At 72.0% G+C, this 56,031-nt stretch carries 52 protein-coding genes (1 of these 52 running past the window's edge); 32 read left to right on the top strand and 20 right to left on the bottom strand.

Annotation, left to right across the window (positions count from 1 at the left end; genetic code table 11):
• The 3 genes from atpD to ACSSS0_RS04010 all read left to right on the top strand — a co-directional run.
• On the top strand, positions 1-174 hold the final stretch of the coding sequence (atpD, locus tag ACSSS0_RS04020; protein WP_435985198.1) for a F0F1 ATP synthase subunit beta. It extends 1,287 nt beyond the left edge of the window; only the last 174 of its 1,461 coding nucleotides appear in the window; its start codon lies beyond the left edge, outside the window; its stop codon occupies positions 172-174.
• A 92-nt stretch (positions 175-266) separates the two neighbouring features.
• Positions 267-1,991 (top strand): hypothetical protein, encoded by a 1,725-nt coding sequence (locus tag ACSSS0_RS04015; protein WP_487230149.1) that lies wholly within the window; start codon positions 267-269, stop codon positions 1,989-1,991.
• A 224-nt stretch (positions 1,992-2,215) separates the two neighbouring features.
• Positions 2,216-3,595 carry an NAD(P)/FAD-dependent oxidoreductase gene (locus ACSSS0_RS04010; RefSeq protein ID WP_435985200.1) on the top strand — a complete coding sequence of 460 codons (1,380 nt, stop codon included), beginning with the start codon at positions 2,216-2,218 and terminating at the stop codon, positions 3,593-3,595.
• Between the two features lie 112 nt (positions 3,596-3,707).
• Here the strand turns inward: ACSSS0_RS04010 and ACSSS0_RS04005 are convergent, their stop codons facing one another.
• Positions 3,708-4,145, bottom strand: coding sequence for a DUF6918 family protein (locus tag ACSSS0_RS04005; RefSeq protein ID WP_435985201.1), 438 nt, complete (start codon positions 4,143-4,145; stop codon positions 3,708-3,710).
• A 118-nt stretch (positions 4,146-4,263) separates the two neighbouring features.
• Between ACSSS0_RS04005 and ACSSS0_RS04000 the strand changes: the two genes are divergently transcribed.
• Both ACSSS0_RS04000 and ACSSS0_RS03995 read left to right on the top strand, forming a co-directional pair.
• Positions 4,264-4,539, top strand: a complete 276-nt coding sequence (locus ACSSS0_RS04000; protein WP_028785412.1) for a F0F1 ATP synthase subunit epsilon — start codon at positions 4,264-4,266, stop codon at positions 4,537-4,539.
• Between the two features lie 8 nt (positions 4,540-4,547).
• On the top strand, positions 4,548-4,985 hold the full coding sequence (locus ACSSS0_RS03995) for a DUF2550 domain-containing protein (protein ID WP_435985202.1): 438 nt from the start codon (positions 4,548-4,550) through the stop codon (positions 4,983-4,985).
• A 121-nt stretch (positions 4,986-5,106) separates the two neighbouring features.
• Here the strand turns inward: ACSSS0_RS03995 and ACSSS0_RS03990 are convergent, their stop codons facing one another.
• Positions 5,107-5,751, bottom strand: a complete 645-nt coding sequence (locus ACSSS0_RS03990) for a cob(I)yrinic acid a,c-diamide adenosyltransferase (protein ID WP_487230148.1) — start codon at positions 5,749-5,751, stop codon at positions 5,107-5,109.
• Positions 5,752-5,817: 66 nt separating this feature from the next.
• Between ACSSS0_RS03990 and murA the strand changes: the two genes are divergently transcribed.
• The 5 genes from murA (at position 5,818) to ACSSS0_RS03965 (ending at position 10,856) form a co-directional block, all read left to right on the top strand.
• A complete protein-coding gene (gene murA / locus ACSSS0_RS03985) occupies positions 5,818-7,104 on the top strand; it encodes a UDP-N-acetylglucosamine 1-carboxyvinyltransferase (RefSeq protein WP_435985204.1) in 1,287 nt (428 codons plus the stop codon).
• A 204-nt stretch (positions 7,105-7,308) separates the two neighbouring features.
• On the top strand, positions 7,309-7,677 hold the full coding sequence (locus ACSSS0_RS03980; RefSeq protein ID WP_487230147.1) for an STAS domain-containing protein: 369 nt from the start codon (positions 7,309-7,311) through the stop codon (positions 7,675-7,677).
• Between the two features lie 103 nt (positions 7,678-7,780).
• Positions 7,781-9,799: a protein meaA gene (locus tag ACSSS0_RS03975; protein ID WP_487231183.1), complete on the top strand. Its 2,019-nt coding sequence runs from the start codon at positions 7,781-7,783 to the stop codon at positions 9,797-9,799.
• 20 nt (positions 9,800-9,819) lie between these two features.
• A complete protein-coding gene (locus ACSSS0_RS03970) occupies positions 9,820-10,167 on the top strand; it encodes a hypothetical protein (RefSeq protein ID WP_435985206.1) in 348 nt (115 codons plus the stop codon).
• On the top strand, positions 10,167-10,856 hold the full coding sequence (locus ACSSS0_RS03965; protein WP_487230146.1) for a DNA alkylation repair protein: 690 nt from the start codon (positions 10,167-10,169) through the stop codon (positions 10,854-10,856). Before ACSSS0_RS03970 ends, ACSSS0_RS03965 begins: the two co-directional genes overlap by 1 nt.
• Before the next feature lie 63 nt (positions 10,857-10,919).
• On the opposite strand, the gene nucS is transcribed toward ACSSS0_RS03965, so the two are convergent.
• A complete protein-coding gene (gene nucS / locus ACSSS0_RS03960; protein ID WP_487230145.1) occupies positions 10,920-11,615 on the bottom strand; it encodes an endonuclease NucS in 696 nt (231 codons plus the stop codon).
• 85 nt (positions 11,616-11,700) lie between these two features.
• Between nucS and ACSSS0_RS03955 the strand changes: the two genes are divergently transcribed.
• Together ACSSS0_RS03955 and ACSSS0_RS03950 are read left to right on the top strand one after the other, a co-directional pair.
• Positions 11,701-13,479, top strand: coding sequence for a 3-hydroxyacyl-CoA dehydrogenase family protein (locus ACSSS0_RS03955; RefSeq protein ID WP_487230144.1), 1,779 nt, complete (start codon positions 11,701-11,703; stop codon positions 13,477-13,479).
• A 16-nt stretch (positions 13,480-13,495) separates the two neighbouring features.
• The gene (locus ACSSS0_RS03950) at positions 13,496-13,804 is read left to right on the top strand and encodes a hypothetical protein (RefSeq protein ID WP_435985210.1); all 309 of its coding nucleotides are present in this window, start codon (positions 13,496-13,498) and stop codon (positions 13,802-13,804) included.
• A gap of 6 nt (positions 13,805-13,810) precedes the next feature.
• On the opposite strand, the gene ACSSS0_RS03945 is transcribed toward ACSSS0_RS03950, so the two are convergent.
• Positions 13,811-14,389, bottom strand: coding sequence for a TetR/AcrR family transcriptional regulator (locus tag ACSSS0_RS03945; RefSeq protein ID WP_487230143.1), 579 nt, complete (start codon positions 14,387-14,389; stop codon positions 13,811-13,813).
• Between the two features lie 98 nt (positions 14,390-14,487).
• Between ACSSS0_RS03945 and ACSSS0_RS03940 the strand changes: the two genes are divergently transcribed.
• On the top strand, positions 14,488-15,435 hold the full coding sequence (locus ACSSS0_RS03940) for an NAD(P)-dependent oxidoreductase (RefSeq protein ID WP_487230142.1): 948 nt from the start codon (positions 14,488-14,490) through the stop codon (positions 15,433-15,435).
• Here the strand turns inward: ACSSS0_RS03940 and ACSSS0_RS03935 are convergent.
• The gene (locus ACSSS0_RS03935) at positions 15,432-16,850 is read right to left on the bottom strand and encodes an AI-2E family transporter (RefSeq protein ID WP_435985213.1); all 1,419 of its coding nucleotides are present in this window, start codon (positions 16,848-16,850) and stop codon (positions 15,432-15,434) included. The two genes, ACSSS0_RS03940 and ACSSS0_RS03935, sit on opposite strands and share 4 nt — an antisense overlap.
• Positions 16,851-17,038: 188 nt before the next feature.
• Here ACSSS0_RS03935 and ACSSS0_RS03930 point away from each other — a divergent pair, with 188 nt between their 5' ends.
• Positions 17,039-17,470, top strand: coding sequence for an SRPBCC family protein (locus ACSSS0_RS03930; protein WP_435985214.1), 432 nt, complete (start codon positions 17,039-17,041; stop codon positions 17,468-17,470).
• 98 nt (positions 17,471-17,568) lie between these two features.
• On the opposite strand, the gene ccrA is transcribed toward ACSSS0_RS03930, so the two are convergent.
• Positions 17,569-18,909, bottom strand: coding sequence for a crotonyl-CoA carboxylase/reductase (ccrA, locus tag ACSSS0_RS03925; RefSeq protein ID WP_487230141.1), 1,341 nt, complete (start codon positions 18,907-18,909; stop codon positions 17,569-17,571).
• A gap of 211 nt (positions 18,910-19,120) precedes the next feature.
• On the opposite strand from ccrA, the gene ACSSS0_RS03920 reads away from it, so the two are divergent.
• Positions 19,121-19,774, top strand: a complete 654-nt coding sequence (locus ACSSS0_RS03920; protein WP_487230140.1) for a DUF998 domain-containing protein — start codon at positions 19,121-19,123, stop codon at positions 19,772-19,774.
• Here ACSSS0_RS03920 and ACSSS0_RS03915 read toward each other — a convergent pair.
• Positions 19,702-20,517, bottom strand: a complete 816-nt coding sequence (locus ACSSS0_RS03915) for a polysaccharide deacetylase family protein (protein WP_487230139.1) — start codon at positions 20,515-20,517, stop codon at positions 19,702-19,704. The two genes, ACSSS0_RS03920 and ACSSS0_RS03915, sit on opposite strands and share 73 nt — an antisense overlap.
• A gap of 113 nt (positions 20,518-20,630) precedes the next feature.
• Between ACSSS0_RS03915 and ACSSS0_RS03910 the strand changes: the two genes are divergently transcribed.
• Positions 20,631-21,884, top strand: coding sequence for a glycoside hydrolase family 15 (locus ACSSS0_RS03910; protein ID WP_487230138.1), 1,254 nt, complete (start codon positions 20,631-20,633; stop codon positions 21,882-21,884).
• On the opposite strand, the gene mce is transcribed toward ACSSS0_RS03910, so the two are convergent.
• Entirely contained in the window at positions 21,864-22,307 is a 444-nt protein-coding gene (gene mce / locus ACSSS0_RS03905) for a methylmalonyl-CoA epimerase (RefSeq protein ID WP_435985219.1), read from the bottom strand. The genes ACSSS0_RS03910 and mce overlap by 21 nt on opposite strands.
• Before the next feature lie 136 nt (positions 22,308-22,443).
• Here mce and ACSSS0_RS03900 point away from each other — a divergent pair, with 136 nt between their 5' ends.
• Positions 22,444-23,649, top strand: coding sequence for an acetyl-CoA C-acetyltransferase (locus ACSSS0_RS03900; RefSeq protein WP_435985220.1), 1,206 nt, complete (start codon positions 22,444-22,446; stop codon positions 23,647-23,649).
• A gap of 19 nt (positions 23,650-23,668) precedes the next feature.
• Positions 23,669-24,634, top strand: a complete 966-nt coding sequence (gene meaB, locus ACSSS0_RS03895; RefSeq protein ID WP_487230137.1) for a methylmalonyl Co-A mutase-associated GTPase MeaB — start codon at positions 23,669-23,671, stop codon at positions 24,632-24,634.
• A 65-nt stretch (positions 24,635-24,699) separates the two neighbouring features.
• Here the strand turns inward: meaB and ACSSS0_RS03890 are convergent, their stop codons facing one another.
• Positions 24,700-25,221, bottom strand: a complete 522-nt coding sequence (locus tag ACSSS0_RS03890; protein WP_487230136.1) for a hypothetical protein — start codon at positions 25,219-25,221, stop codon at positions 24,700-24,702.
• Positions 25,222-25,922: 701 nt separating this feature from the next.
• On the opposite strand from ACSSS0_RS03890, the gene ACSSS0_RS03885 reads away from it, so the two are divergent.
• From ACSSS0_RS03885 to ACSSS0_RS03865, 5 genes are all read left to right on the top strand, one after another.
• The gene (locus ACSSS0_RS03885) at positions 25,923-26,930 is read left to right on the top strand and encodes a GNAT family N-acetyltransferase (RefSeq protein ID WP_487230135.1); all 1,008 of its coding nucleotides are present in this window, start codon (positions 25,923-25,925) and stop codon (positions 26,928-26,930) included.
• A 60-nt stretch (positions 26,931-26,990) separates the two neighbouring features.
• Complete coding sequence (locus tag ACSSS0_RS03880) at positions 26,991-27,305, top strand: thiamine-binding protein (RefSeq protein ID WP_435985224.1); 315 nt, start codon at positions 26,991-26,993, stop codon at positions 27,303-27,305.
• Positions 27,298-27,804, top strand: coding sequence for a GNAT family N-acetyltransferase (locus ACSSS0_RS03875; RefSeq protein WP_487230134.1), 507 nt, complete (start codon positions 27,298-27,300; stop codon positions 27,802-27,804). Before ACSSS0_RS03880 ends, ACSSS0_RS03875 begins: the two co-directional genes overlap by 8 nt.
• Before the next feature lie 222 nt (positions 27,805-28,026).
• On the top strand, positions 28,027-29,019 hold the full coding sequence (locus ACSSS0_RS03870) for a DUF8094 domain-containing protein (protein WP_487230133.1): 993 nt from the start codon (positions 28,027-28,029) through the stop codon (positions 29,017-29,019).
• Positions 29,020-29,033: 14 nt separating this feature from the next.
• Positions 29,034-29,981, top strand: coding sequence for a co-chaperone YbbN (locus ACSSS0_RS03865; protein ID WP_487230132.1), 948 nt, complete (start codon positions 29,034-29,036; stop codon positions 29,979-29,981).
• Between the two features lie 98 nt (positions 29,982-30,079).
• On the opposite strand, the gene ACSSS0_RS03860 is transcribed toward ACSSS0_RS03865, so the two are convergent.
• From ACSSS0_RS03860 to ACSSS0_RS03835, 6 genes are read right to left on the bottom strand one after another with little or no spacing between them, the layout of a single operon-like run.
• Positions 30,080-30,589 carry a hypothetical protein gene (locus tag ACSSS0_RS03860; protein WP_487230131.1) on the bottom strand — a complete coding sequence of 170 codons (510 nt, stop codon included), beginning with the start codon at positions 30,587-30,589 and terminating at the stop codon, positions 30,080-30,082.
• Entirely contained in the window at positions 30,586-32,232 is a 1,647-nt protein-coding gene (pgm, locus tag ACSSS0_RS03855; protein WP_487230130.1) for a phosphoglucomutase (alpha-D-glucose-1,6-bisphosphate-dependent), read from the bottom strand. The genes ACSSS0_RS03860 and pgm overlap by 4 nt, the downstream gene beginning before the upstream one ends.
• Complete coding sequence (gene glgB, locus ACSSS0_RS03850; protein ID WP_487230129.1) at positions 32,229-34,511, bottom strand: 1,4-alpha-glucan branching protein GlgB; 2,283 nt, start codon at positions 34,509-34,511, stop codon at positions 32,229-32,231. The genes pgm and glgB overlap by 4 nt, the downstream gene beginning before the upstream one ends.
• Positions 34,508-35,935 carry a maltokinase N-terminal cap-like domain-containing protein gene (locus ACSSS0_RS03845; protein WP_487230128.1) on the bottom strand — a complete coding sequence of 476 codons (1,428 nt, stop codon included), beginning with the start codon at positions 35,933-35,935 and terminating at the stop codon, positions 34,508-34,510. The genes glgB and ACSSS0_RS03845 overlap by 4 nt, the downstream gene beginning before the upstream one ends.
• Positions 35,935-37,641 (bottom strand): maltose alpha-D-glucosyltransferase, encoded by a 1,707-nt coding sequence (gene treS, locus ACSSS0_RS03840; RefSeq protein ID WP_487230127.1) that lies wholly within the window; start codon positions 37,639-37,641, stop codon positions 35,935-35,937. The genes ACSSS0_RS03845 and treS overlap by 1 nt, the downstream gene beginning before the upstream one ends.
• Before the next feature lie 3 nt (positions 37,642-37,644).
• Positions 37,645-39,663, bottom strand: coding sequence for an alpha-1,4-glucan--maltose-1-phosphate maltosyltransferase (locus ACSSS0_RS03835; protein WP_487231182.1), 2,019 nt, complete (start codon positions 39,661-39,663; stop codon positions 37,645-37,647).
• A 307-nt stretch (positions 39,664-39,970) separates the two neighbouring features.
• Between ACSSS0_RS03835 and glgP the strand changes: the two genes are divergently transcribed.
• Positions 39,971-42,559, top strand: coding sequence for an alpha-glucan family phosphorylase (gene glgP / locus ACSSS0_RS03830; RefSeq protein WP_487230126.1), 2,589 nt, complete (start codon positions 39,971-39,973; stop codon positions 42,557-42,559).
• Between the two features lie 86 nt (positions 42,560-42,645).
• Here glgP and glgX read toward each other — a convergent pair whose 3' ends face one another.
• A complete protein-coding gene (gene glgX, locus ACSSS0_RS03825) occupies positions 42,646-44,787 on the bottom strand; it encodes a glycogen debranching protein GlgX (RefSeq protein ID WP_487230125.1) in 2,142 nt (713 codons plus the stop codon).
• A 78-nt stretch (positions 44,788-44,865) separates the two neighbouring features.
• Between glgX and ACSSS0_RS03820 the strand changes: the two genes are divergently transcribed.
• The 3 genes from ACSSS0_RS03820 (at position 44,866) to ACSSS0_RS03810 (ending at position 46,596) form a co-directional block, all read left to right on the top strand.
• A complete protein-coding gene (locus ACSSS0_RS03820) occupies positions 44,866-45,372 on the top strand; it encodes a YbjN domain-containing protein (protein ID WP_435985235.1) in 507 nt (168 codons plus the stop codon).
• A complete protein-coding gene (locus ACSSS0_RS03815) occupies positions 45,372-46,151 on the top strand; it encodes an enoyl-CoA hydratase/isomerase family protein (RefSeq protein WP_435985236.1) in 780 nt (259 codons plus the stop codon). The genes ACSSS0_RS03820 and ACSSS0_RS03815 overlap by 1 nt, the downstream gene beginning before the upstream one ends.
• 97 nt (positions 46,152-46,248) lie before the next feature.
• A complete protein-coding gene (locus ACSSS0_RS03810) occupies positions 46,249-46,596 on the top strand; it encodes a hypothetical protein (RefSeq protein WP_487230124.1) in 348 nt (115 codons plus the stop codon).
• A gap of 110 nt (positions 46,597-46,706) precedes the next feature.
• On the opposite strand, the gene ACSSS0_RS03805 is transcribed toward ACSSS0_RS03810, so the two are convergent.
• Positions 46,707-47,504: an SDR family oxidoreductase gene (locus ACSSS0_RS03805; protein WP_487230123.1), complete on the bottom strand. Its 798-nt coding sequence runs from the start codon at positions 47,502-47,504 to the stop codon at positions 46,707-46,709.
• Positions 47,505-47,750: 246 nt separating this feature from the next.
• Here ACSSS0_RS03805 and ACSSS0_RS03800 point away from each other — a divergent pair, with 246 nt between their 5' ends.
• Together ACSSS0_RS03800 and ACSSS0_RS03795 are read left to right on the top strand one after the other, a co-directional pair.
• On the top strand, positions 47,751-48,533 hold the full coding sequence (locus ACSSS0_RS03800; protein ID WP_435985239.1) for an electron transfer flavoprotein subunit beta/FixA family protein: 783 nt from the start codon (positions 47,751-47,753) through the stop codon (positions 48,531-48,533).
• 41 nt (positions 48,534-48,574) lie between these two features.
• Positions 48,575-49,531, top strand: coding sequence for an electron transfer flavoprotein subunit alpha/FixB family protein (locus ACSSS0_RS03795; protein WP_487230122.1), 957 nt, complete (start codon positions 48,575-48,577; stop codon positions 49,529-49,531).
• Between the two features lie 82 nt (positions 49,532-49,613).
• Here the strand turns inward: ACSSS0_RS03795 and ACSSS0_RS03790 are convergent, their stop codons facing one another.
• Both ACSSS0_RS03790 and ACSSS0_RS03785 read right to left on the bottom strand, forming a co-directional pair.
• On the bottom strand, positions 49,614-50,087 hold the full coding sequence (locus ACSSS0_RS03790; RefSeq protein ID WP_487230121.1) for a hypothetical protein: 474 nt from the start codon (positions 50,085-50,087) through the stop codon (positions 49,614-49,616).
• 98 nt (positions 50,088-50,185) lie between these two features.
• Entirely contained in the window at positions 50,186-51,703 is a 1,518-nt protein-coding gene (locus tag ACSSS0_RS03785) for a S8 family serine peptidase (protein WP_487230120.1), read from the bottom strand.
• Positions 51,704-51,891: 188 nt separating this feature from the next.
• Here ACSSS0_RS03785 and ACSSS0_RS03780 point away from each other — a divergent pair, with 188 nt between their 5' ends.
• The 3 genes from ACSSS0_RS03780 to ACSSS0_RS03770 are packed head-to-tail and all read left to right on the top strand — an operon-like array spanning position 51,892 to position 55,124.
• Positions 51,892-53,082, top strand: a complete 1,191-nt coding sequence (locus ACSSS0_RS03780; protein WP_020142892.1) for a cysteine desulfurase family protein — start codon at positions 51,892-51,894, stop codon at positions 53,080-53,082.
• Positions 53,079-54,185, top strand: a complete 1,107-nt coding sequence (mnmA, locus tag ACSSS0_RS03775; RefSeq protein ID WP_487230119.1) for a tRNA 2-thiouridine(34) synthase MnmA — start codon at positions 53,079-53,081, stop codon at positions 54,183-54,185. The genes ACSSS0_RS03780 and mnmA overlap by 4 nt, the downstream gene beginning before the upstream one ends.
• A gap of 18 nt (positions 54,186-54,203) precedes the next feature.
• Complete coding sequence (locus tag ACSSS0_RS03770) at positions 54,204-55,124, top strand: GNAT family N-acetyltransferase (RefSeq protein WP_487230118.1); 921 nt, start codon at positions 54,204-54,206, stop codon at positions 55,122-55,124.
• Here ACSSS0_RS03770 and ACSSS0_RS03765 read toward each other — a convergent pair.
• Entirely contained in the window at positions 55,099-55,986 is an 888-nt protein-coding gene (locus ACSSS0_RS03765; RefSeq protein WP_487230117.1) for a GNAT family N-acetyltransferase, read from the bottom strand. The two genes, ACSSS0_RS03770 and ACSSS0_RS03765, sit on opposite strands and share 26 nt — an antisense overlap.
• Positions 55,987-56,031: the final 45 nt, after the last annotated feature.

Below are 56,031 nucleotides of genomic sequence, written 5' to 3'. Positions count from 1 at the left end.
GCCAAGCAGTTCACCGGCATCGAGGGTTCGACCGTGCCGCTGTCCGACACGATCGAGGCGTTCACGAAGATCGCCGACGGCGAGTACGACCACGTCGCCGAGCAGGCCTTCTTCATGTGTGGTGGCCTCGACGACGTCGAGCGCCAGTGGGCGGAGATCCAGAAGAACCTCTGATCTGGATGGATCGATTCACCCGACGACGGGGAGGTGCCCTCTGGGCCCTCCCCGTTCGTCGTGTGTGGGTGCCGTGCTTCGCGGTGGCCGTCGTGGCCGTCGCGATCGCCCGCGCCCGCTACGGGGTGGACCTCAGCGACAGCTCGCACGCCGTGGAGCTGGCGCTCCGGCTCGCCCAGGGTGACGTCCCGTTCCGGGACGAGATGAACGTCCAGGCGCTGGGTGCCTGGCCCGCGGTCCCGTTCGTCTGGACGTGGGAGCACGCCGTCGGGCTGGACGGCCTCGTGCTCGCCTCGCGCGTGTGGTTCGTGCTCGTGTGCGCCGGCGTCGGTGCCGTCTGCTGGCGCGCGATCGCGCCCGCTTTCGGTCGGGGCACGAGCGCGTGTGCGCTGGCCGTCGCTCTCGTGCCGGCGGCGTACAACCAGCAGGTCCTGTCGTACAACACGACGCCGGCCCTGATGTACCTCCTGGCGGTGTGCTGCGCGCTGGGCGCCACGGTCCGCTGCGTCCGCTGCGCGCGTCCGTATGCCGTGTCGGCGGGGGCGGCGACCGCGCTCGGGGCGGTGAGCCACCCGGTCACGGCACCGGCGGCGTCCGCGCTCCTCGTCGTGGTCGTCGTGCTGCTCTGGCGCCTCGACGTGGCGCCGTCGAGGTCAGGGCCGTCGAGGTCAGGGCCGTCGGGGTCGTGGCCGACCGGGCGTCGCGGCGGCCTCCTCGGGCTGGTGTCGGCCCGGCCCGGTGTGGTGGCGGTCGTCGCCGGGACGCTCGTCGTCGGGGTCGTCGTCGGGGTGCTGGTGGTCGCCGTCTGGGGCCTGGCCGACATCTCGGCCACGGTGGCGTTCACCGAGGCCTACCAGGCCACGCGCCCGAGTCGCTGGGACCGGCTCGGCCGGTGGACCTCGCAGGTCGGGACCTCGCTCGCCGGTCCGTGGGTCCTGCTCGCCGTGCCGCTCGTCCTGCTCGCCGCGGCCCCGGCCGCACGGCGGCTGCGGCTGCCGCTCGTGCTCCTCGCGGTTGCCACGGTCACGGTCCAGGCCCTCCAGAGCGGGGTGGTCTCGACGACCTACACGGTGCTGTCGTGGCTCACCCCGCTGCTCGGCACGGTCCTCGTCGTCGTCCTGCTGCCGGTGCTCGTCGTGGTCGCGGCGCGGGACCGGGGTCCCGTGGCACGCCTGGCCGTCCTCGGCCTGACGCCGACCCTCGTGGGCATGCCCGTCCTCGCCGCCTTCACGTCGTCCGGGCCGGTGTGGGGCGCGACGGGAGCGGTGCTGGCGCCGGGGCTGCTCGCCGTGACGGTCGCCGCGCTGGTGCACCTCGCCACGCGCCCGGCCAAGGTGGCGCTCGCCGGTCTGCTGCTCGCCTCCCTTGGCACGGTCCACGCCCTCAACAGCTTCCGCGACGGACCACCGTCGGCCCTCGTGGTGGACGCGCCGGACGGTGCGTTCGCCGGACTGCGGACCACGGAGCAGCACCGCGCCGAGCTCGAGGCCAACCAGCAGGCCGTGCAGGCGTGCGCGCGGCCCGGTGACGGTGCCCTCGACTACATCCACCCGGCGGCCTTCCTCTACGCCGACCTCCGTTTCGACACCCCGATCGTCTGGATGGACTTCTTCGGCCCGACGAGCCAGGGCGTGCTGGACTGGATGCACCGCTCGGGGCGGGTGCCGGAGTGCGTCGTGGCGGCTCGGGACTTCTGGCCGGGCTACGGCCACCACCGCTACGTCGACGACGCCGACCCGCTGCGCGACTGGGTCGTGGCCCACTACCGCGTCGTGTCGCAGACCTCGCAGCTCGTGGTCCTCAGGCGTGCGGGATGAGCGCCCCGACCCGCGGCGCGGCCACCGACGACCGTGAGCCCCACGTCGAGCGCTGTGATCAGCACTGTGACGAGAACCGCAGCCTCGCGACGCCCGCGGCGTCGCCTGCGGGGCATGCGGGTACGACTCACGGTGTTGACTCAGATGCAGTCGTCAGCGCCGACGAGCCCAGCACCTCGCACCAAGACACAGCCCAAGGACACAAGTCCAGGACAAGGAGAATCGTGAGCACGCCCACCCAGCAGGCCCCGCGCCACCGGGTCGTGGTCATCGGATCGGGTTTCGGCGGTCTGTTCAGCACACAGAAGCTGAAGCGCGCCGACGTCGACGTGACCCTTATCGCCCGCACGACGCACCACCTCTTCCAGCCGCTGCTCTACCAGGTGGCCACGGGCATCCTCTCCGAGGGCGAGATCGCCCCCTCGACGCGCGAGGTGCTGCACCGCCAGGACAACGCGAAGGTGCTGCTGGGCGAGGTCGAGACGATCGACCTCCAGGCGCGCACGGTGACCCACACCGCGGTCGGTCGTGAGACGGTCACGCCCTACGACTCCCTCATCGTCGCGGCCGGCGCCGGTCAGTCGTGGTTCGGCAACGACCAGTTCGCCCGGCACGCTCCGGGCATGAAGTCGATCGACGACGCCCTCGAGCTGCGGGGCCGGATCTTCGGCTCGTTCGAGCTTGCCGAGCTCGCCACGACGCAGGACGAGGTGGACCGCCTCATGACGTTCGTCGTCGTCGGTGCCGGCCCGACCGGTGTCGAGATGGCGGGTCAGATCTCCGAGCTCGCGCGGCGCACCCTGAAGCGCGACTTCCGCCGGATCGACCCGACGAAGGCGCGGGTCATCCTGCTCGACGCGGCTCCCGCCGTGCTCGGCTCCTTCGGCGAGAAGCTCGGCGACCGTGCCGTCAAGCGCCTGACCGAGATGGGCGTCGAGGTGCGCCTCGGCGCCAAGGTCGTCGACGTCGACTCGACGGGCATCGAGGTCGAGCACGGTGACGGCAGCCGCGAGCGCATCGAGTCCGTCTGCAAGGTCTGGGCCGCGGGCGTCAGCGCCTCGCCTCTCGGTCAGCAGCTCGCCGACCAGTCCGGAGCCCGGCTCGACCGCGCCGGCCGCATCGAGGTCCGCGACGACCTCACCCTCCCCGGGCACCCCGAGGTCTTCGTCGTCGGCGACATGATGGCCCTCAAGGGACTGCCCGGCGTCGCCCAGGTGGCCATCCAGGGCGGCCGGTACGCCGCCGAGCAGATCGTGCGACGTCTCAAGGGCCAGGCGCCCAAGGGGCCGTTCGAGTACTTCGACAAGGGCTCGATGGCGACGATCTCGCGCTTCTCGGCGGTCGCGTCGGTCGGGAAGGCGCAGTTCAGCGGGTTCTTCGCCTGGATCCTGTGGCTGGCGGTCCACCTCGTCTACATCATCGGCTTCAAGCACCGGATCACGACGCTGCTCCACTGGGCCGTGACCTTCATCGGCCGCGGACGGTCCGAGCGGGTCGTGACCGAGCAGCAGGTCTTCGCCCGGCAGGCGATCGCCGACCTCGGCGAGGAGTTCAGCCCGGAGCTGCCGCGCGTCGCGACGGACCGCTCGCACGACGAGTCCTGACCGGCCCGGCCGCGACGCCCGGGCACACGACCGGGCCGGCTCCTGGGTGGGAGCCGGCCCCGCGGCATACGTGGTCGTCATCGTGCTCGCGGTCCCGCGAGCGCGCGACGCGTCAGGGGACGAGGCGCTCCACGGCCGCTCCCAGGCGGGGGAGCGCGGCGACGACGTGGCCCTTTGCCTTGCCGCGCAGCGAGCCGTAGACCTTGGCGGCCGAGCCGTGCGAGGTGTTGGCGGCCTTCGCGTCGGTCACCGCGAGGAGGGCGTCGGCCGCGGCGTCGGGCTGGGCCGCGAGGTGCGCCCCGAACGACGAGTCGCCCTTGGTGGCCCAGAACGGGTCGAGGGCGCTGGCGAACTGGGGGAGGAGGCGGTCGGTGGCGCTCGTGACGAAGTTGCCGCCGAGCTTCTTGGCGGCGGCGTAGCCCGCCTTGACGGCGGCTCCGCCCAGTCCGGACTTGTCGGCCACCTCGGCGTCGATGACGTCGGTCAGGGTCTCGACGGCCACCGGGCGGCGGGTCGGCTCGAGGAGGGCGTCGGACACGGCAGTGCTCATGGATAGGACTCCTGTGGAGGGTGGGGAATCGGCGCGAGCGGCCTGCGCCACCTCGCGTACGGAGCATCCTCGCAGAGGCACTAAACTGCAGAGCACACCCCCACGATCCGGAGGAAACGTGAGTTCGCTCAAGGTTGAGATGGTTGCCGCCGACCGGAAGGTCTGGGAGGGCGAGGCCAAGTTCGTACGCGCCCGGTCCATCTCGGGCGAGCTGGGCATCCTGCCCGGCCACACCCCGTTGCTCGGTGTCCTCGTCGAGGGCGAGGTCTCCATCGAGTCCCTCGAGGGCGAGCGTCGCACCGTGACGGTCGACGGCGGGTTCCTCTCGGTCGACTCCGACGTGGTGACGATCGTCGCCGAGCACGTCGACGCCTCGTCGCTGCAGACGAGCTGAGGTCCCGCGTGCCGTCCGTTCTCGTCTCGACCGAGATCGTGATCGGCACGCTCCTGGTGGTCGCGGTGGTCGTCCTCGCGACGACCTACCTGCGCCGCCGCTACATCGCCAAGGGGCTGCCCCTGACCCTGTGCGGCATGCGTCGCTCCGAGTCCGACCGCTGGCGCCTGGGGCTCATCAGGTTCGGCGACAACGCCCTCGAGTGGTACGCCCTCGGGGGCGTCTCCGTGCGCCCCAAGCACCGCTGGCTGCGCCAGCGCCTGCTGCTCGACGCGCCTGAGCCGCTCAGGGGCAGCGACTCGATCCCGCTGCTGCCCGACGCGAGCCGGGTGCCGTGCACCGACGGCGACAGCGACTTCGAGCTGGCCCTGCAGGGTCCCGCCTACACCGCGCTGCGCTCGTGGCAGGAAGCCGCGCCCCCGGGCTACAACGTCAACGTCGCCTGACGGCCGGGCCAAGGCCGCACGACGTCCCGCTCGTCCTGCGAGCGGTCGCGCACCGGCTGCGCCCCGGCGACCTGAGCTGCGCGATCTCGCGCGGTGCCGATGGCGTGTGCCGTGTGGCGGGTCAGTGCTTCTTCGCGCGCTCGGGCTTCTCGACGCGGCCGCCACCGGGCTGCCACAGCACGTCCCCGCCGATCGGCTTGTTGGCGATGCGGGCGAGGATGAAGAGCAGGTCCGAGAGACGGTTGAGGTACTTCGCCGTCAGGACGTTGACGCCGCCGACGCCCCTCGCGTCCGTGCCCTCGGGGGCCGGCTCGGTGCCGTGCTGGTCGACCGCCGCCCACGCGGAGCGCTCGGCGCGGCGCACGATGGTCGTCGCGAGGTGCAGGTGGGCCGACCCGGCCGTGCCTCCGGGGAGGATGAACGACCGGAGCTTCTCGACCTGCTCGAGGTAGTGGTCGCAGTCCGCCTCGAGGTCGTCGACCCACGGCTGCTCGACGCGCAGGGGCGGGTAGTCGTAGGAGTGCCGGAGCGGCGTCGACAGGTCGGCGCCGACGTCGAAGAGCTCGTTCTGCACGCGCTGGAGGGTGACCCTGACCTCGTCCGGCAGGTCGCCGCACGCGACGGCGATGCCGATGGCGGCGTTGGCCTCGTTGGAGTCGGCGTAGGCGTGCAGCCGGGCGTCGTTCTTGCTGACCCGCGAGAAGTCGCCGAGGCTCGTCGTGCCGTCGTCGCCGGTGCGCGTGTAGATCCGCGTCAGGTTGACCATGGGGCCACTCTCTCACCCGCCGTGGAGGCGCCGTCGCTCGGCCGGTGCCCCGATAGGGTTCCTCGGGTGAGAGAGCGATTCCGTGTCGTCGGTGGTGCCCACCTCGTGGGTGAGGTCGCCGTCGTGGGCGCCAAGAACAGCGCTCTGAAGCTGATGGCCGTGGCCCTGCTGGCCGTGGGCCGCACGACGCTGACGAACGTGCCGGCCATCGCCGACGTGACGATCATGGCCGAGCTGCTGCGCCGACTCGGGGTGGGTGTCGACTACGACCCGGCGGCCGGCGTCGTCGTCCTCGACGTGCCCGAGCGCATCGGTCACCGGGCCGACTACGAGCTCGTCCGGGCGTTGCGGGCCTCCATCTCGGTGCTCGGTCCGCTCGTGGCCCGCGTGGGGGAGGCCGACGTGGCCGTGCCGGGCGGCGACGCGATCGGCTCGCGCGGCCTCGACCTGCACGCGGCCGGCCTCGAGGCCCTCGGCGCCGAGGTGCACGTGACCCACGGCTACCTCGTGGCCACGGCACCGGGCGGCCTGCACGGTGCCGACATCCGGCTCGACTTCCCCAGCGTGGGTGCCACCGAGAACATCCTCACGGCGGCGGTCCTGGCCCGTGGCACGACGACGATCGACAACGTCGCCAAGGAGCCCGAGATCATCGACATCGCCGAGATGCTCGTCTCGATGGGCGCCCGGCTCGAGGGCGCCGGCACGTCCCGCATCACCGTCCACGGGGTCGAGGCCCTCACCCCCACCGAGCACGCCGTCGTCTCCGACCGCATCGCGGCCGGCACGTGGGCCTTCGCCGCCGCCACGACGCGGGGGGACATCGAGGTCGTCGGCGGGGTCGCCGAGCACCTGCGGGCCCCGCTCGGGGCCCTCGAGGAGGCGGGCTGTCACGTCGAGGTCACGGCGCGCGGCTTCCGGGTCTCCGCGGTCGACCGGCGCCCGCGTGCCTTCGACGTCGCGACGCTGCCCTACCCGGGCTTCCCGACCGACCTGCAGCCCTTCGCCCTGTCCTACAACGCCGTCGCGGACGGCTCGGCCATGGTGACGGAGAACCTCTTCGAGGCCCGCTTCCGCACGGTGCAGGAGCTCGCCCGGCTCGGCGCGGACGCCCAGATCGACGGGCACCACGTCATGACCCACGGCGTCCCGATGCTCTCCGGCGCCCCCGTCGAGAGCAGCGACATCAGGTCCGGCGCCGCCCTCGTCATCGCGGGCCTCGTGGCCGAGGGCGACACCCTCGTCAGCGGCGTCCACCACATCGACCGGGGCTACCCGCGGTTCGAGCAGGCCCTGCGCGCCCTCGGCGCCGACGTGACACGCGAGCCGGACGACGAGCCCCCGTTCGAGTAGACGACCTCTCGCACCCTGGGGAGGACGGCCGGCCGCGGGGGCGGATCGTCCCCTTTGTCAGGAGCGCTCAGGGCCGGCGCGGAGCGTGGCTGACTTCTTCGCTCGATGTTCGTATTTTCTTGACCACTTCTTGACTCCTAGGGGCAACGTTTTGGCTGGCTGAGGCGTCATCATGGTGACGGCACAGCGTTGAGAGGGGTCTACATGACGCTGAACACCCACCGCAGGGGTCCGGTCAGAGTGCTCGACGCACCCGACGGCCACGATGTCATCATCGAGGGACGTCTCGACGTCCACACGGTGCCCGACATCCGCGACGCGATCCACGCGGTCATCAACCAGGGTCCCGGCGAGCTCCGCCTCCACCTCGGCGACGCCGAGATCGGCGACGCCACGGGCCTCGGGGTCATCGTCCACCTCCACCGCCGCGCCACGCGCGCCGAGCGACGGCTGCTGCTCGTCGACGCGAGCGACCGCACGACGCGCCTGCTGCGTGGCTGTCGACTCGAGCGCATCCTCGCCCCGCGCCACCCGGCGCCGGTGAGCCTGACTGTGGCGCCTCTCACCGCCTGAGCGCCTCCCCACCGCTGCACCCCGCCGCTACCGTCGAGCCATGTCTTCGACGGAGAGCACGCCGCATCCGGCCGCCCGGGTGACGCCCGACCGACCGTGGGTCATGCGCACGTATGCCGGCCACTCGAGTGCCGCTGCGAGCAACGCGCTCTACCGCCGCAACCTCTCCAAGGGGCAGACGGGGCTCTCCGTCGCCTTCGACCTGCCGACCCAGACCGGCTACGACCCCGACCACGTCCTCGCGCGGGGCGAGGTGGGCAAGGTCGGCGTCCCGATCAGCCACATCGGCGACATGGCAGCCCTGTTCGACGCGATCCCGCTGCGCGAGATGAACACGTCGATGACGATCAACGCCACGGCGATGTGGATGCTCGCGCTCTACCAGGTGGCTGCCGAGCGCCAGGCCGAGGCGGCGGGCGAGGACCCTGCGGCGTGGGTCCACGACCTTGCCGGCACGACCCAGAACGACATCATCAAGGAGTACCTCTCGCGCGGGACCTACGTCTTCCCGCCCGCGCCGTCGCTCCGCCTCATCACCGACATGGTCACCTACACGGTGCGCGAGATCCCGAAGTGGAACCCCATCAACATCTGCAGCTACCACCTGCAGGAGGCCGGGGCGACACCGGTGCAGGAGATCGCCTACGCCATGTCGACCGCGGTCGCCGTGCTCGACGCCGTCCGCGACTCCGGCCAGGTGCCGCCCGAGGAGCTCGCGAGCGTCGTGGCCCGGATCTCCTTCTTCGTCAACGCCGGCGTGCGGTTCGTCGAGGAGATGTGCAAGATGCGCGCCTTCGTGCAGCTGTGGGACGAGCTGACCCGGGAGCGTTACGGCGTCACCGACGCGAAGGCCCGGCGCTTCCGCTACGGCGTCCAGGTCAACAGCCTCGGCCTCACCGAGGCGCAGCCCGAGAACAACGTCCAGCGCATCGTCCTCGAGATGCTCGCCGTGACGCTCTCGAAGGACGCCCGCGCCCGCGCGATCCAGCTGCCGGCGTGGAACGAGGCGCTCGGCCTGCCGCGGCCGTGGGACCAGCAGTGGAGCCTGCGCATGCAGCAGGTGCTCGCCTACGAGTCCGACCTGCTGGAGCACGAGGACCTCTTCGAGGGTTCGGTCGTCGTCGAGGCCAAGGTCGCCGAGCTCGTCGCGGGGGCGAAGGCCGAGATGGCCCGGGTCGAGCAGATGGGCGGCGCCGTCGCGGCGGTCGAGTCCGGCTACATGAAGTCGGCGCTCGTCGCCTCGCACGCCGAGCGCCGCCGACGCATCGAGACGGGCGAGGCCGTCATCGTCGGGCTCAACCGCTTCGAGACGACCGAGCCCAACCCGCTCACGGCCGACCTCGACACGGCGATCCAGACCGTCGACGCCGACGTCGAGCGTCATGCCTCCGAGGCCGTGCGCGCGTGGCGCGAGACGCGTGACGCCGACCCCGAGCGTCGGGCGCGCGCCGCGGCCGCCATGGAGCGGCTGCGCGCCGATGCGGCGACGGACGTCAACCTCATGGCGGCCTCGCTCGAGTGCGCCCGTGCCGAGGTGACGACGGGGGAGTGGGCGGCTGCGCTGCGCGAGCAGTTCGGCGAGTACCGCGCTCCCACCGGGGTCTCCGGCTCGGTCGGCGTCGGCTCGAGCGAGCCCGGCGACGCCTTGTCCCACGTGCGCGAGCTCGTCGCCCGCACGGGTGAGGAGCTCGGCGAGAAGCTGCGCATCCTCGTCGGCAAGCCCGGCCTCGACGGCCACAGCAACGGCGCCGAGCAGGTCGCCGTGCGTGCCCGAGACGCCGGGTTCGAGGTCGTCTACCAGGGCATCCGCCTGACCCCCGAGCAGATCGTCGCGGCCGCGGTGGCCGAGGACGTCCACCTCGTCGGGCTCTCGATCCTCAGCGGCTCGCACATGGAGCTCGTGCCCGAGGTGCTGCGGGGACTGCGCGAGGCGGGCGCCGGCGACGTGCCGGTCATCGTCGGCGGCATCATCCCCGAGTCCGACGCTGCCGCGCTCCGGGCCGCCGGCGTCGCCATGGTCTTCACCCCGAAGGACTTCGGACTCAACGACATCATGGCCGAGATGGTCGGTGTGATCCGCGCCGCACGGGGTCTTGCGCCCCTCGAGTCCGCGCCGGCCTGAGCAGGCGTAGCGTCGCAGGTATGAGCGACCTGCAGTGCGCCGCCCGCATCATCCTGGTCAACCCTCCGGGGCTCACGGACGTCCCGTGGCTCGCCTCCGCGATCCACCTTGAGAAGGTCCAGGCGGTGTATGCCGCCGACGACGTCCCCGACACCGGCCCGGTCGAGTCGCTCGCCGACGACCTCGGCGTCCCCTCGCACCTCGGCCACGGCGACCTCCGCGACGGGTCGTCCGGTCTCGAGGAGCTCGTCGACCGGCACCGCGGCGAGACCGTCGTCGTCGTGCGCGGCGGCGACGAGCCCGACCCCGTCCTGCTGCTCGTCGACGCGGACGGCGTCAGCACCCAGACGATCGAGGGCCTGTCCTGATGGCAGTGACGGCGACCGCCGACGTCGTCGTCGCCGAGCTCGAGGCCGAGGCCTCACCGGAGGCGCTCGCGTCGGTGCGCAAGCGCATCGCCCCCGACGAGGAGGCCTTCGGCGTGCGGATGGGCACGCTCTTCGCTGCCGCCAGGCGCCACACCTCGCTCCCGCTCGGCGAGGTGCAGCAGCTGCTCGCACACCCGGCCTACGAGCCACGCCTCGCGGCCCTCTGCATCCTCGACTTCAAGGCGCGGCGCAAGCGGATCGACGGGCACGGTCGGGGCACCCTCGCCCGGACCTACCTCGGCCACCACGACCGGATCACGACGTGGGACATGGTCGACCGGGCCGCGCCGCGCGTCATCGGGCTGTGGCTCGTGGGTCGTGACAAGCAGATCCTGCGCGACCTGGCCCTCTCGCCCCAGCCGCTGCGCCGGCGCACCGCGATGACGGCGCCGCTCGGCTTCCTCGACAGCAACGACGTGGAGGTCGGCTGGGAGCTCGCCGGCCGGCTCGCGGCCGACCGGGACCCGTTGGTGCACAAGCCCGTCGGGATCTTCGTCAAGCACGCCGGCGAGCGTGACCGCGACCGGCTGGTGGCCTTCCTGGAGGAGCACGTCGAAGGGATGCCGCGACCGGCTGTCCGGCTCGCCGTCGAGAAGCTGCCACCCGACCTGCGCTCGCGATGGGTGTGACCGCGCTGCGGCGCGGCTCGCCTGCCTCGCGAGGGCGACGACACGGCATACGCCCTCGGTGCGTCAGAAGAGGCGGGACTCCGCGTCGTCGATGCCCTTGAGGGCGTCGTAGTCGAGCACGACGCACCGGATGCCGCGGTCCTCGGCGAGCGTGCGCGCCTGCGGCTTGATCTGCTGGGCGGCGAAGACGCCCGTCACGGGCGCGAGGTGCGGGTCACGGTTCATCAGCTCGAGGTAGCGGGTCAGCTGCTCGACGCCGTCGATCTCGCCGCGACGCTTGATCTCGACGGCGACGCTCGTGCCGGCCGAGTCCTTCGCGAGGATGTCGACGGGGCCGATGGCCGTCATGTACTCGCGGCGCACGAGCGACCAGCCGTGGCCGAGGGTGTGGATGTGCTCGGCGAGCAGCCGCTGCAGGTGCGCCTCGACGCCGTCCTTGACGAGGCCCGGGTCGACGCCGAGCTCATGGTCGGAGTCGTGCAGGACCTCGTGGATGAGGACCGTGAGGCGGTCCTCGCTCTTGGCGTGCTGCACCCGCCAGACGGCGACGATCCCGTCGGTGGTCTGGACCTCGTCGGGCTCGACCTCGGCCATCGTGCACGGTGGCGACATCCAGTTGAGCGGCTTGTAGGAGCCGCCGTCGCTGTGCACGAGCACCGAGCCGTCGGCCTTGACGACGAGCAGCCGGGTCGCGAGCGGGAGGTGGGCGGTGAGCCGACCGTCGTAGTCGACGCTGCACCGGGCTATGACGAGACGCACCGGTCCACCCTAGAGGAGGGCGCGTGGGCAGCGTCACGCCCCGGGCGGGTGTGGCCGGCGCACACCCTCTGCGAGACTTTCGCCCATGGCTCGAGAGTTCACCAAGGTTGGCGTCATCGGACTCGGCACCATGGGTGCCGGCATCGTCGAGGTCTTCGCGCGCAACGGCATCGACGTCGTCGCGGTGGAGGTCACCGACGAGGCGGTCGAGAAGGGCAAGGGCGTCCTGCAGCACTCGACCGACCGGGCCGTCTCGCGCGGCAAGCTCGACGCCGAGGAGCAGGCCGCCCTCCACGCGCGCGTGCTCTTCACGAGCGACATGGCCGACCTCAAGGAGTGCCAGCTCGTCGTCGAGGCCGTGCCCGAGCACCTCGACCTCAAGAAGGACATCTTCGCCAAGCTCGACGCCATCGTCTCCGACGACGCGATCCTCGCGACGAACACCAGCTCGCTGCCGGTGACCGAGATCGCCGTCGCCACGATCAACCCCAAGCGCGTCGTCGGCATGCACTTCTTCAACCCGGCGCCCGTGCTCCAGTTCGTCGAGGTCATCAAGACCGTCATCACGAGCGACGAGATCTTCGAGGACGTCAAGGCGCTCGCCGAGCGGCTCGGCAAGAAGCCCGTCATCGTCGGGGACAAGGCGGGCTTCATCGCCAACGCCCTGCTCTTCGGCTATCTCAACCACGCCGTCGCGATGTACGAGAGCAAGTACGCCACGCGCGAGGACATCGACGCCGCCATGAAGCTCGGGTGCGGCTACCCCATGGGGCCGCTCGCGCTCATGGACCTCATCGGGCTCGACACCGCCTACGAGATCCTCGACACGATGTACAAGCAGGGCCGCGACCGCCTGCACGCCCCGAGCCCGATCATCAAGCAGATGGTCAGCGCCGGGCTCAAGGGCCGCAAGAGCGGCCGCGGCTTCTACACGTATGCCGCCCCGGGCAGCTCGGCGGTCGTCGACGACGCCCTGACGCCCGCGGCCGCGGAGGACACGACGACGGGCACGCGCCCGATCCGGACGGTCGGCGTCGTCGGCTCCGGCACGATGGCCACCGGCATGGTCGAGGTCTTCGCCAAGGCCGGCCTCGACGTGACGTTCGTGGCCCGCAGCGACGCCAAGGTCGAGGCCGTGCGCGCGGCGCTCGCCAAGAGCCTCGAGAAGGCCGTCCAGCGCGGCAAGGCCACCGAGGAGGACCGCGACGCGGCCCTGGCCCATGTGCGCGGCACGACCCGCCTCGAGGACCTCGCCCAGGTCGACCTCGTCGTCGAGGCCGTCGTCGAGGACCTCACCGTCAAGCGCGCGCTCTTCGAGAACCTCGACGAGATCTGCCGCCCGGGAGCCATCCTCGCGACGACGACGAGCTCGCTGCCCGTCGTCGAGTGCGCGGCCGCCACGAAGCGCCCGCAGGACGTCATCGGCATGCACTTCTTCAACCCGGCCCAGGTCATGAAGCTCGTCGAGGTCGTGCACACGGTGTCGACCGCCGACGACGTCATCGCGACCGTGCAGGCCCTCTGCGCGACGGTCGGCAAGCACGCCGTGACGTGCGGCGACCGCGCCGGCTTCATCGTCAACGCGCTGCTCTTCCCCTACCTCAACGACGCCGTGAAGATGCTCGAGGCCAACTACTCGACGGCCGACGACATCGACACCGCGATGAAGACCGGCTGTGGCCTGCCGATGGGGCCGTTCGAGCTGCTCGACGTCGTCGGCCTCGACGTGTCCCTCGCCATCGAGCGCGAGCTCTATCTCGAGTTCCGCGAGCGGGGCTACGCCCCCGCGCCGCTGCTCGAGCACCTCGTCACCGCCGGCTACCTCGGGCGCAAGACGGGGCGCGGCTTCCGCACCTACGCCTGACACCTACGCTGGAGACATGCCCTCGCGTCGTCGTCCCAGCAAGCACGCGCGTGAGCACGTGCCGCTCGACGTGACGCGGATCCAGGGCGGCTCCACGCGTGAGGAGTCGTATGCCGGCACGCGCTGGACCGTGCGCTCCGTCAGCGGCGCGTCCGCCACGCGTGACTACCTCTGCCCGGGGTGCCAGCAGGACATCCCACCCGGGGTCCCGCACGTCGTCGTGTGGCCGGCCGAGGGCGTCGGCGGGCTCGGGGACCGTCGGCACTGGCACACCGGCTGCTGGCAGCGGCGCGACGCCCGGCCGAGCGGCAACTCCTACCGCTGACGCGCGTCAGGCGTCGAGGACGGGGGCGAGCTCGCGGCCCACGAGGTGCAGCGGAGCCGTGTCACGCTGCGCGCGGGCGAGCACGATGGCTCCCTCGAGGGCGCACAGCATGAGGGTCGAGAGCGCCTGCGCCCGCCGGGGCGTCCGGCCCATCGTGACGAGGGCCGCGGTGATCGGACGCTGCCACGTCTGCAGGGCGGACGCGGCCGCCCTGCGCACGGCGTCGTTGGTGTCCGCACAGTCGACGACCGCGGCGGCGACGGGGCAGCCGCGGGCGAAGCCGCGCGACTCGAGGTCGGCCGCCCAGTCGTCGACGATCGCGGTGAAGAGGCGCGAGGGGGTCGGCCGCCTCATCCGGGCGAGGTGCTCGTCGACGCGTTCGGCGGCCCAGGTGCCGGCCCACTCGAGGGCCTCCCCGACGAGCTGGTCCTTGCCGCCGGGGAAGTAGTGCTGGAGGGAGCCGCGTGGTGCGTCCGCGGCGGCGACGACCTCTCGCAGTCCCGTGCCGGAGACCCCGGCGCGACGCAGGTGCTGGGCGGTCTCGTAGACGATGCGCTCGCGGTGTCCACGGGTGCTGGCCGACATGTCGCCTCCGGTCCGGTCGGGTGACCTCGACCATGACACTCGTCATGATCCGAGCGCTACTATGACACTCGTCATAATAGTCGCGGATGGAGGTCGTCATGGAGACGCGCGTCGGGTTCATCGGTCTCGGCATCATGGGACGGCCCATGGCGGCCAACCTGCAGCGTGCGGGCATCCCTCTCTCCGTGTGGAACCGGTCGCCGGGCGGAGCCGCGGCGCTGGCATCGCTGGGAGCCGTCGTGCACCCCTCGCCGACAGCCGTCTTCGAGGCGAGCGACGTCGTCCTGCTCATGCTGGCCCACGAGACTGCGGTCGACGAGGTGCTCCAGCGGGGGAGTGACGCGTTCTCGCGGATGGTGTCGGGGCGCACGGTCGTGCACCTCGGCACGACCTCGCCCGGCTTCTCCGCCGCCCTCGCTCGGGACGTCGAGGCGGCCGGCGGTGACTACGTCGAGGCGCCCGTCTCGGGCTCGCGCGTCCCGGCGGAGCGGGCGGAGCTCGTGGGCCTCGTCGCCGGCAGGCCCGAGGTCGTCGACCGCGTCGAACCGCTGCTCGCCCCGATGTGCCGCGAGGTCGTCCGGTGCGGCGAGGTGCCGGCGGGGACGGGCACGAAGCTCGCCGTCAACCTCTACCTCTGCACGATGGTCGCCGGGCTCGCCGAGGCCTTCCACCTCGCCGACCGCCTCGACCTCGACCTCGAGGTCTTCCGTCACGCCCTCGACTCCGGTCCGATGGCGAGCGCGGTCTCGACGGTCAAGCTCGCCAAGCTCGTCGCGCGCGACTTCGAGGCCCAGGCCGCGGTGCGCGACGTCCACACCAACACCCGGCTCATCGCCGACGCCGCGGGCGCCGTCGGGGCCCACAGCCCGCTGCTCGAGGCGACGCGCGAGCTCTTCAGGGAGACCGAGGCCGCCGGGCTCGGCGCGCTCGACATGGCGGCCGTCGTCACGGCCCTGGAGCAGCGGGATGGCCGCCCCGACGGCACGTCACGGCGTCACGGCTCCCCGGGCACACGGCATACACCCTCGCGGAGCGACTGCGGCTAGTGCCGGCGCTGGCGGGGGACGAGGACCTCCTCGTAGAGCAGCAGCGCCCCCGCCGCGAACGGGATCGCCAGCAGCGCGCCGAGGATGCCGAGTAGGGCCCCGCCGGCGAGCGCGGCGACGACCGTCACGGCGCCGGGAACGGCCACGGTCCGCTGCATGATGCGCGGCATGACGGCGTAGTTCTCGATCTGCTGGTAGACGATGAAGTAGATGATGACGATGAGCGCCTTCTTCGGCTCGTCGAAGAACGCGACGATCGCGACGACGGTCGCGCCGAGCGTCGCGCCGATCATCGGCACCAGCCCGAGGAAGCCCACGAGCACGGCCAGCACCGCGGCGAACTGCAGGTCGATGAGGCTCATCATGATCCAGGCGAAGAACGCGTTGATCGCGGCGACGGCGACCTGGCCGATGGCGTAGGACCCGACGCGGCGCATCACCTCCTCGGAGAGCGAGACGGTGCGCGGGCGCCGGGTGGCCGGCACGAGAGCGTAGGCCGCCTGCTTGACCGCCGGCAGGGACGCGAGGAAGTAGAGGGTGAGGACGAGCACCGTCAAACCGCTGAAGACGCCGGTCGCGATGACCTTGCCCGCGTCGAGGACGCCGCCGAAGACGCCGGCCCACAGGTTGCCGTCGGCGACGCGCTTGTTGACCTCCTCCTGGATGCGCTGGACGAGCTGGTAGCGGTGGTCGACGTCCTGCACCCACGGGTTGGCCAGCAGGTTGTCGAAGAGCCTCGGCGCGTTCGTCGCGAGCTCACTGCCCTGCTCGGCCACCGGCGGGATGACGACCCAGCCGACGAGCGCGAAGACGGCGAGCACGCCGAGGAAGACGATGGTGACCGCCCAGCCGCGGCGCAGCCTGCGGCGGGTCAGCGCCTCGACGAGCGGGTTGAGCGCGAGGGTCAGGAAGAACGAGATGACGAGCAGGGTGATGACCGTGCCCAGGCGGCCTACCGCCTGCACGACGGCGTAGGCCGTGAGCACGCCGATCGCGCCGACGAAGCCGATGTAGAACGGTGACTGCCGGTTGAAGGGGGTGCCGCTCGGACCGAAGTCGCGCCGCCCGGCCTTGCCCCGCTTGCCACCACCGGCTCCCGGGGCAGCCGCGCCTGCGGCTTCTGAGCCGTCGGTCGCTGCGGTGGCGCCGGTGGGGCTGGTGGCGCCGCTGGGGCCGGAGGTCGTGGAGCCTGAGGGTGGCGCGTCGGTGGTGGCCGGCGCGTCGGTCGGCCCGGCCCCGAGCGGGAGGGTGCTGGCGAGGAGGTCGGGCCCACCCCGTCCGTCGGGCGAGTCCGCGGGATCCCCGTAGGCCGCTCGCGAGGCGCGCTCGTCGAAGCCGAGGTCGCGGGCCCGGAACTCGTCCATCCGGGCGCGCTGGGCGCGGCGGTACCGCGTCCACCGTCCCCAGATGCTCACGCCCGCGAGCCTACGTCAGGCACCCGCGACGGGCCCGAGTTGCCCCGGGGCGTGTCAGGAGCGCCGGCACGAGGCCGCGCGCTTCCGCGGCCCGGGCGGGACGGCATACGGGTACGGGACGGGTGAACGAGAACGCGACCGCGCCCCTGAGGGGCGGCGCCCGACACCAGACCAGCACGAGGAGCACCATGCCCAGCGTCACTCGCAGCTTCACCGTCCACCCCGCGCCGGCGGCCGTCATCGACTACCTCAAGGACTTCTCGAACGCCGAGGAGTGGGACCCGGGCACCGAGTCGTGCACCCGTGTCGGCGACGGACCCGTCGCCGTCGGTGCGAGGTGGCACAACGTCTCGAAGATCGCCGGCGTCACGACGGAGCTCGACTACGAGCTGACCGAGCTCACGGACACCCGGATCGTCCTCGTCGGGCGCAACGACAGCGCGACGTCCACCGACACGATCACCGTCCTGCCCTCGGGCGAGGGCAGCGAGATCACCTACCACGCCGACCTCGACATGCACGGGCTCGCCAACCTCGCCGCCCCCGCCATGAAGCTCGTCTTCGAGAAGCTCGCCGACGACACCGAGGAGCAGCTGACGCGGGTGCTCGAGTCCCGCTGACCCGCGCGACTGCGGCCGCTCGGGCCGCGCGCCCGGTCGCCACGAGGGCCGGTCCACCGTCATGGTGGGCCGGCCCTCTCGTGCGGTCGCGGTCGGGACTACTGGTCGGCGAAGCGGTTGATCGCCGACTCGAAGCCGGCCCGCTTCTCGGGGTCGGTGACGCCGAGGCCGGGCTCGGGGGAGAGCGTCAGCACGCCGACCTTGCCCTGGTGGGCGTTGCGGTGGACGTCGAGCGCCGCCTGCCCGACCTCGTCGAGCGTGTACGTCTTGCTCAGGGTCGGGTGGATGAGCCCGCGGTTGACGAGCTCGTTGGCCTCCCACGCCTCGCGGTAGTTGGCGAAGTGCGAGCTGACGATGCGCTTGAGGTTCATCCAGAGGTAGCGGTTGTCGTACTCGTGCATGTAGCCCGACGTCGAGGCGCACGTGACGATGGTGCCGCCCTTGCGCGCGACGTAGACGCTCGCGCCGAAGGTCTCGCGGCCAGGGTGCTCGAAGACGATGTCGACGTCGTAGCCACCGGTCAGCTCGCGGATCTTCTTGCCGAGCCGCTGCCACTCGCGCGGGTTCTGCTCGGTGCCCTCGTCGTTCCAGAAGCGGTAGTCCTCGGCGTTGCGGTCGATGATGAGCTCGGCGCCCATGGCCCGGCAGATCTCGGCCTTCTCGGGCGAGGAGACGACGCAGATCGGGGTCGCACCGCCGGCGAGGGCCATCTGCGTGGCGTAGGAGCCGAGACCGCCGGACGCGCCCCAGACGAGCACGCGGTCGCCGAGCTTCATGGCGGCGCCGTTCTTGGAGATGAGCTGGCGGTAGGCCGTGCTGTTGACGAGGCCGGGGGAGGCGGCCTCCTCCCACGTCAGGTGGCCGGGCTTGGGCATCAGCTGGTTGGCCTTGACGATCGCGAGCTCGGCCAGGCCGCCGAAGTTCGTCTCGAAGCCCCAGATCCGCTGCTGCGGGTCGAGCATCGTGTCGTTGTGGCCCTCGGCGTCCTCGAGCTCGACCGAGAGGCAGTGGGCGACGACCTCGGTGCCGGGCTTCCACTTCGTCACGCCCGGGCCCGTGCGCAGGATGACGCCGGCGAGGTCGGACCCGACGACGTGGTAGGGCAGGTCGTGGCGCTTGGAGAACTCCGACATGCGGCCGTAGCGCTCGAGGAAGCCGAAGGTCGAGACCGGCTCGAAGATCGAGGTCCACACGGTGTTGTAGTTGATCGCACTCGCCATGACGGCGACGAGCGCCTCGCCCGGTGCGAGGTCGGGGACGGGTACCTCGTCGATGTGCAGCGACTTGCGCGGGTCCTTGTCGCGCGTGGCGAGCCCCTCGAACATGCCGACCTCGTCCTTGTGGACGGTCGCCCCGCGGTACGTGGCGGGGATCTCGATGTTCGCGTAGGTCTCCTGGGTGCGGTCGCCGGAGAGGATGGCGTCGCGGATGGCCTGCATTGAAGGTCCTTACGTCGCAGCGTCATTGGTGGGTCGAGACAGTGTCGAACCCGTGCGGTGTGTCCCCGAACGTAGCGAGACGTGACCCACGGGTAGCCGCTTCTGAGACGGCCACCACAGGTGACCTGGGTCACGAGGGCGATGCGACGCGGGCGGCCGCTCCGACGCACCCCCGCGAGGTCGTATGCCGTGTCGCGGGTACGGTCGGCGCGTGCGACGGACGGCGGCGGGTCTCGGGTGCTGGCTCGTGCAGCCGGTCTACCTGCTCGTCGAGCTGCTCGTCGCGGCCGCCGCGTCGGCGTCCTACAGCCTGCGCGACGACACGATCAGCGCGCTCGGGATGCTGACGTGCGCACCCGGACACGCCGGGGCGGCCGTCGACGTGTGCTCGTCGGGGCACGTCGCGCTCAACGCCGCGTTCGTCGTCTTCGGCCTGCTGCGGGCGGCGGGTGCCGTGCTCCTGCGCCCGCGTCTCGGCGCGGGCGGCTGGGCGCTCGCGGCGGTCTGGCTGTGGGTCGTGTCCGCGTGCTTCGCCGCTGCCGTGGGGCTCGTGCCGGTCGACCAGCTCCCGGGCTGGCACGCGGTCGTGGCCGTGCCCGTCTTCGTGCTCCAGCCGCTCGCGGTCCTCGTCACGGCCGAAGCGCTGCGGAGGTCACGCGCCGTGTCGCGGGGCGTCGCCCGGTCAGGAATCGTCCTCGGCGGGATCATGGTCGCCGCGGCCGCTGCGTTCGGGCTCCGGCTCGGGGACCCGACGTGGGTCGGCGCCCTCGAGCGCCTCGCGCTGTGGCCGACCTACCCGTGGCTCGCCGTCGTCGCCTGGGCGCTGCTCGTCGCCAGGAGGTCGGAGACCGTCGCGAAGACGTAGCGGTCGTCGCGGAGCCTGCGGATGATCGCCACGAGCCGGTCGATGGTGATGAGCCGGTCGGCCGTGCCGGTGTCGTGGGCGAGGACGATCGAGCCCGGACGCACCTGCGACGCGATGTCGTCGACGATGCCGTCGGGACGGCTCGCCACGAGGTCCTCGCGGGCCTGGGCCGACCACAGCACCGTGGTGAGGCCCGCCTCGGCCGCCGCCAGCAGGGCGGCGCCGCCGACGTGTCCGTAGGGCGGCCGGAAGAGCGTCGGCGCCTCGCCGTACGTCTCCGTCATGAGCCTGCTCGTGCTCGTGATCTCCGTGCTGCACCGCGACCAGTCGAGGCGGCCGAGGTCGTGGTGCTCGAAGGTGTGGTTCGCGAGCTCGTGCCGGCCGACGCTGTCACGGTGCAGGTCGCCGTGGTCGCGCACGTTGCGGCCGAGGCAGAAGAACGTGGCCGGCACGTCCTCAGCCTCCAGCGCGGCCAGCACCCGTGGGGTCCAGTCGGGGTGGGGGCCGTCGTCGAAGGTCAGCGCCACGCGGCGCTGCTGGCCCGGACCTGCCCAGACGACCGAGGTGGCCGCAGCCGACGGCGCGGACCGGTCGGGCCGCACCGCGCTGACCGGGCTGCCGTAGAAGGGCAGCGGCGTGTTCTCGTCCAGTCGCTCAGCGAGCCGCACCGCGCCCACCGCGCCCGCTGCTCCGACGGCTGCGCCGGCCGCCGCGGTCAGGGCCTGTCGGCGTGTGACCTCCATGCCAGCCGATGCTACGGGCAGCCCTCCCCGATCCTCGGGCGAGCCGGCAGCGCGCGTGCCACACTGGCGCCCGGTCGACGGGGACGTCCGGCCGTGGCCCGAGGGAGGTGGACGTGCGGCGTGCCGTGGTGGGCGCACTGGCGGTGGTCGTGATGGCCGGCGTCGGACTCGTCCCGCTCCTCGTCGAGGACGAGCCGCTCCCGGTCCTGCGCAACGGCGCGGGGTGGCGCACGACGTCCGTCCTGGCTCCGGTGGCGCTCGGCGACCGGCTCCTGGAGCCGCTCGCCGAGGGTCTGTGGCTCGCCGACGGCACGGTCCCGGCGGCCGGGGCCCGCACGCACGTCGCGGCGCAGGCGCTGCGGGACCTGCACGCCCTGACCCGGCCGAACGGAGCCGTCGCAGCCGGGCCAGACGCCCCGTGGGCCTACGCGTGGCCGCGCGACTCCGCGTTCGTCGCCGTGGCCTACGCCGAGACCGGGCACGTGGCCGATGCCGGTCGCGTCCTGGGCTTCCTCGCGCACGTCCAGCGCGCCGACGGCGGTTTCGAGGCCCGCTACCGGCTGGACGGTTCCGGTCCTCCGGACGACCGTCCGCGCCAGAGCGACGGCGCCGGGTGGGTGCTCTGGTCCCTCGAGCGGGTGCGGCTGGCCAGCCCTGGCCGGGTCCTGGCGCCGGGGCTGCGCAACCTGCGCGACCGGGCCTTCGCCTTCGTCGTGGCGCAGACGGCGACGGGCACCCGCCTGCCCGAGGTGTCTCCCGACTACTGGGAGGTGCCGGAGCGGCGGGTCACCCTCGGCACGGCGGCGCCGCTCGCGGCCGGGCTCGAGGCCGCAGCCGGGACGTTCGCGGCCGAGGGCGACGTCGGTCGGGCAGACGTGGCCGGGCGCGCGGCTCGCGGGCTGCGGACCCTGATCCGTGCCGAGTTCGGGCCGGGCTACGAGCGGCACGGCCGGTCCGGCGGGCTCGATGCCGGTGTCACGATGCTCATGCCGCCCTTCGCCGCGGTGGGTGACGCAGCGGCCGAGCGTGCCTGGGAGCACTACCCGGTGCTCGCCCTGCGCGCGGCCGGTGGCCTCGCCCCGGGGGTCGAGTGGAAGAGCGACGGCGTCTCGTGGACGCCCGAGACCGCCATGGTCGCCTACACCGCGGCGGCCTCCGGACACCCCCTCGTCGCCGAGCGCTGGCTGACCTGGCTCGACGGCCACTGCACGTCGTGGGGGAGCCTGCCGGAGAAGGTCCTTCCCGACGGGAGCCCCGCGGGACCGGCGCCACTCGCCTGGACCGCCGCCCTCGTCGTCCTCACCGAGGACGAGCTGGCGACGCAGCGCTCGGGTGTCTCCGCGGCGTCAGTGGCCGGCGTGGGCTGACGGCTCGACGAGCTCGACGAGGACGCCACCGGCGTCCTTGGGGTGGATGAAGTTGACGCGGCTGTCGCTCGTGCCGCGCTTCGGGGTGTCGTAGAGCAGGCGCAGCCCGCGCTCGCGCAGCGTCGCGCACACGGCGTCGATGTCGGTGACGCGGTAGGCGAGCTGCTGGATGCCGGGACCGCTGCGGTCCAGGAACTTCGCGATCGTCGACTCGGGCGAGAGGGGCGCGAGCAGCTGGATGCACGAGCCGGACTCGCCGACGCCCATCATCGCCTCGCGCACGCCCTGCTCCTCGTTCGTCTCCTCGTGGAGCATCCGCATCCCGTACGTCCCCTCGTAGAACGCGATGGCCGCGTCGAGGTCGGGCACCGCGATGCCGACGTGGTCGATGTGGGTGAAGAGGGGGTCGGGAGTCGCGCTCATGGTCCCAACGTAGGGCGGCGTGACGGCATACGGCACGGGTATGCCGTGTGCGCTTGGTCATGCTCCGCGCGGGCCCCGGGAGGCCCCGTCTACAGTTGTCGGGACACCCCCAATGACGTCGGAAGAGGCTCCACCCATGACTGCTGACCGTCCCACCTCCGTGATCGTCGCCGGTGCCCGGACCCCCATGGGTCGGCTGCTCGGCTCGCTCAAGGACTTCTCCGGATCGGACCTCGGTGGCGTCGCCATCAAGGGCGCTCTCGAGAAGGCGGGCGTCGCCCCGGAGCAGGTCGAGTACGTCATCATGGGCCAGGTGCTGCAGGCCGGCGCCGGCCAGATCCCCGCCCGCCAGGCCGCCCACGCCGCCGGGATCCCGATGACCGTCCCGGCCCTGACGATCAACAAGGTGTGCCTCTCGGGCATCAACGCCATCGCCATGGCCGACCAGCTCATCCGTGCCGGCGAGGTCGACGTCGTCGTCGCCGGGGGCCAGGAGTCGATGACGAACGCTCCTCACCTCATGACGAAGTCACGCGAGGGCTACAAGTACGGTGACGTGACGATGCGCGACCACATGGCCTTCGACGGCCTCTGGGACGCCTTCACCGACCAGGCGATGGGTCTGCTCACCGAGCAGGCCAACACGGGCGAGCAGGCCTTCACGCGTGAGGAGCAGGACGAGTTCTCGGCGCGCAGCCACCAGCTCGCCGCCAAGGCGTGGAAGGACGGCCTCTTCGACGACGAGGTCGTCCCGGTGAGCATCCCGCAGCGCAAGGGCGACCCGGTCGTCTTCAAGAACGACGAGGGCATCCGCGCCGACACGACGACCGCCTCGCTCGGCGGCCTGCGCCCGGCCTTCAGCAAGGACGGCACGATCACGGCCGGGTCGGCCTCGCAGATCTCCGACGGCGCCGCCGCGGTCGTCGTGATGAGCAAGGCGAAGGCCGAGGAGCTCGGCCTCACGTGGCTCGCCGAGATCGGCGCGCACGGCATGGTCGCCGGGCCCGACTCGACGCTCCAGCAGCAGCCCGCTCGCGCCATCGCCCGCGCCTGCGAGAAGGAGGGCATCACGCCCGCCGACCTCGACCTCGTCGAGATCAACGAGGCCTTCGCCGCCGTCGGCCTCGCCTCGGCCAAGGAGCTCGGCATCGACGTCGACAAGGTCAACGTCAACGGTGGCGCCATCGCGCTCGGCCACCCGATCGGCATGTCCGGTGCCCGCATCGCGCTGCACCTCGCGCTCGAGCTGAAGCGTCGCGGTGGCGGTGTCGGCGCAGCCGCGCTGTGCGGCGGCGGCGGTCAGGGCGACGCCCTCATCGTCCGCGTCCCCGCGTCCGCCTGACCGTTCGGGCACCCGCCGCGTGGCACGCCGATCCGTCGACGTCCCCGCCCTGGTCGAGTCGGCCAGGGCGGGTTCGCCGCGCGCCGTCGCCCGTCTGATCTCCCTCGTCGAGGACGGCCACGAGTCGCTCCGCGACGTGATGGCGGCGCTCGCACCCCATGCCGGCAACGCGTGGGTCATCGGCCTCACGGGGTCGCCCGGCGTCGGCAAGTCGACGACGACCACCGCGCTCGTCGGCGCCTTCCGTGAGCGCGGTCTCCGGGTCGGCGTGCTCGCGGTCGACCCGAGCTCGCCCTTCTCGGGCGGGGCGCTGCTCGGCGACCGCGTCCGCATGCAGGACCACGCGCTCGACCCCGAGGTCTACATCCGCTCGATGGCCTCACGTGGCCACCTCGGCGGACTGTCGTTCACGACGCCCCAGGCGATCCGCGTGCTCGACGCGGCCGGGTGCGACGTCGTGCTCGTCGAGACCGTCGGCGTGGGGCAGTCCGAGGTCGAGATCGCCGGTCTCGCCGACACGTCGGTCGTGCTGCTCGCACCGGGGATGGGCGACGGCATCCAGGCCGCCAAGGCCGGCATCCTCGAGATCGGCGACGTCTTCGTCGTCAACAAGGCCGACCGCGACGGTGCCGACGCCACGGTCCGCGACCTGCGCCACATGATCTCCCTCGGCGACCGCACCGAGCCGGGCCTCTGGCGTCCACCGGTCGTGAAAACCGTTGCGGCACAGAAGATCGGCATCGACGAGGTGATGGAGGCGCTCGACAAGCACCGGGCGTTCATCGAGGAGAACGGCGAGCTGGCTCGGCGTCGCGAGCGCCGTGTCGCCGACGAGATCGAGACGATCGCGCTGACGACCCTGCGCGCCCGTCTCGGGCACGTCGGTGGGCACGAGGGCGTCGCCGCACTCGCGCGTGACGTCATCGCGGGCCGCACCGACCCGTATGCCGCCGCCGACCGTCTCGTGGAGCAGCTCGGATCCTGACCGGCGGGTTGGGGCCGGTGGTCCAGGCCGACACATGAAGCCAGGTGTGGCTGCGGGGCTCGCGCTCAGCGCTGGAGAGCTGCGCGGACTTCCTGTGTCGCGCGGGCCTTCGCCTCGGCGCGGAGGAGCACCGAACGCACCCACGCCTGCCGCCGCATCACCTGCTCGTAGGTGAACCGGTAGACGTCCCAGCCGGCCAGGACCAGCTCGTCATAGCGCCAGCAGTCGACGACGAGCTGCTCTCTGCCGGTGTGGAACTCGTGGCTGTCCGCCTCGACGACGATCCCCAGCCACACGTCGACGAGGTCAGGGGTGACCCGCTCGCCGCTTGCCACGGCGATGCCGACCTGGGGACGGAGGTCGAGCCCCGGCACGTCGAGCGAGATCGCGCGGAGCACGGACTCGAAGGGGTTGGCCGCCGTGCTCGACGCGTGCGCGAGGACGCGGAGCACCCGCGGTCGTCCGGGGCCGCGGACCTGCTGTGCCACCGTCGCGAGGTCGCCGGCCGACACCCGCCGGGAGCGGAGCGCCGAGTCGGCGATGGCGAGAGTCTCGTCGAACGGGAGGTGGCGAGCGCAGTCGACCACGGTGCGAGCCGGTGACGTGATGCCCGCGGCCGCGTCCCGAGGGTCGATGAGGGAGGACCAGATCCGCGCCGCGGCCGGGTCCCCGCCGCGATCTTGCGCCCACGGGGCACGGTGACCTCCGGCTTCGGCGGCACCGTCTTGACCTTCCACCCGTGCGCGAGGGCCGCCGAGCGGTGCGAGACGACGGCGCTCAGCTCGTGCGCCACAGCCGTGGCGGTGTCGACGTCGCGAAGCAGGTACCGGCCGGGACGGGGGCGCAGGACGTGCCCCTCGACCACCGCCCGCCGGAGCCGCCGTTTCGAGACGAAGGGCCGCAGCTCGGCACGCGTCGCGACGCCGCCGAGTCGCCGCAGCGCGTCCACCACCGGATCCACGGCGCCAGCCTGCCGACCCGTCGAGGGGTCTCGAGCGCGCTGTCCACAGGACCCCGGAACACATGAAGTGGGCGTCGTCGGTCAGGGTCCTGCGTGGGGTCAGCCCGCGCCGGTGCTTGCTGTGTCGCGAGGGACCGGCTCGCGGACGCGCGTGGGCGCGGGGGCAGCGGGCGGCATACGCACGCGGGGTGGGAGCCATGCGCGGGGCGCGTGGGGGCGGGGGAGGGAACGGCATGCGGACGCGGGTGGGAGCGGGGTGGCGTACGCACGTGGGGGAGATGCGTAAATGGATGGCGCGACGGGCGGACGTGGTGTCACCGTCGAGGGATGGACATCATCCCGCTCGACCATGACGACGACGTCATGCTCAAGGAGCTCTTCGGCGTGGCCACCCGCAGCGAGTCCGTCTCGCGCGTCCAGCCGATCCAGCGCACCGAGGACGAGTTCCTCAAGATGGTGCGCTTCTCGTTCCCCGGCGAGCGGGAGGTGGGCGCCGTGGCCGTCGTCGACGGCTCTCCCGTCGGCTGGTCGCGCGTCTTCTTCCCCGAGCGCGACAACCTCGACAAGTGCTGGAACCACCTCGAGGTGGACCCGCAGCACCGTGGGGCGGGCATCGGCTCCGCCCTGCTCGAGTGGACCGAGGAACAGGCCCGGTCGGGCGACCGCTCGATGCTGCTGACCGAGGTCTTCGTCCCCGTCGGTGACCGCGAGTCGCATGCCGACCGCGAGTTCGCCCTCAGACGGGGGTATGCCGTGTCGAGCGTCGAGATCGTCCGCTCGCTGCCGCTCCCCGTCGATGCGGACGTCCTGGCCCGGCACGGTGACCACGCGGCCGAGGCCATGGGCGACGCGTACGACCTCACGGTCCACGTCGACGGTGTGCCGGACGAGCTGCGCCAGGGCGTGTGCGACGCCTCGAACCGGCTCATCCTCGACGCCCCCACAGGCGATGTGGAGTTCGAGCCGGAGTCGCAGACGGTCGAGGACTACGAGACCATGCTCCAGCACCTGCGTGACACGGGGCGCACGATCATCACGGCCGTGGCCGTGCACCGTGAGTCCGGCGTCGTCGCGGCCTACACCGACCTCGCCATCCCCTCCGGCGACCCGCACGTCGTCTTCCAGTGGGGCACGCTCGTGCTGCCTGAGCACCGCGGACACCGGCTCGGCATGGCCGTCAAGGCCGCGAACCTCAGGGAGCTGGCCCGCGTTGCACCAGAACGACGTTCGGTGCAGACGATGAACGACGAGCAGAACCCGTGGATGGTCCAGATCAACAAGGACCTGGGCTTCGCGATCATCGAGGAAGCACTGACGATGAAGAAGGCCTTCTAGGCCGACCGGCGCGCTGGGGGTGCTCGGGCGAGGTCGACCGGGGCGGCATACGGTGAGGTCATGCTGATCGCCTTCTCCGTCGCCCCCACCGTCGCGGCCGACGACACCGGATCGGTGTCCGACGCCGTCGCCCGAGCCATCCGCGTCGTGCGCGACTCCGGTCTGCCGCACCGCACCGACGCGATGTTCACGACGATCGAAGGGGAGTGGGACGAGTGCATGGCTGTCGTGAAGCAGTGCTGCGACGTGCTGGCGGAGACCTCCCCGCGTGTCGGGCTCGTGCTCAAGGCCGACATCCGTCCCGGCTGGACCGGCGAGCTCGACGGCAAGCTCGAGCGGCTCGAGGATGCGCTCGACCGTCAGCGGGATGACTGAGCAGGACTGGCAGCTCAGGCCGCTCGCGCTCGAGGACTGTGATGAGCTCGGGCGCGTGCACATGGCGGTGTGGCGGGACGCGTACGCCGGGCTGATGCCCGCCGACTACCTCGCCGGGCTGAGCGACGAGCGCTGCGCGGACCGCTGGCGCGAGCTGGCGGGACGCCCGACGGACGCGCCCGAGCGCACCCTCGTGGTCGTGGACCCGCACGGCCGGCTCGCCGGCTTCGGCAGCGCCGGCCCGAGCCGCGACGAGGACGCGCCCACCGACTGGGAGCTGTACGCCGTCAACCTCGCCCCGCACGCCCGTGCCACGGGCGTCGCCGACCGTCTGGTCGACGAGCTCCTCGGTGACCGCGATGCGACCCTCTGGGTCGTCGAGGGCAACGCCCGGGCCAGGGCGTTCTACACGCGCCGGGGCTTCGTCGACGAGGGCGGACGGTCCGAGCACCCGGCGACGGGGACGGCCGAGATCCGGATGGTCCGACGTCTCGACTGACCCGCGCAGGACAAAGTGCGCATAACGGTCATCGGGCACCAACTGCCGGGCGTGACCGGCCTGACATCGGCTCCTGTCGCTGCACGGTGCGGGTCGGGAGTGTCCGGAAATGTCCTCGGCGAGCCGTTCCCGCGGATTGGGGATGCGGCATGGTCCGTGCGTATCGTGGGTCGCGGCCGAACGTGCTCGGCCGATCCCCTTGCGTCACCGAAAGGCTTTTCCATGCCCCGCACCGCGACTCGTCGACGTGCTCTTGCCGCCGCGCTCGCCTGCGCTGCCATGCTCTCCGCCTGCACCGGCAACTCCGACGACGGCACCGTCGGCACCGGCGTCTCCGCGACTCCTGTGGTCGCGCCGGAGACCGCCGACACGACCGCGGCCTCGGCCGTCGGGGCGGCAGCCACGTCCTCCCTCGACGCGTCGGCCGCCGGTGCCGCTGCCCGCGAGAAGGCCTACGTGGGCGCCGCGCTCCAGTCGGCCAACGCCTACGCCAAGACGCTCCCGGGACGCACCGCCGCGGAGAAGGCCGAGGCCGAGCTCGCCACGACCGGCGTCAAGGTGCTCGCGCTGTCCCGCGCCGGTGACACCCCCGCCCAGATCCTCGCGCAGACGACGCTGAAGAAGACCGGTGCCGCCGTGCTCGTGCTGCTCGTCGGTGGCCCGTCCGGTGCACCGTTCAAGGCTGCCGCGGTCACCCCGATGCTCCCCGACGCCAAGCTCGACGCCCTCGACCCGGCGTCCGACGGTTCCGCCGCCATCGCCGACGGCAAAGGCCTCTCCGCCAAGCCCGACGACGTCGTCTCGGCGTTCGCCGCCTCGGTGAAGTACCCCGACCCGACGGCGACCAAGGTGCTCGCCGACGACCCGCTCTCGGAGCAGCTGCGCCAGTCGGCCCGCGCCCAGTCGCAGGCCCTCAACAACCAGGGCGCCTTCACCCAGGAGCACGAGCCCAAGGGCATCCTCGGTGGACTGCGCCTCAAGGACGGCAACGGCGCCATCGTCTTCGCCCACCTCGTGCGCAACGACGCCATCGCCATGCGCACACCCGTCAAGCTCACCCCGGCCAAGGACCTGACGCTCCTGACCGGTATCAAGCAGATCACGACCGAGGCCAACCTGACCTCCAACGAGATCGTCGCCATCGTCATCCCTGCGTCCGGACAGGCGCGCATCGTCGCCGCATCGGACCAGCTCGTCGCCGGCTCGGGTCGGTGAGGCAGGATTGATCTATGAGTCACCAGCCATTCACCGCAGCAGCACTTCGCGGTGCCGTCGACCTGTCATCGCTCAAGCGTCCGGCCCAGCCGGCTGGCCCCGCATCCGGCGCGGCCTCCACCTCCGCGGACGGTGCTGGCCTCGTCATCGAGGGCACTGACGCCTCGATCCGTGACGTCATCGCGGCGTCCGAGCGGCATCCCGTCGTCATGGTGCTCTGGTCACCGCGGCTGCAGGAGTCGGCTGACTTCGTCACGACGTTCGGCTCGGTGGCCCGCCGCTACGCGGGTCGCTTCCAGCTCGTCACCGTCGACGTCGACGCCAACCCCACGATCCTGCAGGCCTTCCAGGTCCAGGCCGTGCCCGTGAGCTTCGCCTTCGTGCAGAGCCAGCCGGTGCCGCTCTTCGAGGGCGCGCAGCCCGAGGCCCAGGTCACGGCCGTCATCGACCAGGTGCTGCAGCTCGCGGCGCAGCACGGTGTCACCGGTACCGTCACGGTCGGAGAGGACGCTGCCGCACCGGCCGACGAGACCGAGCAGGAGCAGCCCCTGCCGCCGCTGCACCAGCAGGCCTTCGATGCCATCGAGGCGGGCGACCTCGAGGCAGCCGCCTCGGCCTACCGCGAGGCCCTCGCGCAGAGCCCGGCCGACACCGAAGCCAAGCTCGGTCTCGCCCAGGTGGGGCTCCTGCAGCGCACCCAGGGTGCCGACCTCCAGGCTGCCCGGGCCGCGGCAGCCGCCGCGCCGACGGACGTCGACGCGCAGATCCTCGTCGCCGACCTCGACCTGCTCGGTGGTCACGTCGAGGACGCCTTCATGCGCCTCATCGACACCGTGCGCGTCACGGCTGACGCCGACCGCAACAAGGCGCGCGAGCACCTCGTCGAGCTCTTCGAGGTCATCGGCGTCACGGACGAGCGCGTCGCGAAGGCACGCAAGTCCCTCATGAGCGCCCTCTTCTAGGTCGAGCCGACCGACCGGAGCCACCCTGCAGGACAGCAGCCACCGGTATGCCGGTGGCCGCGGTCCAGCCGGGTGGCTCGCGTGCGCCCGGGGTGCCGTCAGTCCCCGGTCGGCACCCGCGGGTCCGCCGCCGACGTCATGACGAGGGCGTCGCCCAGCCGGGCGATGACGTCGTCGGCCGTCACGTCGGCCGGCTCCGCGCCGTCGACCCAGAGGCCCCAGCGCGGGGTGGCCGGGTCCGCGCCGTCGCGCACGACGACGACGTGGACCGGCTCGGGCTCGACGAGGTCGAGGAAGTCCTCGAGGCGGTCGCCGAGCGCGTCCTCCACGACGACCGCGTCGAAGCCCTCGAGCTGGTAGGTCTCGGCCACGGCCAGGGCCGCCGACCAGCGCAGCAGCCGCGCCCGCAGCTGCTCCGACGTCGGCGGCTCGTCCCAGCCCGCGGCGGCGCCCGTCGTGACGGCCTGCTCGAGCGCCGCCCCGTCGACGACGACGGCCCGGGCGAGCCGATCGGCGACTGCCGACGCGAGGGCGGCCCGGATCTCTGCCCGGGCCGCCGTCACGAGGACCAGCCGGCCACGCGGACCCGACTCGTCGAGCTCGCTCATCCGCCGAGGGCCGCCGACACGACGTCCCTGGCCTCGGCCTGGACGCGGGCGAGGTGCTCTGGCCCCTGGAAGGACTCGGCGTAGATCTTGTAGACGTCCTCGGTGCCCGACGGCCGCGCGGCGAACCACGCGCTCTCGGTCGTCACCTTGAGCCCGCCGATCGTGGCGCCGTTGCCCGGCGCCTCGGTCAGCTTGCCCGTGATCGGCTCTCCCGCGAGGGTCTCGGCCGTCACGTCGTCGGGGGAGAGGGCGCCGAGCTTGGCCTTCTCCTCGCGCGACGCGGCGGCGTCGATGCGGGCGTATGCCGGGTCGCCGTGCCGGGCGGTCAGCTCGGCGTAGTGCTGGCTGGGTGTCCTGCCGGTCGCGGCGAGGATCTCGGACGCCAGCAGCGCGAGCAGGATGCCGTCCTTGTCGGTCGACCAGACGGTGCCGTCCTGGCGCAGGAAGCTGGCCCCGGCCGACTCCTCCCCGCCGAACCCCACGCTGCCGTCGAGCAGCCCGGGCACGAACCACTTGAAGCCCACGGGGACCTCGAGGAGGGTGCGACCGAGGTCGGAGGCGACGCGGTCGATCATCGAGGAGGACACGAGGGTCTTGCCGATGGCGGTCGTGGCGGGCCATCCCGGACGGGCACCGCCGTAGAGGTACTGGATGGCGACGGCGAGGTAGTGGTTGGGGTTCATCAGGCCGGCGTCGGGCGTGACGATGCCGTGCCGGTCGGCGTCGGCGTCGTTGCCGGTCGAGATGTCGTAGGCGTCCTTGGCGTGGATGAGCGAGGCCATCGCCGACGGCGAGCTGCAGTCCATCCGGATCTTGCCGTCCCAGTCGAGCGTCATGAAGGCCCACTGCGGGTCGACGCGCGGGTTGACGACGGTGAGGTCGAGCCCGTGCCGCTCACCGATCTCTCCCCAGTAGGCGACGGACGCTCCGCCGAGCGGGTCGGCGCCGATGCGCACGCCGGCCTCGCGGACGCGGGCGAGGTCGACGACGTTCGGGAGGTCGTCGACGTAGGTGCCCATGAAGTCGTACGAGCCGGCCTCGCCGCGGGCCTGCTCGAACGCGACGCGGCGGACCTCGCGCAGCCCGCCGCGGATGAGGTCGTTGGCGCGCTTCGCGATGACCGAGGTCGCGTCGGTGTCGGCCGGACCGCCGTGCGGGGGGTTGTACTTGAAACCGCCGTCGGCCGGTGGGTTGTGCGACGGCGTGACGACGATGCCGTCGGCGAGACCGCTCGCCCCCGAGCCCTTCCCACGGTTGGCGCGCAGGATGGCGTGCGACACGGCAGGCGTCGGCGTGAACCCGTCGCGGTCGTCGACGAGCACCTGCACGCCGTTGGCAACGAGCACCTCGAGCGCCGAGCGCCACGCGGGCTCGGACAGCGCATGCGTGTCGCGGCCGATGAAGAGCGGCCCGTCGAAACCCTGCGAGACGCGGTAGTCGACGATGGCCTGCGTCGTGGCGAGGATGTGGTCCTCGTTGAACGCCGTGCGCAGGCTCGACCCGCGGTGGCCCGACGTGCCGAACGCGACCTGCTCGTCGGGGTCGTCGACGTCCGGGTGCCGGTCGTAGTAGGCCCCGACGAGTGCGTCGACGTCGACGAGGTCCTCGGCCTGTGCGGGCTGACCGGCGCGCGGGTGGGTCATGAGGGGTCTCCGTTCGGGGTCGGGTCGGCGTCGCTGCTCGAGAGGGTCCCGGCGACGACGGCCGGGACGGTGGGCTCGTCCACGGGGACGAGCCAGACGGTCGACAGGCGCGGCACGGTGATGTCGGCGGCATACGGCTGCTGGTGCCAGGCCTCCTCGCGCGCCTCGACGACGATGCCGGTGCTGCTCGGTGCGTCGGGGTGGTAGCCGGCCGTGTCGAGGACGACCATCCACCTCCCACCGCGCGGCAGGCCGATGCGGTAGGACTGCTGGGTCTCGCCGCTGAAGTTCATGACGCAGGCGACGACGGGGGCGTCGGTCGCCCGGTCGCCCTTGCCGAAGCGCAGCCACGAGAACGTGTTGTGGGCTGCGTCGTCGGCCTCGAGCCACTCGAAGCCCGAGCGGTCGGCGTCGAGCTCCCACAGCGCCCGGTGGCCGCGGTAGATGCCGTTGAGGTCCTTGACGAGGTTGTGGACGCGGTAGTGCAGCGGCTGCTCGAGCAGCCACCAGTCGAGGCTGCGTCCCTCGGACCACTCGGACTCCTGGCCGAACTCGCAGCCCATGAAGAGCAGCTGCTTGCCGGGGTGGCACCAGAGGTAGGCGAGGAAGGCACGGAGCGTCGCGACCTGCTCCTCGCGCGGGCCGCGCGACTTGCGCAGCAGCGAGCCCTTGCCGTGGACGACCTCGTCGTGGCTGATCGGCAGCACGAAGTTCTCGTCGAAGGCGTACATGAGCGAGAAGGTCAGCTTGCCGTGGTGGTAGCTGCGGTAGATGGGCTCCTCGCCGAGGTACTTGAGCGAGTCGTTCATCCAGCCCATGTTCCACTTGAAGCCGAACCCGAGGCCGCCCTCGTTGGTCGGCTTCGTGACGCCGGGCCACGTCGTCGACTCCTCGGCGATCGTGACGATCCCGCCGACGCGCTTGTAGGCGGTGCCGTTGGTCTCCTTGAGCAGCTCGACGGCCTCGAGGTTCTCGCGCCCGCCGTCCTTGTTGGGCACCCAGGCCCCGGCGTCGCGGGCGTAGTCGAGGTAGAGCATCGAGGCCACGCCGTCGACGCGCAGGCCGTCGAGGTGGAACTCCTCGAGCCAGTAGATGGCGTTGGCGACGAGGAAGTTGCGCACCTCGGGCCGGCCGTAGTCGAAGATGTTGGAGCCCCACTCGGGGTGCCAGCCCTTGCGAGGGTCCGGGTGCTCGTAGAGCGGTAGACCGTCGAAGCGCGCGAGGGCCCACTCGTCGGTGGCGAAGTGCCCGGGCACCCAGTCGAGCAGCACCCCGATGCCGGCCCGGTGCAGCTCGTCGACGAGGAAGCGGAAGTCGTCCGGGCGACCCCAGCGGGAGCTCGGCGCGTAGTAGCCCGTCACGTGGTAGCCCCACGAGGGGACGTACGGGTGCTCCATGACGGGGAGGAACTCGACGTGGGTGAACCCGAGGTCGCGCACGTAGTTGACGAGGTGCTCGGCGAGGCCGCGGTAGCCGAGGTCCTGGCGCCACGAGCCGAGGTGGACCTCGTAGATGCTCATCGGTCCCTGGTGGGCGTCGCTCGTGCGGCGGCGCTCCATCCACTCGTCGTCGCGCCAGTCGTAGTGGGTCTCGGTGACGATGGCCGCCTGCTTCGGGGCGACCTCGGTCATGCGCGCCATCGGGTCGCTCTTGAGGCGGACGAGCTCGTCGGGCCCGCGGACGGCGAACTGGTAGTTCATCCCCTCCTGGGCGCCGGGGAGGAAGAGCTCCCAGATGCCGCTCTCGCCGAGCGCCCGCATCGGGTGCGAGCGGCGGTCCCAGTCGTTGAAGTCGCCGATGACGTGGACGGCCCGGGCCCGGGGCGCCCAGACCGCGAAGGAGACACCCCAGACGTCGCCGAGCGGGCCGGGGTAGTGGCGCACGTGTGCCCCGAGGACGGTCCACAGCTGCTCGTGACGCCCCTCGTTGATGAGGTGGCGGTCGATCTCGCCGAGCGTCGGGGCGAAGCGGTACGGGTCGTCCTGCTCGTGCTCGACGCCGTCGCCGTACTCGACGAGGAGGCGGTAGTCGTGCGTCGTGCCGAAGTCGGGCGAGGTCATCGACCAGATGCCGTCGCGCACGTGCTGCAGCTCGACGCGCTCGCCCGAGTCGAGGCGGGCGCCGACGCGGGTCGCGAACGGGCGGTAGGCGGTGATCGTCAGCCCACCCGGGCCGACGTGGTGGCCGAGCAGGTCGTGCGGCTGGCCGTTGCGGCCCTGGAGGAAGGCCGTGATCGCGGCGTCGTCGAGGGAGGGACCGGGGGCGGTCTCGGGGGTCATGGCGTGCCTTCCTCGGTGGTGAGTCGCTCGACGGCGCCGAGCGGGATCGGCAGCCACGAGGGCCGGTTGCGGGCCTCGTAGACGACCTCGTAGAGCGCCTTGTCGAGCTCGAGCGCACGGGTCAGTGCCTGCGCGTCGGCGTCGGGCGTCCCTGCGACGGAGGCGTACCCGTCGAGGAAGGCGGCCCGGCAGGCCGCGGCCCAGCCGGTGGCGTCGACCGGTGACTCGGCCAGGGCCACGGAGCCCGCGGCGTAGTCGAAGGAACGGAGCATCCCGGCGACGTCACGCGCCGTGAGGTCGGGGAGTACGCGTTCGGCGAGCGGGCGCAGCGGCTCGCCCTCGAAGTCGAGGGCCACCCACCCGCGCTCGGGCACGTCGAGCACCTGGCCGAGGTGGTAGTCACCGTGGATCCGCTGCAGCGGCGGCCAGTGCACGTCGCGCACGGACGCGACGACGCGCTCGACGGCGTCCGAGCGGGAGGCGAGGTCGGGCACGAGGGCCACGGCGGCGGCATACCGCTGGCGCATCGACGCGACGACCGCCTGGCGCGCCTCGGCCGTCACCTCGTGCGTGCCGAGCGCGTGCGCGAGGGCCGTGTGGATCTCGGCCGTGACGACACCGAGGTCGCGGGCGCGGGACGTGAAGTCCGTGCCCGACGCGGCGGCGACGAGCGCGACCCGCCAGGCGTCCTCGACCCCGGGGATGAACTCCTGCGCGAAGGCGAGGTGGCCGTGCATCGTCGACCCGCCGGTCGGCGCGTCCCAGGCACCCGAGAGGTGACCGATGGCCATCGGGACGCGGTCCGAACCCTGCTCCGTCAGGGCGGACTGCACCACGACGTCGGGGTTGTCGCCGTCCTGGAGCGTGCGGAAGACCTTGACGATGACCGGCTCGGCCGGCCCGCCGTCGGGGGCGTTCATGCGGCAGATGACCGAGGTGTTGGACTGCTCTCCGCTGAGCACGGTCGACGACGACACCGAGCCGTCGGCGTGGCCGGTCGACGAGCCCTCGGCGAGCGCGTTGCTGCCGACGGACGCCTGCGCCTCGTCGGACACGCCACGTCCGAGGATCGTCGCCATGAGCTGCGAGACGTAGACGGGGTCGTGCGGTGCGTCGTAGACCCAGCGCGTGCCGAGGACGCTGTGCTCCATCGTGCCGAGCAGCGCGTGCTCGGCGCCCTCGAGCGGGGCGGAGCGGTAGGTGAGGGGCACCTGGTAGACGACCGCGGGTGCCACGGCCTCGTCGGCGAGGAGGAGCGTCTCGCAGCCCACCTCGCCCTCAGGGTCCTCGAAGCGGAACCCGCCCACGCGGCGCAGCTGCGGCACGTGGCCCTTGCCGTGGTACCACCGCTGGCGCGGCATCCACTCGGTGACCATCTCGGTCTTGGTCGGCACGATCGTCGCGCCCTTGTGCACGATGGCCATCAGCCGCGGTCCTCCCCGCCGCGCAGCCGCAGCCAGAAGAAGTCGCGGGAGCCGAGCGTCAGGGTGACGCGGCCGTCGCTCGCCACCCACGGGAAGCCGCTGCCGCCGAAGAGGTCGATGAGCTCGCGGCCCGCGAGCCCCTCCGGCAGCTGGATCGTCGCTGCCTGGGGCCGGCTCGAGAGGTTGTTGACGCAGAGCACGGCCTCACCGGGCTCGTTGCCGTCGGCCTCCATCGTGCGCGTGAAGGCGAGGATGGCTTCGTTGTCGGCCTCGACGATCGTGAAGTCGCCGAGCCCGAAGACCGGGTGGCGCCCGCGGATCTGGAGCATTCCGCGGATCCAGTGCAGGAGGGAGGCCGAGGAGGCCATCTGGGCCTCGACGTTGATGTTGTTGTAGTGGTAGACGAGGCTGCTGATGACGGGCAGGTAGAGCTTGCCCGGGTCGACGCTCGAGAACCCGGCGTTGCGGTCGGGCGTCCACTGCATCGGCGTGCGCACGGCGTCGCGGTCGGTGAGCCAGATGTTGTCGCCCATGCCGATCTCGTCGCCGTAGTAGAGGCACGGTGAGCCCGGAAGCGAGAGGATCAGCGCGTGGATGAGCTCGATCTCGGGCCGTGAGTTGTCGAGCAGGGGAGCGAGCCGTCGCCGGATGCCGACGTTGGCGCGCATGCGCGGGTCGGGGGCGTACCAGCCGTACATCGCGGCGCGCTCCTCCGGCGTCACCATCTCGAGCGTCAGCTCGTCGTGGTTGCGCAGGAACGTGCCCCACTGCGTGCCCGACGGGATGGCCGGGGTGTCGGCCAGCACGTCGATGATCGGCGCGGCGGTCTCCTCGCGGAGCGAGTAGTAGAGCCGGGGCATGACCGGGAAGTGGAAGCACATCTGGCACTCCGGCGCCTCCTCGGTGCCGAAGTAGTCGACGACCTCGGCGGGCGGCTGGTTGGCCTCCGCGAGCAGGATCCGGCCGGGGTACTCGGCATCGACCATGGCGCGCAGCCTGGCGAGGAACTCGTGCGTCTTGGGGAGGTTCTCGCAGTTCGTGCCCTCCTCCTCGAAGAGGTAGGGGACCGCGTCGAGACGGAAGCCGTCGATGCCGAGGTCCATCCAGAAGCGCACGATGTCGAACATCGCCTCCTGCACGGCCTCGTTCTCGAAGTTGAGGTCGGGCTGGTGGCTGAAGAAGCGGTGCCAGAAGAACTGCCGGCGGACCGGGTCGAAGGTCCAGTTGGACACCTCGGTGTCGACGAAGATGATGCGCGCGTCGTCGTAGCCGTCGTCGGTGTCGGACCAGACGTAGAAGTCGCCGTAGGGGCCGTCGGGCTCCGCGCGGCTCGCCTGGAACCACGGGTGCTGGTCGCTCGTGTGGTTCATGACGAAGTCGGTGACGATGCGGATGCCGCGGGCGTGGGCCTGCGAGACGAGCTCGGTGAACTCCGGCAGCGTCCCGAACTCGGGCAGGACCGCCTTGTAGTCGGCGATGTCGTAGCCGCCGTCGCGCAGCGGCGACGCGTAGAAGGGCGGCAGCCAGAGGCAGTCGACGCCGAGCCACTGGAGGTAGTCGAGCCGGTTGATGAGACCGGTGAAGTCACCGGCGCCGGAACCCTTCGAGTCGGCGAAGGCGCGGACGAGCACCTCGTAGAAGACCGCCTTCTTGAACCACTGGGGGTCGTGCTTCAGGCCGGGCTGGGACAGGTTGAGGCCCTGCATGCGTCAGTGGCTCCTCACGTGGATGATGTGGACGGGTTCGGAGTCGGGACCGAGCCGCACGAAGTTGTCCTGGCGCCATTCCCACGTCTGGTTCGTGATGTGGTCGTGCGCGTCGAACGTCGACCACGTGGCCATACCCAGTGCCTCCATGTCGAGGTGCACCCACGTCTCACGCGTGGCGTGCGGGTCGAGGTTGGCGATGACGAGGACGGTGTCGCGCTCGCCCGTGGCCCGGTCGACGACTCGGGACTTGCTGAAGACCATGACGTTCTCGTCGTCGGCCGTGTGGAAGCGCAGGTTGCGCAGCCAGTGCAGCGCGGGGTGCCAGCTGCGGATGTCGTTGAGCCGCTTGAGGTACCACGCGAGCGAGCGGCTCTCGAGGGGGCCGCCCGGCTCGTAGAGGTACCACTGACGGTCCTTGTACTCGTACTTCTCGTTGTCGAGCTGCTCCTCGGCGCCGGGGCGGGCCACGTGCTCCATGAGCTCGTAGCCGGCGTAGATGCCGTACGTGGGTGCCATCATCGCGGCGACCGCGGCGCGCAGCTTCCACGCCGTCGGACCGCCGTACTGCATGTACGGGGTGAGGATGTCGTGCGTCGTGGGCCAGAACGCCGGGCGCATGTAGGCCGACCCGGTGTCCTCGCCGGCCAGCTCGGTGCCGTACTCCTCGAGCTCCCACTTCGCGTTGCGCCACGCGTAGTAGGTGTAGCTCTGCTGGAAGCCGGCCTTGGCGAGCTGGTGCATCATCGCCGGCTTCGTGAAGGCCTCGGACAGCCAGACCGTGTCGGGGTGTTCCCGCGCGACATCGGCGATCAGCCACTGCCAGAAGGCAACCGGCTTGGTGTGGGGGTTGTCGACGCGGAAGATGCGCACCCCGTGGTCGAGCCACACCTGGATGACCCGGCGCACCTCGGCGTAGGACCCGGCCGGGTCGTTGTCGAAGTTGAGCGGGTAGATGTCCTGGTACTTCTTCGGCGGGTTCTCGGCGTAGGCGATGGTGCCGTCGGCCCGCGTCGTGAAGAGCTCGGGGTGGGTCTGCACCCACGGGTGGTCGGGGGAGGCCTGCAGCGCGATGTCGAGCGCGACCTCCATGCCCAGCCGCTGCGTCTCGGCGACGAAGTGGTCGAAGTCCTCGAACGTGCCGAGGTCGGGGTGGATCGCGTCGTGCCCGCCGTCGGGCGAACCGATAGCGTACGGCGAGCCGGGGTCGCCGGGCTGGGCGGTGAGGCTGTTGTTGCGCCCCTTGCGGGCCGTCGTGCCGATCGGGTGGATCGGCGTCAGGTAGACGACGTCGAAGCCCATGTCGGCGATGGCGGGCAGCCGCTGCGCCGCGGACCGGAACGTGCCGGAGACCCAGTCGCCGGTCTCCTCGTCGCGGTGGGCGCCCTCGGACCGGGGGAAGATCTCGTACCAGGCGCCGTAGAGCGCGCGCTCGCGCTCGACGAGCAGGGAGTATGCCGGTGAGGCCGACACGAACTCGCGCAGCGGCACGAGCGCGGCGAGACCCGTGATCTCCGGTGACGTCGCCGCGCCGAAGCGATGGGCGGCGGGGGTCCGGTTGTCGCCGAGGGCGACGACGCCCTTGTCGATCTCGGAGGCGTCGACGCCGAGACCGCGGACGGCGTCGGCGAAGCGCTCGAGCACCCGGACGCCCTCGGCGCACATGAGGTCCTCGTCGACCCCGGCGGCGATCTTGATGCCGGCGTCGTGCACCCACGTCGCATAGGGGTCGGACCATCCCTCGACGCGGTAGGTCCACCAGCCCTCACGGTCGGCGACGACGGTGGCGGCCCACTCGGACAGGCCGGGGTTGACGCTGTGCATGGCGAAGTAGTGGTCGGTGCCATCGGGGTCGGTGAGCACCGCGGTCGCGTTGACGGCGTCGTGGCCCTCGCGGAAGACCTTGGCCCGGACGGTGAACTCCTCGCCGACGACCGACTTCGCGGGGCGCGTGCCGCCGTCGACGAGCGGACGCACGTCGCTCACGGGGATGCGGCCCATCGGGAGCGCGCCGCCCGGCATGCCCTCGACGGTCGGCGGGGCGCTCACGGGGTGGTCGGGGGCGAGGTGGACGGCTCCGGCCTCGGTGTCGTCGACGAACGCGGTGTCTGCGGTCGGGGTGGCATCGTCGCGTCGTGGTGCTTGGGGGGCGGCGCTGCGCACGCGGTTCGGCTTGCTGGAACGGGGCTTCTTCGCTGAGCCAGTCACTGCTCGACCGTATCGAAGATGCGGCGTTTGGCCCATGACGCGCCGAGGCCCCGTCCGATGGGTGAAACCTCCCTGCAAGCGTTGCAAGAACCCGACATGGCGACCCCTATGCTGTCCCCTTGTGAAGGCCATCCGTCGCTTCAGCGTCCGTACCGTCCTGCCGAGCCGCATCGAGGGACTCGGCGTCCTCGCGAGCAACCTGCGCTGGTCCTGGCACCCGCCGACCCGCGACCTGTTCGAGAGCATCAGCGCCCGCAAGTGGGCCCAGGCCGGGGAGGACCCCGTCAAGCTCCTCTCCCGCCTGTCCTCCGACGAGCTGGCCGCGCTGGCTGCCGACGACGACTTCGTCAGCAGCGTCGTGGCCGCCAACGAGGACCTGCACAGCTACCTCTCCGACGAGCGCTGGTACCAGTCGTGGAGCCGCGAGCAGGAGGCCGCCGGCAAGGCCGCCCCCGCCGCCATCGCGTACTTCAGCCCGGAGTTCGGCATCACGTCCGTGCTGCCGCAGTACTCCGGTGGCCTCGGCATCCTCGCCGGTGACCACCTCAAGACCGCGTCGGACCTCGGCGTGCCGATCGTCGGCGTCGGGCTCTTCTACAAGACCGGCTACTTCAAGCAGTCGCTCAACCGGGACGGCTGGCAGGTCGAGACCTACCCGGTCCTCGACCCCGACGGCCTCCCGCTGTCGCTGCTGCGCGAGGAGGACGGCACGCCCGCCGTCGTCACCGTCAGCCTGCCCGCCGGTCGTCAGCTGCACGCCCACGTGTGGAAGGCGCAGGTCGGCCGCGTGCCCCTGCTGCTGCTCGACTCGGACGTGCCCGGCAACGACGAGCAGACCCGCAAGGTCACCGAGTCGCTCTACGGCGGCGGCGGCGACACCCGCCTCGAGCAGGAGCTGCTCCTCGGCATCGGTGGCGTCCGCGCCCTGCGCCTCTGGTCGCGCCTGTCGGGCGACCCGACGCCGGAGGTCTACCACACCAACGAGGGCCACGCCGGCTTCCTCGGCGTCGAGCGCATCACCGAGCTCGTCCGCGACCACGGCCTGACCTTCGACGAGGCCCTCGAGGCCGTGCGCGCCGCGACGGTCTTCACGACCCACACGCCCGTGCCCGCCGGCATCGACCGCTTCGACGCCGCGAAGATCAACCTCTTCTTCGGCGGCGCCAACGCCATCCCCGGAGTGCCGGTCGAGCGCCTGCTCGCCCTCGGCGCCGAGGACTACGAGGGTGGCCAGCCGGGCATCTTCAACATGGCCGTCATGGGCCTGCGTCTCGCGCAGCGCGCCAACGGCGTCTCCCAGCTCCACGGCGTCGTGAGCCGCGAGATGTTCGACGGCCTGTGGCCGGGCTTCGACGACGTCGAGGTCCCGATCTCCAGCATCACCAACGGTGTCCACGCCCCGACGTGGGTCGACCGCGCCGTCTACGACGTCGCCCGCAAGCACCTCGGCACGGCCGACATCGCCGGCGAGAACGCCTGGGAGCGCATCGACGAGGTGCCCGCCGATGCCGTGTGGTCGACGAAGCGCGAGATGCGCGAGAAGCTCGTCGCCGACGCCCGCCGTCGCGTCAAGGCCTCGTGGCAGAAGCGTGGCGCGAGCGACGCCGAGCTCGGCTGGGTCGAGGACATCCTCGACCCCGACGTGCTGACGATCGGCTTCGCCCGCCGCGTGCCGACCTACAAGCGCCTCACCCTGATGCTCCGCGACCCCGATCGGCTCAAGCGCCTGCTGCTGCACCCGGAGCGCCCGGTGCAGCTCGTCATCGCCGGCAAGTCGCACCCCGCCGACGAGACCGGCAAGCGCCTCATCCAGGAGATGGTCCGCTTCGCCGACGACCCCGAGGTGCGCCACCGCATCGTCTTCCTGCCCAACTACGACATCGCGATGGCCCAGCACCTCTACCCGGGCTGCGACGTCTGGCTCAACAACCCGCTGCGCCCGTTCGAGGCGTGCGGCACGTCCGGCATGAAGGCTGCACTCAACGGCGGTCTCAACCTCTCGATCCTCGACGGCTGGTGGGACGAGTGGTTCGACGGCCGCAACGGCTGGGCGATCCCGACCGCCGACGGCGTCGAGGACGCCGACCGGCGTGACGACATCGAGGCCTCCGCGCTCTACGACCTCATCGAGAACGACGTGGCCGCGAAGTTCTACGACCGCGACGCCGCGGGTCTGCCGCAGGGCTGGATCGACATGATGACCCACACCCTCAAGACGCTCGGCCCGAAGGTGCTCGCGAGCCGCATGGTGCAGGACTACACCGAGCAGCTCTACAGCCCCGCCGCCGGTGCGGGCCGCTCGGTCTCCGGGTCGGAGTTCGCCGGCGCCAAGGACCTGGCCGCGTACAAGTCGAAGATCCGCACGGCGTGGCCCAAGGTCAAGGTCGAGCACGTCGAGCCCTCGGGCCTGTCGGACTCGCCGCAGATCGGCGACGTCCTCGACCTGCGCGCCTACGTCGCTCTCGACGGGCTCACCCCCGACGACGTCGAGGTGCAGCTCGTCCACGGACACGTCAACGACGTCGACGAGCTGTGGGGCATGGAGGTCGCGCCGCTCGCCCTCGTCGACTCCTACGAGGACGGTCGGCACCAGTTCGCCGGCTCGCAGCCGCTGCGCCGCACCGGGTCGTTCGGCTACAGCGTCCGCGTCGTCCCGAAGCACCCGGGACTCGCCGGCCCCGCCGAGCTGGGACTCGCGCGCAACGCCTGACACCCGTACGCGACGAGAGCCCGGACCCCGACGGGGTCCGGGCTCTCGCCGTGCGAGGACGTGGCCAGGGGGCGGGTCTGCGCCCTTCAGCCGGCGGTCGAGCGCCAGACGCGCATCGAGGCTGCGGCCATCGGGACCTCCGTGCCGGCGGCCACGGGCTCCGACGGGGGAGCGGGCCGCTCCTCGGCGCTGTCCCACAGCATCTCGTATGCCGTCGCGCCCGGTGCCGTCGGCAGCGTCACCTCGACCGCGTGGGCCGACCCGTTGACGACGACGAGCACCGACTGCTGCGAGAGCCGCGCGCCGTCGTAGAGGGCCTGGATGACGTGGGTCGCAGGGCCGTCCCAGCGATCGCCCATGGGGTGTCCGTCGGATGCGAACCATGCGAGGTCGGTCGAGCCGTCGGCGTGGATCTGCCTGCCGGAGAAGAAGGCCCGCTGCCGTAGCACAGGGTGCTCACGCCGCAGGCGGACGAGGTGCCGGGTCGTCTCGAGGAGGTCGTCCTGCCAGGGCTCGTGGTCCCACGACATCCAGCTGATCTCGTTGTCCTGGGAGTAGGGGTTGTTGTTGCCGCGCTGGCTGCGGCCCATCTCGTCGCCGGCGTTGAGCATCGGCACGCCGGTCGACAGCAGGAGCGTGCCGAGCAGGTTGCGGATCGAGCGCCGACGCGCCGCGGTGATGTCGGGGTCGTCGGTGCGGCCCTCCACGCCGTGGTTCCACGACCGGTTGTCGTTGGACCCGTCGGCGCCGCTGTGGCCGTTGGCCCCGTTGTGCTTCGTGTCGTAGGTCGTGAGGTCGGCGAGCGTGAAGCCGTCGTGGGCCGTGACGAAGTTGACGGAGGCGATGGTGCCCCGGTCGTGGCGGTCGAAGAGGTCCTGCGACCCCGCGAGGCGCGTCGCCAGCTCGCGGACGCCGTGGCCGACGCCGCCCGCCGCGGAGGCGGCGAGGTCGCGCAGCCAGAAGGTCCGGGTCGCGTCGCGGTAGCGGTCGTTCCACTCCGAGAAGGGCGGCGGGAACTGTCCGGTGCGCCAGCCGTGGATGCCGAGGTCCCAGGGCTCGGCGACGAGCTTCGCGCGGGACAGGACGGGGTCGGTGCGCAGGGCCACGAGGAAGGGGTGGTCGCGGTCGTAGCCGTCGTCCTTGCCGCGACCCAGGGCGACCGCGAGGTCGAAGCGGAAGCCGTCGACGTGGCACTCCTGCACCCAGTAGCGCAGCGAGTCGAGCACCATCCGGGCGACGACGGGGTGCGTGAGGTCGAGGGTGTTGCCGCACCCCGTGACGTCGATGTCGCGACCGCGGCCGTCGACGCGGTAGTACGCCCGCTGGTCGAGCCCGCGCCACGAGAGCGTCATGCCCTCGCGGGCGTTCTCGGCCGTGTGGTTGTAGACGACGTCGAGGAGCACCTCGATGCCGGCCGCGTGGAGGTCCTTGACCATCGTCTTGAACTCGTCGAGGGCGCCCTGCGGGTCGGGGGTCGACGCGTACGCCGCGTGCGGTGCGAAGAACCCGAGCGTGTTGTAGCCCCAGTGGTTCGTCAGCCCCCGCAGGACGACGTCGGGCTCGTGCGTGAAGGTGTGGACCGGCAGGAGCTCGACCGCCGTGACTCCCAGCCCCAGCAGGTGGTCGACGAACGCGGGGTGGGCGAGGCCGGCATACGTCCCGCGGAGCTCGTCGGGGACGCCGGGGTGCAGTCGCGTGGCGTTCTTGACGTGGACCTCGTAGATGATCGACTCGGTGAGCGAGTGTCGCGGGAAGTCGTCTGCGCCCCAGTCGAACTCGTCCTCGACGATGACACAGCGCGGCATGTGCGGTGCCGAGTCCCGGTCGTCGCGCACCCAGAGGTCACCGCGCAGGTCGGGGCCCACGTGGTGGGCGTAGACGGCCGGGTCGAGGCGCACCCCGCCCTCGACGGCCCGGGCGTAGGGGTCGAGGAGCAGCTTGGCGGGGTTGTGCAGCAGGGACCGGTCCGGGTCCCAGTCCCCGTCGACGCGGAAGGCGTAGCGCTGACCGACCCCGACTCCGGGCACGATGTCGAACCACGTGCCGTGTGCCCGGTGGCGTAGCGGCACCCGGCGCTCGGTCTCGCTGCCGTCGGCAGTCGTGTCGAAGAGGCAGACCTCGACGGCCCGGGCGTGGCCGGCGTAGACGGAGAACTGCGCTCCTTCGGCGGTGAGCCGGACCCCGTGCTCGGGAGGCAGGTCTGGCGTCGCGGGAGGGGGCGGGCACATGTGTCCGAGCGTAGGGGGTGGCCGATCGCAGGCCCGGGTCGGATCGACCTCGCCGCGCAGGCTCGTTACGGTTGGCGCATGACCGATCCGACTTCGCTGCCCAACTTCATGCCGAGCGCGCCCGACGCCGGCCCCAACGGCGCCCCTGTCAGTGACGCGCCCGTGCGCGACCGCATCCTCGACGTGCTGAAGGGCCTCGGCATCGAGGCGAGCATCGACGGGGACGGCGACCTCGAGTTCGCCATCGTCGACGACCAGGGCACGAGCACGACCCTCTTCGCCCGCGTCGCCGAGGGCGACCTCGCCCTCGTCCGCTTCTTCGGGCAGTGGCAGCTCGCCGAGCCCGTCTCGTCCGACCGCAACGAGCGCCTCGCCCGCTGCAACGACCTGACGATGCAGCTCAACATCGTCAAGCTCTCGCTCGTCCAGGAGAGCCTCGTCGTCTCGGCCGAGCACGTCGTCACCCCGAACGCCGACCTCGACATCCTCGTGCCGCTGTCGGTCAACCACATCCTCCAGAGCGTCGGCTTCTTCTTCCAGTCCTGGCTGCCGATGGACGACGCGCCCGCTCCCGGCGACGCCTGATGGGCGAGTTCGTCCGGCTCGAGGTCGAGGACGGCGTCGGCACGATCCGCCTCGACCGGCCGAAGATGAACGCCCTCAACGTCCAGGTCCAGGAGGAGATCCGCGAGGCCGCCGCCGAGGCGACCGCGCGCACCGACGTCAAGGCAGTCATCGTCTACGGCGGTGAGCGCGTCTTCGCCGCCGGCGCGGACATCAAGGAGATGCAGACGATGTCGTACACCGACATGGTCGAGCGCTCCGGCCCGCTCATGAGCTCGATCAGCGCCGTGGCGCGCATCCCCAAGCCGGTCATCGCCGCCATCACCGGGTACGCCCTCGGTGGCGGCTGCGAGCTCGCCCTCGCGTGCGACTTCCGGGTCGTCGCCGACGACGCGAAGCTCGGCCAGCCGGAGATCCTCCTCGGCATCATCCCGGGCGCCGGCGGCACGCAGCGGCTCTCGCGTCTCGTCGGTGCCTCGCGGGCCAAGGAGATCATCTTCAGCGGACGTTTCGTCGACGCCCAGGAGGCGCTCGCCATCGGCCTCGCCGACAAGGTCGTCCCGGCCGCCGACGTCTACTCCGCCTCGCGCGCGTGGGCGTCCACGTTCGTCGGGGCGGCGTCGTATGCCGTCCGCGCCGCCAAGGAGGCCATCGACCGCGGTCTCGAGGTGGACCTCGAGACGGGGCTCGAGATCGAGCGGCTGCTCTTCGCCTCGCTGTTCGCGACGAAGGACCGCGAGATCGGGATGTCCTCGTTCGTCGAGCACGGTCCGGGCAAGGCGCAGTTCGAGGGTCGATGACCCTCACCCGTACGCCGCTCGAGGCGGACCCGCCGCGCCACTGCCGGTGGGTCCGCCAGGTCCGCCCCGGGCCCGGACGTCCCGGCGCGGTCCGGTCGTGACCGCCCGGTCGGGGCGCGGCCCTCTCGACGTCCTCGTCGTCTACGTCCCCGTCGGTGACACCGACGCCCTGCTCCGGGCGCTCTTCGCCGCAGGGGCCGGGACGGTCGGCGACTACCGCGAGTGCGCCTTCGTCACCCGCGGCACGGGGCAGTTCCGGCCCGTCGACGGCGCGAACCCGACCATCGGCGTCGTCGGTGACCTCGAGAAGGCCGCCGAGAACCGCGTCGAGCTCGTCCTCGACCGGGCGCTGCGCGGCGCCGTCGTCGCCGCCCTCCGGGCCGCGCACCCCTACGAGGAGCCGGCCTTCCACGTCCTCGAGACCGCCGACCTCGACCCCGCCTGACGTCGCGGGGCGACTCGGTATGCCGTCCGGGCCGGAGGTGCGCCGTGGCGCGGTTCTGGTCGCTGCCGGCGCCGGACCGGGGTCGGAACTGCGCCAGGGCGCATTGCTCGTCAGGAGGTCTTGAAGCCGCCGTTGCTGAGGAGCAGCTGGCCGTTGATCCAGCCGCCCTGCTCCGAGAGCAGGAAGCGCACGAGGTCGGCCGTGTCGCGCGGCGTGCCGAGCCGCCCGGCCGGGGTGTCGGCGGTGCCGAGCGCGCGGATCCGGTCGTCCATCCACCCCGTGTCGATCGGGCCGGGGTTGACGACGTTGGCGCGCACCCCGCGGTCGGCCAGCTCGATCGCCGACGCGATGACGATGCGGTCGAGCGCGCCCTTGCTCGATCCGTAGGGCAGGTTGTGAGCCGTGTGGTCGCTCGTCAGGGCCACGACGTGCGCGGCCGCCGGCCCGCCCGGCGCCTGCTCGGGCAGACGCTCGGCGAACGCCCGGATGAGCAGCCACGTGGCGCGGGCGTTGACGGCGTAGTGCCGCTCCCAGCTCTCGAGGGAGGTCGTGAGGATGCCGCTGTCGACCGACTCGCAGTGCGACATGACGAGCCCGGTCACCGGTCCGAGCCGGTCCGTCGCCGCGGCGACGAGGGCCTCGGGGACGGCCGGGTCGGACAGGTCGCCCGGCAGCAGCTCGACGCGGCTGCCCAGGGCGCGGCACTCGTCGGCCACCACAGCGGGGTCGTCGGCGCCGCGCTCGTAGCCGAGCCGCTCGTCGTAGGGCTGCCAGTGCCCGAGGGCGAGGTCCCAGCCGTCCGCGGCGAGTCCGAGAGCCAGCTCGGATCCGATGGAGCGGCGTCTGCCGACCCCGGTGACGAGGGCGACGCGGGGGCTCGTGGACGGGACGGTGGCGGTGAAGGACATGGCGCCATCCTGCTGCAGCACGGACAACCCTCGACAACCGGTTTTGCCTCGTCCCAGCCCGCCCGGGAGGCCCGCCCGTGCGGCGGACGGCAGCAGGCGGCATACGCCAGGGGTGCTGGTGGTGAGCGTCACGCCAGAGGCGTGCCGACTGAGCGGACGCTCGGTGAGAGGATGGACGGCAGTGCCGGAGCGACCTCCGGCAGTTCCATGAGCACCACCACCAGCAACGGAAGAGGACGTTCACCCATGAACATCGTCGTCTGTGTCAAGTACGTGCCGGACGCCCAGGCCGAGCGCACGTTCAACGCATCTGACAACACGACCGACCGCGAGAACGTCGACGGCCTGCTGTCGGAGCTCGACGAGTACGCGGTCGAGGAGGCCCTCAAGATCGTCGAGGCCGGCGAGGGTGAGGTCACCGTCCTGACGGTCGGCCCCGACGCCGCCGCCGACGCCATCAAGAAGGCCCTGCAGATGGGCGCCGACAAGGGTGTGCACGTCAACGACGCCGCCATCCACGGCTCCGACGCCATCGCGACCTCGCTCGTCCTCGCCGAGGCCATCAAGAAGATCGGGGACGTCGACCTCGTCGTCACGGGCATGGCCTCGACCGACGGCACGATGGGTGTCGTGCCCGCGATGCTCGCCGAGCGACTCGGCCTGCCGGCCGTGACGTTCGCGTCCGAGCTGAGCGTCGAGGGCACCACCGCGACGATCCGCCGCGACGGCGACGCCTCCACCCAGACGATCACGGCCACGCTGCCGGCCCTCGTGTCGGTCACCGACCAGATCAACGAGCCGCGCTACCCCTCCTTCAAGGGGATCATGGCCGCGAAGAAGAAGCCCGTCGAGCAGTGGAGCCTCGCCGACCTCGGCGTGGACGCCGCGCAGGTCGGCCTCGACGCCGCGTGGACGAAGGTCGAGTCCTTCGCCGCCCGCCCGCCGCGCTCCCAGGGCGAGATCGTCGCCGACGAGGGCGACGGCGGCAGCAAGCTCGCCGCCTTCCTTACCGAGCGCAAGTTCGTCTGACCTGCCCCTGACCTTCCCAGCCAGCAAAGGAGATCCGCACCATGGCTGAAGTACTCGTGCTCGTCGACCACGTCGAGGGCAAGGTCCGCAAGACCACGTCCGAGCTGCTGACGATCGCCCGCCGCCTCGGCGAGCCGTCCGCCGTCTTCGTCGGCGCCGGCTTCGACGCCGCCAAGGAGACCCTCGCCCGCTTCGGCGCCGAGAAGATCTACCGCGTCGAGTCGCCCGAGGTGCTCGAGCACCTCGTCGTCCCGCAGGCCGAGCTGCTCGCCCAGCTCGTCTCCTCGACCTCCCCGGCCGCGGTCCTCGTGCCGTCCTCGCCGGAGGGCAAGGAGATCGCCGCCCGCCTCGCCGTCAAGACCGAGTCGGGCCTCATCACCGACGCCGTCGACGTCCAGGCGGCCGACGGTGGCGTCGCGACGACCCAGTCGGTCTTCGCCGGCTCCTACACGGTGTCGGCCACGGTCACGAAGGGCACGCCCATCGTCGCCGTCAAGCCCAACTCCGCCACCCCCGAGGAGGTCGCGGGTGCGGCAGCCGACGAGGTCGTCGACTTCACCCCGTCCGACGCCGCCAAGGGCGCGAAGATCACCGAGTCCAAGCCGAAGCAGGCCACCGGCCGCCCCGAGCTGACCGAGGCCGCCATCGTGGTCTCCGGTGGCCGTGGCACCGGCGGCGACTTCTCCAAGGTCGAGGACTTCGCCGACTCGCTCGGTGCCGCCGTGGGTGCCTCGCGCGCCGCGGTCGACGCCGGGTGGTACCCCCACACCTCGCAGGTCGGCCAGACCGGCAAGCAGGTGAGCCCGCAGCTCTACGTCGCGTGCGGCATCTCCGGTGCCATCCAGCACCGCGCCGGCATGCAGACGTCCAAGACGATCGTGGCCGTCAACAAGGACAACGAGGCCCCGATCTTCGAGCTCGTCGACTTCGGCGTCGTGGGGGACCTCTTCACCGTCCTCCCGCAGGCGACCGAGGCGATCACGGCCGCCAAGGACTGACCCGCGCCCCAGTCACTCTCACCGTCGAAAGGCCACGAACCGGGTCCCGGTTCGTGGCCTTTCGACGGTCGAGGGGCGGGAGTCAGGCTGCCTCGGAGTCGAGGTCGACCCGCGACGACAGCCGGGTCCAGCTCTCGAGCCGCTGCCGGTTGAAGGCGTATGCCGACCGCCCCGTCCCGAGGGTCCACCACGCACCGCGCAGCGCCTCCGACGGCAGGCGCACCGGGCGGCCCTCGCCGTGACGCCACTCGAGCCGTCCGCTCGACGACACGCGCCGCACGTCGCGTCGGGCGATCGTCGTCGTCATGAGGGTGTTGTGCACGCGTAGGCGCTTCGTGCCGAGGTCGATGCGGGCCGACCACGCCCGCCAGCCGAGCGCGAGCGCGAGGGCCAGGCACACGGCATACGTCATCGTGGCGGGCAGCGACGGGACGAGCCGCACGAGCAGGCGGGCCACGAAGTAGCCGATGACCGGGCACGCGAGCGCCGCGACGGCCCGGTGGGCGGCGGGCGCGCGCAGCCGGCTACCACCGGTGCCCTCGTGCCTGCCACCCATGGGGCCGATCATAGGCAGACCGGCCCCACGGGTGGGGGTGACGAGGGACGCGTGTGGTGCTGGGTTCGTACTGCGTTCGTGCTGGGTGGGACCAGCCGTCAGGGGCGGATCGCCGTGGCCGCCGCGACGACGTCGACGAGGCCGTGCCCCTTGTCGAACGACGTCGTGCCGTTGCCGGCCGGGTCGCTGACGTAGGCGGCTCCGTCGGAGTACTTCCAGGCGGTGGCCTTGATGGCGGCCTCGACCTCGGCCGGTGTCGCGCTCGGGTTGGCCTGGAAGAGCTGGGCGACGATGCCGGAGATGTGCGGCGTCGCCATCGACGTGCCGCTGATGGTGTTGTAGTCGCCGTTGTCGCGCGGGTCGCCGCCCGTCGTGCAGATGGGCAGGTAGATGCGGCACGAGGAGGTGATGCCCTCACCCGGAGCCGAGATGTCGGGGTAGGTGCCGAACTGCCCGGCGCGGCCGCGCGAGCTGAAGTCGCTCACCGTGCCGCTGCGGGTGCCGGTGTCCTGGTCGTTGTACGACGCGACGGAGATGATGCCGCCCGTCGGGTCCTGGCCGGGAGGGTTGGAGAGGTTCGCGGAGCCGTCTCCGCCGTCGTTGCCGTTGGCCCAGACCGATACGACGCCCTCGGCGACGAGCGCCCGCTGGAGCTTGACCGTCGCGGAGTTCGGGTCGAACTCGCCGCCGCCCGAGGGTCCGTAGGAGTTGCTCGTCACCTTGATGGGCGGGCACGTGCTCACCGGCACCCCGGCACCGCAGGGTGCGGCGTGGTGCTCGAGGACCCAGTTGAGCGCCGAGTCGGCGCCGACGATGAGCAGCACGGCGCCGGTGCCCAGGCTGACGATGCTCGCGCCGGGCGCGGCGCCGTGCATCTTCGTGCCGTCCGACAGGGTCACGTCGCGTCCGGCGACGATGCCGGAGACGTGCATGCCGTGGCCGCCCGCGGCCAGCAGGTCGGTGTCGAGGCTGCCCGCATCGACGGGCTGGCAGGGGAGCAGCTCGAGCGGCTCGCACACCATCTTGAGGTTCTTCACGACGGCCGACGTGCCGTCGGCGTTCTTGAGGAACGGGTGCATCGGGTCGACGCCCGAGTCGATGACGGCCACGCTGACGCCGGAGCCGTCGAGGGCCCTGCCATTCGCCCCCGTCAGCGTCGTTCGCGCCTCGGAGCCGCGGGTGGCGGTGTTGGAGGTCGACAGGAACATGTCGATGGGCTGGTTGCCTTCGACGTAGGTGACGCCGGGGATCGAGCGCACGGCGTCGATCTGCACGGGCAGGCCGGCCGCGACGACGACGCCGATCTTGTCGTAGGTGTCACGGACCGTGAGCCCCGACGCGGTCGCGGCCCGGCGTGCGGTCCCGATGTCTGCGGCGTGGACGAGCACGGTCGTCGGTGTCACGGCCGACAGGCTCGACCAGTGCTGCGCGAGCCACGTCGACAGCGGGGCGCGAGCCTGGCCGGCACCCAGCAGGCCGGCAGCGGCTGCGGAAGGCGCCGACTGCGGGCCGGACGAGGCCGGCGCGGCGGCGGCCACGGTGGCCGAGGTCAGGGCGGTGGCTGCTGCCAGGGTGACCGCTCCGAGACGGAGGCGGCGTGAGGCGGTCAATCGCATGAGATCCCTCTCTGCTGGGCCACCCCACGTCAGTGGAGGGTGGCGACGTGACTGGCCAACGAGGGGGCACGGTGTGAGGTTACGCACGGGTAGCCGACCGGACGGCATACGCCATCGCCCACGGGGTGGGTGGACGCCTCGTCCCGCGCCCGTCCGGCGGGGGTGCCCGGGCGTCCTAGAATCGGTGGGTGACTGCCTATCTCGACCATGCGGCGACCACGCCGATGCTCCCCGCCGCCCTCGCGGCGATGACGGAGCAGCTGGCGGTCGTGGGCAACGCCTCGTCCCTGCACCGCACGGGTCGCGCCGCTCGCCGGGCCGTCGAGGAGTCGCGCGAGCGGATCGCCCGCTGCCTCGGTGCGCGACCCTCAGAGATCGTCTTCACCTCGGGCGGCACGGAGTCGGACAACCTCGCCGTCAAGGGCACCTACTGGGCTCGCCGAGACCGCGACCCTGCTCGCGTCCGCCTCCTCGTCGGCGCGACGGAGCACCACGCCGTGCTCGACTGCGTCGACTTCCTCGTCGCGCACGAGGGCGCCAAGGTCACCTGGCTCGAGTGCACCCCCGACGGGGTCGTCGAGCCCGCGACCGTGCGCGCCGCCATCGAGTCCGACCCCGACTCGGTCGCCCTCGTCTCGGTGATGTGGGCCAACAACGAGGTCGGGGCCGTCCAGGACGTCCGTGCCATCGCCGACGTGGCGCACGAGTTCGGGGTGCCGTTCCACACCGACGCCGTGCAGGCGGCCGGGCACGTGGCCGTCGACTTCGAGGCGAGCGGCGCCGACCTCATGTCGGTGACCGCGCACAAGCTCGGCGGCCCCATCGGCGTCGGCGCCCTCGTGCTGCGTCGTGACGCGAGGCTCGTCCCGCTGACGCACGGTGGCGGACAGGAGCGGCAGGTGCGCTCCGGCACCCTCGACACCCCGGCCATCGTCGGCTTCGCCACCGCGCTCACCGAGGCCACGGCCTCGATCGAGGCCGAGTCGGCCCGGCTCGTCGCCCTGCGCGACGACCTCATCGAGCGCGCCATGGCGATCTCCCCTGACATCAGGCCGTCCGGCGTCTGGCACCGCGGCGACGGCGTGAGCCGGCTCCCCGGCAACGTGCACCTGCTCGTGCCCGGGTGCGACGGTGACTCCCTGCTCTACCTGCTCGACGCTGCCGGCGTCTCCTGCTCGACGGGTTCGGCGTGCCAGGCCGGCGTGCCGCAGCCCAGCCACGTGCTGCTCGCGATGGGGGTTGCCGAGAGCGACGCCCGGGGCGCTCTGCGCCTGACGCTCGGGCACACCTCGACCCAGGCCGACGTCGACACGTTCGTCGACGCGCTGCCCGCTGCCATCGAGCGTGCGCGCCGCGCGCGGGAGGCGACCGCGTCGTGAGGGTCGTGGCGGCGATGAGCGGTGGCGTCGACTCGGCGGTCGCGGCCGCCCGCATGCTCGACGCCGGCCACGAGGTCGTCGGCGTCCACCTCGCCCTGAGCCAGAGCGCGGCGACGCTGCGCGAGTCGGCGCGCGGCTGCTGCACCATCGAGGACGCCGGAGACGCGCGTCGGGTGGCCGACGTGCTCGGGATCCCCTTCTACGTCTGGGACATGGCGGCCCGCTTCAAGCGCGACGTCGTCGACGACTTCCGCGCCGAGTACGCCGCCGGGCGCACGCCCAACCCGTGCCTGCGCTGCAACGAGAAGATCAAGTTCGCCGCGCTGCTCGACAAGGCCCTGGCGCTCGGCTTCGACGCGGTCGCGACGGGCCACTACGCCCAGGTCGTCGAGGCCGAGGACGGGCACGGGGGAGTGCGGCGCGAGCTGCACCGCGCCGTCGACGCGGCGAAGGACCAGAGCTACGTCCTCGGCGTCCTCGACGCCGACCAGCTGGCCCGGTCGTTCTTCCCGCTCGGGGACACGACGAAGCCGCACATCCGCGAGGAGGCGGCCGAGCGCGGCTTCTTCATCGCCAAGAAGCCCGACAGCCACGACATCTGCTTCATCGCCGACGGCGACACCCGCGGCTGGCTGACGCGCGAGCTCGGCGAGGCCCCCGGAGACATCGTCGACACGTCCGGTGAGGTCGTCGGGCACCACGCTGGAGCCTTCGCCTACACGGTCGGGCAGCGGCGTGGGCTCGGGCTCTCGCGTCCCGCCGCCGACGGCGAGCCGCGCTACGTCGTCGAGGTGCGTCCCGAGACCAACCAGGTGGTCGTCGGCGCCGCCGACCTGCTGGGCGTCAACGCGATCACCGGCGACCACGCCCGGTGGTGCGGCCCGGCGCCCGAGGGCGTCGTGCACGTCGGCGCGCAGGTGCGCGCGCACGGCGAGGAGTACGCGGCGACGGCGTGGGCCGATGGTGACCGCGTCGAGGTGCGGCTCGAGGGCCGGGTGCGGGGTGTGGCCCCGGGACAGTCTGTCGTGCTCTACGAGGGGACGCGCGTCGTCGGCTCGGCCACCATCGCCGCGTCCCGGCTCGAGCGCGCCTCCGTCGACTGACCCGAGCGAGTCCCCACGATGTCGATCGAGAGTGTCGCCGCGTCGACGGTGACCACCGATGTGCTCGTCGAGGCGTGGAACGCCGCGTATGCCGGATACTTCGTCGACGTGTCCCGTGACGCCACGAGACTGCGGGCGCACGTCGAGGCAGGGTCGATCGACCTCCTCCGGTCCGTCGTCCTGCTCGACGGCGGTCGACCGGTCGCCCTCTCGCTCTTGGGTGCTCGTCCTCCGGGCGCCGCCGAGGACGAGCCGGGGGAGCGTGGCTGGATCGGTGGCTTCGGTGTCGCCGCGACCCACCGCGGGCAGGGTGTCGCCGGCCGACTCATCGACGAGCAGCTCGACGTCGCGCGGCGGTCCGGCGTGCGGTCCGTGGGCCTCGAGGTGCTGACGCAGAACTGGGCGAGGCGCGTCTACGAGCGCGCCGGCTTCACGGTGCGCCGCCGGCTGCTCGTGCTCTCGGGCCGGCTGGAGGCGACACCGACACCGACCCGGCCCGGCGATCCGGGTTGGGCTCGCACGTCTCGCGCCACGGACGACGAGGCGTGTGTCCGCGGGATGGCCGCGGTCACGGGCGGCTTGCGGGCACCGTGGGGCCGGGAACCGGCTCACCTGGTCCTCGATCCGGCGCTCCTCGTCCTGTCGACCGGGACGGGGAGCGGGACGGCGCCGCGGGCGCGCGACGAGGCGGACGGCATACTCCTGCTGCGACCGTCACCGGGGTGCGTCGCGGTGCTGGCCGCGGCCGCCCGCGACGACACGGCCGCACGTCGGCTGGCCGCGGCCCTGGCGCGGGAGTACGCCGGGGCGACGTGCCGGCTCGTCAACGAGCCCGAGGGCTCACCGCTCGTGGCCGCGCTCGAAGCGGTGGGCCTGGGAGCGGAGCTCGCGCAGCACGAGATGCGGGTGGAGCTCAGTCCAGCGAACGGGTCCACGTGACGGTGCGGGCACGCGGGCGGAAGCCCATCGCGCGGTAGAGGCGCTGCGGACCCGGATAGCCGTCGTCACCGCGCGGGCTCACCTGTGCGACGACGCCGCCCACCTCGGCCAGCCGGTGCAGGGCGGCGAGCGTGACGGCGCGGGCGAGCCCACGTCCGCGGTGCTCGGGCGCGCACCCGACCGGCTCGACGAGACCCGCACCCTGGGCCGGGTCGAGCCACACGAGCGCCGAGGCCACCATGGTGCCGTCGGCGTCGACGGCGACCCAGTCGAGGTCGTGGCGGTAGGGCCACGCGGCCATGACCTGCTCGTAGGCCCGCTCGTCGACCTTCGAGGGCCCGAAGTCGGACCACGAGGCAGCGTGGACCGCCGCGCGCGAGCGGGCCTCGTGCGGCTCGACGTGGCGGAAGCGGTAGCCCGGCACGGTTGGTGCCGGAGGGAGGTCGACGAGGTCGAGCAGGTGGTGCGTGAAGAAGGGCTCGTCCGGCTGCGGCTCGAATCCTGCTGCGGCGAGGGCCTGTTCGGCCACATCCCCCTCCATGACGAGTGCCGACTGCATCTCGGCGTCGCTCACCTCCTCGAACCAGTCGATGACCTCCGCGGCGACGTCGGGCCGCGTGGGGTCGACCTGGAGCTCGAGCCAGTCCGGACCCTCGGCCCAGCCGAAGCCGACCACCTCGCCGCCGTCGGTCCAGAGGGCGATGGCCTCGCCGTCGTCCAGACCCATGGGGTCGACCGGCCGGTAGTAGCGGCTCCACGCCAGCTGACCGGGATGGAAGCGGCTCGACGGCGACCACAGCCGAGAGGCGAGGTGCTGCATCGCCCGCAGGTCAGCGGGTCCGGAGAAGTCGCGGCGCTGCACCCGCGCCACGGTACTGCCTCGACCGACGTTCCCGCCGGCGCCGCG

The organism is Terrabacter sp. R4-6, assembly GCF_057529065.1.
This window is presented reverse-complemented; position numbering and strand designations above follow the sequence as displayed.

Excerpts from the sequence above, each read along its gene's own strand:
- ACSSS0_RS03815 (WP_435985236.1), top strand. The coding sequence starts at position 45,372 with ATGGGCGAGTTCGTCCGGCTCGAGGTCGAGGACGGCGTCGGCACGATC.
- ACSSS0_RS03785 (WP_487230120.1), bottom strand. The coding sequence starts at position 51,703 with ATGCGATTGACCGCCTCACGCCGCCTCCGTCTCGGAGCGGTCACCCTG.
- ACSSS0_RS03770 (WP_487230118.1), top strand. The coding sequence starts at position 54,204 with ATGTCGATCGAGAGTGTCGCCGCGTCGACGGTGACCACCGATGTGCTC.
- ACSSS0_RS03835 (WP_487231182.1), bottom strand. The coding sequence starts at position 39,663 with ATGCCGGGCGGCGCGCTCCCGATGGGCCGCATCCCCGTGAGCGACGTG.
- ACSSS0_RS03875 (WP_487230134.1), top strand. The coding sequence starts at position 27,298 with ATGACTGAGCAGGACTGGCAGCTCAGGCCGCTCGCGCTCGAGGACTGT.
- ACSSS0_RS03845 (WP_487230128.1), bottom strand. The coding sequence starts at position 35,935 with ATGGCCATCGTGCACAAGGGCGCGACGATCGTGCCGACCAAGACCGAG.
- mce (WP_435985219.1), bottom strand. The coding sequence starts at position 22,307 with ATGAGCGCGACTCCCGACCCCCTCTTCACCCACATCGACCACGTCGGC.
- ACSSS0_RS03945 (WP_487230143.1), bottom strand. The coding sequence starts at position 14,389 with ATGTCGGCCAGCACCCGTGGACACCGCGAGCGCATCGTCTACGAGACC.
- ACSSS0_RS03860 (WP_487230131.1), bottom strand. The coding sequence starts at position 30,589 with ATGAGCGAGCTCGACGAGTCGGGTCCGCGTGGCCGGCTGGTCCTCGTG.
- ccrA (WP_487230141.1), bottom strand. The coding sequence starts at position 18,909 with ATGCAGGCCATCCGCGACGCCATCCTCTCCGGCGACCGCACCCAGGAG.
- ACSSS0_RS03980 (WP_487230147.1), top strand. The coding sequence starts at position 7,309 with ATGACGCTGAACACCCACCGCAGGGGTCCGGTCAGAGTGCTCGACGCA.
- ACSSS0_RS03940 (WP_487230142.1), top strand. The coding sequence starts at position 14,488 with ATGGAGACGCGCGTCGGGTTCATCGGTCTCGGCATCATGGGACGGCCC.
- ACSSS0_RS03820 (WP_435985235.1), top strand. The coding sequence starts at position 44,866 with ATGACCGATCCGACTTCGCTGCCCAACTTCATGCCGAGCGCGCCCGAC.
- ACSSS0_RS03965 (WP_487230146.1), top strand. The coding sequence starts at position 10,167 with ATGGCAGTGACGGCGACCGCCGACGTCGTCGTCGCCGAGCTCGAGGCC.
- ACSSS0_RS03930 (WP_435985214.1), top strand. The coding sequence starts at position 17,039 with ATGCCCAGCGTCACTCGCAGCTTCACCGTCCACCCCGCGCCGGCGGCC.
- ACSSS0_RS03970 (WP_435985206.1), top strand. The coding sequence starts at position 9,820 with ATGAGCGACCTGCAGTGCGCCGCCCGCATCATCCTGGTCAACCCTCCG.
- glgX (WP_487230125.1), bottom strand. The coding sequence starts at position 44,787 with ATGTGCCCGCCCCCTCCCGCGACGCCAGACCTGCCTCCCGAGCACGGG.
- ACSSS0_RS03800 (WP_435985239.1), top strand. The coding sequence starts at position 47,751 with ATGAACATCGTCGTCTGTGTCAAGTACGTGCCGGACGCCCAGGCCGAG.
- treS (WP_487230127.1), bottom strand. The coding sequence starts at position 37,641 with ATGCAGGGCCTCAACCTGTCCCAGCCCGGCCTGAAGCACGACCCCCAG.
- ACSSS0_RS03790 (WP_487230121.1), bottom strand. The coding sequence starts at position 50,087 with ATGGGTGGCAGGCACGAGGGCACCGGTGGTAGCCGGCTGCGCGCGCCC.
- ACSSS0_RS03900 (WP_435985220.1), top strand. The coding sequence starts at position 22,444 with ATGACTGCTGACCGTCCCACCTCCGTGATCGTCGCCGGTGCCCGGACC.
- ACSSS0_RS03885 (WP_487230135.1), top strand. The coding sequence starts at position 25,923 with ATGGACATCATCCCGCTCGACCATGACGACGACGTCATGCTCAAGGAG.
- ACSSS0_RS03990 (WP_487230148.1), bottom strand. The coding sequence starts at position 5,751 with ATGGTCAACCTGACGCGGATCTACACGCGCACCGGCGACGACGGCACG.
- ACSSS0_RS03880 (WP_435985224.1), top strand. The coding sequence starts at position 26,991 with ATGCTGATCGCCTTCTCCGTCGCCCCCACCGTCGCGGCCGACGACACC.
- ACSSS0_RS03975 (WP_487231183.1), top strand. The coding sequence starts at position 7,781 with ATGCGCACGTATGCCGGCCACTCGAGTGCCGCTGCGAGCAACGCGCTC.
- ACSSS0_RS03870 (WP_487230133.1), top strand. The coding sequence starts at position 28,027 with ATGCCCCGCACCGCGACTCGTCGACGTGCTCTTGCCGCCGCGCTCGCC.
- pgm (WP_487230130.1), bottom strand. The coding sequence starts at position 32,232 with ATGACCCACCCGCGCGCCGGTCAGCCCGCACAGGCCGAGGACCTCGTC.
- ACSSS0_RS03915 (WP_487230139.1), bottom strand. The coding sequence starts at position 20,517 with ATGGAGGTCACACGCCGACAGGCCCTGACCGCGGCGGCCGGCGCAGCC.
- ACSSS0_RS04005 (WP_435985201.1), bottom strand. The coding sequence starts at position 4,145 with ATGAGCACTGCCGTGTCCGACGCCCTCCTCGAGCCGACCCGCCGCCCG.
- ACSSS0_RS03955 (WP_487230144.1), top strand. The coding sequence starts at position 11,701 with ATGGCTCGAGAGTTCACCAAGGTTGGCGTCATCGGACTCGGCACCATG.
- ACSSS0_RS03865 (WP_487230132.1), top strand. The coding sequence starts at position 29,034 with ATGAGTCACCAGCCATTCACCGCAGCAGCACTTCGCGGTGCCGTCGAC.
- ACSSS0_RS03950 (WP_435985210.1), top strand. The coding sequence starts at position 13,496 with ATGCCCTCGCGTCGTCGTCCCAGCAAGCACGCGCGTGAGCACGTGCCG.
- ACSSS0_RS03805 (WP_487230123.1), bottom strand. The coding sequence starts at position 47,504 with ATGTCCTTCACCGCCACCGTCCCGTCCACGAGCCCCCGCGTCGCCCTC.
- ACSSS0_RS03795 (WP_487230122.1), top strand. The coding sequence starts at position 48,575 with ATGGCTGAAGTACTCGTGCTCGTCGACCACGTCGAGGGCAAGGTCCGC.
- glgB (WP_487230129.1), bottom strand. The coding sequence starts at position 34,511 with ATGACCCCCGAGACCGCCCCCGGTCCCTCCCTCGACGACGCCGCGATC.